51 protein-coding genes and 1 tRNA gene (1 of these 52 cut by a window edge) are annotated in these 57,040 nt (G+C 63.1%); 23 read left to right on the top strand and 29 right to left on the bottom strand.

The features are described 5' to 3' along the window. Window positions 1-31 precede the first annotated feature (31 nt). Window positions 32-640 carry a hypothetical protein gene (locus Q4G22_RS04625; RefSeq protein ID WP_303384725.1) on the bottom strand — a complete coding sequence of 203 codons (609 nt, stop codon included), beginning with the start codon at window positions 638-640 and terminating at the stop codon, window positions 32-34. 68 nt (window positions 641-708) lie between these two features. On the opposite strand from Q4G22_RS04625, the gene Q4G22_RS04620 reads away from it, so the two are divergent. Further along, the gene (locus tag Q4G22_RS04620) at window positions 709-1,305 is read left to right on the top strand and encodes a hypothetical protein (RefSeq protein WP_303384724.1); all 597 of its coding nucleotides are present in this window, start codon (window positions 709-711) and stop codon (window positions 1,303-1,305) included. A 257-nt stretch (window positions 1,306-1,562) separates the two neighbouring features. Here the strand turns inward: Q4G22_RS04620 and Q4G22_RS04615 are convergent. The 4 genes from Q4G22_RS04615 to Q4G22_RS04600 form a co-directional block, all read right to left on the bottom strand. After that, a tRNA-Ser gene (locus tag Q4G22_RS04615) sits at window positions 1,563-1,652 on the bottom strand. 54 nt (window positions 1,653-1,706) lie between these two features. Next, on the bottom strand, window positions 1,707-2,309 hold the full coding sequence (gene phaR / locus Q4G22_RS04610) for a polyhydroxyalkanoate synthesis repressor PhaR (RefSeq protein ID WP_303384723.1): 603 nt from the start codon (window positions 2,307-2,309) through the stop codon (window positions 1,707-1,709). Window positions 2,310-2,519: 210 nt separating this feature from the next. After that, on the bottom strand, window positions 2,520-2,984 hold the full coding sequence (locus Q4G22_RS04605; protein ID WP_303384722.1) for a phasin family protein: 465 nt from the start codon (window positions 2,982-2,984) through the stop codon (window positions 2,520-2,522). Between the two features lie 170 nt (window positions 2,985-3,154). Next, a complete protein-coding gene (locus Q4G22_RS04600; RefSeq protein WP_303384721.1) occupies window positions 3,155-4,924 on the bottom strand; it encodes an alpha/beta hydrolase in 1,770 nt (589 codons plus the stop codon). Window positions 4,925-5,054: 130 nt separating this feature from the next. Here Q4G22_RS04600 and Q4G22_RS04595 point away from each other — a divergent pair, with 130 nt between their 5' ends. After that, window positions 5,055-5,387, top strand: coding sequence for a hypothetical protein (locus Q4G22_RS04595; RefSeq protein ID WP_303384720.1), 333 nt, complete (start codon window positions 5,055-5,057; stop codon window positions 5,385-5,387). After that, entirely contained in the window at window positions 5,377-6,726 is a 1,350-nt protein-coding gene (gene phaZ, locus Q4G22_RS04590) for a polyhydroxyalkanoate depolymerase (RefSeq protein WP_303384719.1), read from the top strand. The genes Q4G22_RS04595 and phaZ overlap by 11 nt, the downstream gene beginning before the upstream one ends. 76 nt (window positions 6,727-6,802) lie before the next feature. Here phaZ and Q4G22_RS04585 read toward each other — a convergent pair whose 3' ends face one another. Continuing rightward, complete coding sequence (locus Q4G22_RS04585; protein WP_303384718.1) at window positions 6,803-7,552, bottom strand: carboxylesterase; 750 nt, start codon at window positions 7,550-7,552, stop codon at window positions 6,803-6,805. Between the two features lie 158 nt (window positions 7,553-7,710). Here Q4G22_RS04585 and thrS point away from each other — a divergent pair, with 158 nt between their 5' ends. The 4 genes from thrS to Q4G22_RS04565 all read left to right on the top strand — a co-directional run bounded on the left by thrS (window position 7,711) and on the right by Q4G22_RS04565 (window position 12,273). Beyond that, entirely contained in the window at window positions 7,711-9,660 is a 1,950-nt protein-coding gene (gene thrS / locus Q4G22_RS04580) for a threonine--tRNA ligase (RefSeq protein WP_303384717.1), read from the top strand. A gap of 203 nt (window positions 9,661-9,863) precedes the next feature. Beyond that, entirely contained in the window at window positions 9,864-10,070 is a 207-nt protein-coding gene (locus tag Q4G22_RS04575) for a cold-shock protein (RefSeq protein WP_303360229.1), read from the top strand. A 110-nt stretch (window positions 10,071-10,180) separates the two neighbouring features. Beyond that, complete coding sequence (locus tag Q4G22_RS04570; RefSeq protein WP_303384716.1) at window positions 10,181-11,656, top strand: class I adenylate-forming enzyme family protein; 1,476 nt, start codon at window positions 10,181-10,183, stop codon at window positions 11,654-11,656. Then, the gene (locus Q4G22_RS04565) at window positions 11,653-12,273 is read left to right on the top strand and encodes a DsbA family protein (RefSeq protein WP_303384715.1); all 621 of its coding nucleotides are present in this window, start codon (window positions 11,653-11,655) and stop codon (window positions 12,271-12,273) included. Before Q4G22_RS04570 ends, Q4G22_RS04565 begins: the two co-directional genes overlap by 4 nt. Here Q4G22_RS04565 and Q4G22_RS04560 read toward each other — a convergent pair. Beyond that, complete coding sequence (locus Q4G22_RS04560; protein WP_303384714.1) at window positions 12,257-12,601, bottom strand: hypothetical protein; 345 nt, start codon at window positions 12,599-12,601, stop codon at window positions 12,257-12,259. The genes Q4G22_RS04565 and Q4G22_RS04560 overlap by 17 nt on opposite strands. Window positions 12,602-12,732: 131 nt before the next feature. Here Q4G22_RS04560 and Q4G22_RS04555 point away from each other — a divergent pair, with 131 nt between their 5' ends. The 3 genes from Q4G22_RS04555 (at window position 12,733) to Q4G22_RS04545 (ending at window position 16,160) form a co-directional block, all read left to right on the top strand. Beyond that, window positions 12,733-13,929 carry a multidrug effflux MFS transporter gene (locus tag Q4G22_RS04555; protein WP_303384713.1) on the top strand — a complete coding sequence of 399 codons (1,197 nt, stop codon included), beginning with the start codon at window positions 12,733-12,735 and terminating at the stop codon, window positions 13,927-13,929. Between the two features lie 133 nt (window positions 13,930-14,062). Then, the gene (gene rpsD, locus Q4G22_RS04550) at window positions 14,063-14,683 is read left to right on the top strand and encodes a 30S ribosomal protein S4 (protein ID WP_303384712.1); all 621 of its coding nucleotides are present in this window, start codon (window positions 14,063-14,065) and stop codon (window positions 14,681-14,683) included. A gap of 136 nt (window positions 14,684-14,819) precedes the next feature. Then, the gene (locus Q4G22_RS04545) at window positions 14,820-16,160 is read left to right on the top strand and encodes a calcium-binding protein (protein WP_303384711.1); all 1,341 of its coding nucleotides are present in this window, start codon (window positions 14,820-14,822) and stop codon (window positions 16,158-16,160) included. A 90-nt stretch (window positions 16,161-16,250) separates the two neighbouring features. On the opposite strand, the gene zapE is transcribed toward Q4G22_RS04545, so the two are convergent. The 3 genes from zapE to Q4G22_RS04530 all read right to left on the bottom strand — a co-directional run bounded on the left by zapE (window position 16,251) and on the right by Q4G22_RS04530 (window position 19,140). Then, a complete protein-coding gene (gene zapE, locus Q4G22_RS04540) occupies window positions 16,251-17,351 on the bottom strand; it encodes a cell division protein ZapE (protein ID WP_303384710.1) in 1,101 nt (366 codons plus the stop codon). A gap of 74 nt (window positions 17,352-17,425) precedes the next feature. Continuing rightward, window positions 17,426-18,037, bottom strand: coding sequence for a DUF6778 family protein (locus Q4G22_RS04535; RefSeq protein ID WP_303384709.1), 612 nt, complete (start codon window positions 18,035-18,037; stop codon window positions 17,426-17,428). 98 nt (window positions 18,038-18,135) lie between these two features. Then, window positions 18,136-19,140, bottom strand: a complete 1,005-nt coding sequence (locus Q4G22_RS04530) for a D-glycerate dehydrogenase (protein WP_303384708.1) — start codon at window positions 19,138-19,140, stop codon at window positions 18,136-18,138. Between the two features lie 202 nt (window positions 19,141-19,342). On the opposite strand from Q4G22_RS04530, the gene Q4G22_RS04525 reads away from it, so the two are divergent. From Q4G22_RS04525 to Q4G22_RS04485, 9 genes are all read left to right on the top strand, one after another. Next, window positions 19,343-19,867, top strand: a complete 525-nt coding sequence (locus tag Q4G22_RS04525) for an SH3 domain-containing protein (RefSeq protein WP_303384728.1) — start codon at window positions 19,343-19,345, stop codon at window positions 19,865-19,867. A 585-nt stretch (window positions 19,868-20,452) separates the two neighbouring features. Then, a complete protein-coding gene (napF, locus tag Q4G22_RS04520; protein ID WP_303384707.1) occupies window positions 20,453-20,971 on the top strand; it encodes a ferredoxin-type protein NapF in 519 nt (172 codons plus the stop codon). Beyond that, window positions 20,968-21,255 carry a chaperone NapD gene (locus tag Q4G22_RS04515; RefSeq protein WP_303384706.1) on the top strand — a complete coding sequence of 96 codons (288 nt, stop codon included), beginning with the start codon at window positions 20,968-20,970 and terminating at the stop codon, window positions 21,253-21,255. Before napF ends, Q4G22_RS04515 begins: the two co-directional genes overlap by 4 nt. Beyond that, a complete protein-coding gene (gene napA, locus Q4G22_RS04510; protein ID WP_303384705.1) occupies window positions 21,252-23,744 on the top strand; it encodes a nitrate reductase catalytic subunit NapA in 2,493 nt (830 codons plus the stop codon). Before Q4G22_RS04515 ends, napA begins: the two co-directional genes overlap by 4 nt. 30 nt (window positions 23,745-23,774) lie before the next feature. Beyond that, window positions 23,775-24,626: a ferredoxin-type protein NapG gene (gene napG / locus Q4G22_RS04505; protein WP_303384704.1), complete on the top strand. Its 852-nt coding sequence runs from the start codon at window positions 23,775-23,777 to the stop codon at window positions 24,624-24,626. Further along, window positions 24,623-25,537 (top strand): quinol dehydrogenase ferredoxin subunit NapH, encoded by a 915-nt coding sequence (gene napH / locus Q4G22_RS04500; protein WP_303384703.1) that lies wholly within the window; start codon window positions 24,623-24,625, stop codon window positions 25,535-25,537. The genes napG and napH overlap by 4 nt, the downstream gene beginning before the upstream one ends. 19 nt (window positions 25,538-25,556) lie before the next feature. Next, the gene (locus Q4G22_RS04495) at window positions 25,557-25,997 is read left to right on the top strand and encodes a nitrate reductase cytochrome c-type subunit (RefSeq protein WP_303384702.1); all 441 of its coding nucleotides are present in this window, start codon (window positions 25,557-25,559) and stop codon (window positions 25,995-25,997) included. A gap of 17 nt (window positions 25,998-26,014) precedes the next feature. Continuing rightward, window positions 26,015-26,713 carry a NapC/NirT family cytochrome c gene (locus Q4G22_RS04490; RefSeq protein WP_303384701.1) on the top strand — a complete coding sequence of 233 codons (699 nt, stop codon included), beginning with the start codon at window positions 26,015-26,017 and terminating at the stop codon, window positions 26,711-26,713. A 50-nt stretch (window positions 26,714-26,763) separates the two neighbouring features. Continuing rightward, window positions 26,764-27,024: a hypothetical protein gene (locus Q4G22_RS04485; protein ID WP_303384700.1), complete on the top strand. Its 261-nt coding sequence runs from the start codon at window positions 26,764-26,766 to the stop codon at window positions 27,022-27,024. Between the two features lie 111 nt (window positions 27,025-27,135). On the opposite strand, the gene Q4G22_RS04480 is transcribed toward Q4G22_RS04485, so the two are convergent. From Q4G22_RS04480 to Q4G22_RS04440, 9 genes are all read right to left on the bottom strand, one after another. After that, window positions 27,136-29,157 (bottom strand): M3 family metallopeptidase, encoded by a 2,022-nt coding sequence (locus Q4G22_RS04480; RefSeq protein ID WP_303384699.1) that lies wholly within the window; start codon window positions 29,155-29,157, stop codon window positions 27,136-27,138. Window positions 29,158-29,220: 63 nt separating this feature from the next. Next, the gene (locus tag Q4G22_RS04475; RefSeq protein ID WP_303384698.1) at window positions 29,221-31,200 is read right to left on the bottom strand and encodes a 3'-5' exonuclease; all 1,980 of its coding nucleotides are present in this window, start codon (window positions 31,198-31,200) and stop codon (window positions 29,221-29,223) included. Beyond that, complete coding sequence (locus Q4G22_RS04470; RefSeq protein WP_303384697.1) at window positions 31,200-31,574, bottom strand: response regulator transcription factor; 375 nt, start codon at window positions 31,572-31,574, stop codon at window positions 31,200-31,202. The genes Q4G22_RS04475 and Q4G22_RS04470 overlap by 1 nt, the downstream gene beginning before the upstream one ends. Before the next feature lie 9 nt (window positions 31,575-31,583). Further along, a complete protein-coding gene (locus Q4G22_RS04465) occupies window positions 31,584-32,090 on the bottom strand; it encodes a hypothetical protein (protein WP_303384696.1) in 507 nt (168 codons plus the stop codon). Further along, window positions 32,087-33,898 carry a DUF294 nucleotidyltransferase-like domain-containing protein gene (locus Q4G22_RS04460; protein WP_303384695.1) on the bottom strand — a complete coding sequence of 604 codons (1,812 nt, stop codon included), beginning with the start codon at window positions 33,896-33,898 and terminating at the stop codon, window positions 32,087-32,089. The genes Q4G22_RS04465 and Q4G22_RS04460 overlap by 4 nt, the downstream gene beginning before the upstream one ends. Before the next feature lie 99 nt (window positions 33,899-33,997). Then, window positions 33,998-35,812, bottom strand: coding sequence for a sodium:solute symporter family protein (locus Q4G22_RS04455; RefSeq protein WP_303384694.1), 1,815 nt, complete (start codon window positions 35,810-35,812; stop codon window positions 33,998-34,000). Between the two features lie 10 nt (window positions 35,813-35,822). Beyond that, window positions 35,823-36,080, bottom strand: coding sequence for a DUF4212 domain-containing protein (locus Q4G22_RS04450; protein WP_303384693.1), 258 nt, complete (start codon window positions 36,078-36,080; stop codon window positions 35,823-35,825). Window positions 36,081-36,207: 127 nt separating this feature from the next. Beyond that, window positions 36,208-38,133: an acetate--CoA ligase gene (gene acs / locus Q4G22_RS04445; protein ID WP_303384727.1), complete on the bottom strand. Its 1,926-nt coding sequence runs from the start codon at window positions 38,131-38,133 to the stop codon at window positions 36,208-36,210. A 208-nt stretch (window positions 38,134-38,341) separates the two neighbouring features. Further along, window positions 38,342-39,943 (bottom strand): SulP family inorganic anion transporter, encoded by a 1,602-nt coding sequence (locus Q4G22_RS04440; RefSeq protein ID WP_303384692.1) that lies wholly within the window; start codon window positions 39,941-39,943, stop codon window positions 38,342-38,344. Window positions 39,944-39,981: 38 nt separating this feature from the next. On the opposite strand from Q4G22_RS04440, the gene Q4G22_RS04435 reads away from it, so the two are divergent. After that, window positions 39,982-40,464 (top strand): HugZ family protein, encoded by a 483-nt coding sequence (locus tag Q4G22_RS04435; RefSeq protein WP_303384691.1) that lies wholly within the window; start codon window positions 39,982-39,984, stop codon window positions 40,462-40,464. Between the two features lie 32 nt (window positions 40,465-40,496). On the opposite strand, the gene Q4G22_RS04430 is transcribed toward Q4G22_RS04435, so the two are convergent. Both Q4G22_RS04430 and Q4G22_RS04425 read right to left on the bottom strand, forming a co-directional pair. Then, the gene (locus tag Q4G22_RS04430; protein WP_303384690.1) at window positions 40,497-42,791 is read right to left on the bottom strand and encodes a glycosyl hydrolase family 28-related protein; all 2,295 of its coding nucleotides are present in this window, start codon (window positions 42,789-42,791) and stop codon (window positions 40,497-40,499) included. 138 nt (window positions 42,792-42,929) lie between these two features. Beyond that, the gene (locus Q4G22_RS04425) at window positions 42,930-44,513 is read right to left on the bottom strand and encodes a lysine--tRNA ligase (RefSeq protein WP_303384689.1); all 1,584 of its coding nucleotides are present in this window, start codon (window positions 44,511-44,513) and stop codon (window positions 42,930-42,932) included. An 85-nt stretch (window positions 44,514-44,598) separates the two neighbouring features. Here Q4G22_RS04425 and Q4G22_RS04420 point away from each other — a divergent pair, with 85 nt between their 5' ends. After that, window positions 44,599-45,021 carry a tellurite resistance TerB family protein gene (locus tag Q4G22_RS04420; protein ID WP_303384688.1) on the top strand — a complete coding sequence of 141 codons (423 nt, stop codon included), beginning with the start codon at window positions 44,599-44,601 and terminating at the stop codon, window positions 45,019-45,021. On the opposite strand, the gene Q4G22_RS04415 is transcribed toward Q4G22_RS04420, so the two are convergent. From Q4G22_RS04415 to Q4G22_RS04390, 6 genes are all read right to left on the bottom strand, one after another. Then, window positions 45,016-46,485 carry a D-alanyl-D-alanine carboxypeptidase gene (locus tag Q4G22_RS04415; protein ID WP_303384687.1) on the bottom strand — a complete coding sequence of 490 codons (1,470 nt, stop codon included), beginning with the start codon at window positions 46,483-46,485 and terminating at the stop codon, window positions 45,016-45,018. The two genes, Q4G22_RS04420 and Q4G22_RS04415, sit on opposite strands and share 6 nt — an antisense overlap. Then, window positions 46,407-47,012 carry a nicotinate-nucleotide adenylyltransferase gene (locus Q4G22_RS04410; RefSeq protein WP_303384686.1) on the bottom strand — a complete coding sequence of 202 codons (606 nt, stop codon included), beginning with the start codon at window positions 47,010-47,012 and terminating at the stop codon, window positions 46,407-46,409. The genes Q4G22_RS04415 and Q4G22_RS04410 overlap by 79 nt, the downstream gene beginning before the upstream one ends. 38 nt (window positions 47,013-47,050) lie before the next feature. Next, on the bottom strand, window positions 47,051-48,793 hold the full coding sequence (locus Q4G22_RS04405) for a SulP family inorganic anion transporter (RefSeq protein ID WP_303384685.1): 1,743 nt from the start codon (window positions 48,791-48,793) through the stop codon (window positions 47,051-47,053). Window positions 48,794-48,796: 3 nt separating this feature from the next. Then, window positions 48,797-49,681, bottom strand: a complete 885-nt coding sequence (locus Q4G22_RS04400) for an MBL fold metallo-hydrolase (RefSeq protein WP_303384684.1) — start codon at window positions 49,679-49,681, stop codon at window positions 48,797-48,799. An 85-nt stretch (window positions 49,682-49,766) separates the two neighbouring features. Continuing rightward, a complete protein-coding gene (locus Q4G22_RS04395) occupies window positions 49,767-50,828 on the bottom strand; it encodes a CaiB/BaiF CoA-transferase family protein (RefSeq protein WP_303384683.1) in 1,062 nt (353 codons plus the stop codon). Window positions 50,829-51,089: 261 nt separating this feature from the next. Continuing rightward, window positions 51,090-52,901: an ABC-F family ATP-binding cassette domain-containing protein gene (locus Q4G22_RS04390; RefSeq protein WP_303384682.1), complete on the bottom strand. Its 1,812-nt coding sequence runs from the start codon at window positions 52,899-52,901 to the stop codon at window positions 51,090-51,092. Between the two features lie 137 nt (window positions 52,902-53,038). On the opposite strand from Q4G22_RS04390, the gene Q4G22_RS04385 reads away from it, so the two are divergent. After that, window positions 53,039-54,037, top strand: coding sequence for a Fe(3+) ABC transporter substrate-binding protein (locus Q4G22_RS04385; protein WP_303384681.1), 999 nt, complete (start codon window positions 53,039-53,041; stop codon window positions 54,035-54,037). 103 nt (window positions 54,038-54,140) lie between these two features. Next, window positions 54,141-55,079: a nucleoside hydrolase gene (locus Q4G22_RS04380; RefSeq protein WP_303384680.1), complete on the top strand. Its 939-nt coding sequence runs from the start codon at window positions 54,141-54,143 to the stop codon at window positions 55,077-55,079. 7 nt (window positions 55,080-55,086) lie between these two features. Here the strand turns inward: Q4G22_RS04380 and Q4G22_RS04375 are convergent, their stop codons facing one another. Then, complete coding sequence (locus Q4G22_RS04375; protein ID WP_303384679.1) at window positions 55,087-55,626, bottom strand: NADPH-dependent FMN reductase; 540 nt, start codon at window positions 55,624-55,626, stop codon at window positions 55,087-55,089. Further along, window positions 55,623-57,040, bottom strand: partial view of a monovalent cation:proton antiporter-2 (CPA2) family protein gene (locus Q4G22_RS04370; RefSeq protein ID WP_303384678.1) — the 3' portion only. Its footprint extends 370 nt past the window's final position; 1,418 of the gene's 1,788 nt are visible here — the last part of the coding sequence; its start codon lies off the right edge, out of view — the gene reads right to left on this strand; it ends in the stop codon at window positions 55,623-55,625. The genes Q4G22_RS04375 and Q4G22_RS04370 overlap by 4 nt, the downstream gene beginning before the upstream one ends.

Genomic DNA, 57,040 nt, shown 5'->3' with positions numbered 1-57,040 from the left:
TTGAATCAGAACTCGAATGACAAGGGAATCCTTAAATGAAGACGCCGTCTAGTTGCTTCTTGCGACCTTCGAGCAGGGATTCCATCTGGGGATCGCGCTCAAGGCTTTTTGCCATATTGCCCATCTCTGCCCGCGCGGCCTTGTAGCCGGAATAGTTGCCTGCCGCATACTGGCGGTCGCCGGTCTGCTTGAGGTCCCGGAACCGCTCTACGAAGCGGTCGGCGCGCCGTTCGGGATTTTGGCGCATCTCAGCTTCCCGTTGCACGGCGTGCCTTGCGGGCATGGCTCGCTCACGATCACCAGAAGCCACATCTGTCGCAAAGTCGGGATTCCGTTTGTAAACCGCCTCGGCGTCTTGGGAACCGTGGGGCCTTAGATCATTGAAGGCTGAGCGGGCTTTGTTAAGTTCCTGCACCTGCTTGGGCGTTGCAGCGACGTCCCGGTCCTGCGCCTTGAAGATCGCATCGACGGCACGGGCATGACGGACAAAGGCACGGCCACGGGCACGGCGCAACGCGGCCTCCGAGTCTTCCCCGATTTGCTGCTCCGCCACGGGCTTCTCGGTCCTTTCCCTTTCCCGGCCAGTTCCGGCTTTGGTGCCAGGCGCAGCGTTGTCGTGCTGGAGCAGACGGTCGAGCATATCATCGACTGCATCGCACAGATTGCCCGGCGGGCGGTAAGATCAAAGATGAGAAGTTAAAGCAGAAGATGGAAAAGGAGTTGCCGGGCATTTTGGCGTGGATCGTGCGGGGCGCGGTTGAATATGCGCGGGATGGCCTGAATATCCCCAATCAGTTGAAGCAAGCGAAGAAGCAGAAGCAGGCGGACACGGACCCCTTGGCCGATTTCTGGGCGGCTTGTGTAGATGATATAGACGCAGACGCAAAAACGGCAGCGGCGGACCTTTTCGTGGCTTATGAAAATTTCTGTAAGACGAACGCGGCGGGGGCGATCAGCGAAACGGCTTTCGGGCGTCAGTTAAGAGAACGCGGACACGAGAAAATTAAGGCCGGGCGGATTTTCTGGCGCGGTGTTAAACTGACGCGCGCCGGGCAGGCTTACAAAAGAGGGCAGGTTAATGCCTTGCTTCACTCGGACACAGAGACCCAGAAGGCCGCAGAGGTTGCCCAGAAGCCCGCAGAGGGCCACAGGGCCGCACAGGCCGCCACAGAGGCCCAGCGGGCCGCGTGGGACGCCAAGGACGCGCGGATTACAGCAGAGGCCGCGCCAGCGTATGACGGGCCGGATTATGGGCCGGGCGATGAGATGACAGAAGAAGATTGGGCGGCGCGCTTGGGGTTGTGATGACCCGCCCCCGGCCCCATATATTGTTATGATATGTCATAACTTTCAGGCCCCCGGTTCGCGCCGGGGGTTTTCTTTTTCCTTGTCAGGATGGAAGCGGCGGCAAAAGAAAGACAGACAGCGCACTTGGCACGAACCAAGCCAGCCGATACCCTGCCAGATGAGAACAAAACGGACGCGAATAACAGGCAAAATGACAGGTAAAACAGCAGGATTCCGGGCCGTTTCGTTTTTTTCAATGGCTTAGGGGCGAGAAGTGGCGGACGGTGAGGGATTCGAACCCTCGAGACGGTTCCCCGCCTACACACTTTCCAGGCGTGCGCCTTCGACCACTCGGCCAACCGTCCGTGGGCGCCACCTGTAACCTGCGTGGCGGGGCTGCGCAAGACCGGGCGCGGGGGTTAGAGGCGGGAAATGCGCTTTTGCAGTTCGGCAAGCTGGCGGCGGATTTCGGCCATGTCCTTTTCGTCCTCGATCGAGGTGGCAGGGCGACGCGCGGCGGGCTTGGCCTTGACGGGCGTCTCTTCCTCGGCACTGTCATCAGGGGGGCGGGCACCGGGGGGGACCCAGCCGCCCATCATCGCCTTGAGAAACATCTGCTGCTGGCGCTGCATCGCCTCGAACCCCGGCATCGAAGCCATAGGATTGGGCACCCGCGCCATGTTCTCCATCATCTTGGACTGGCCTTCGCGCAGCATTTCAAAGCTGGCGGCCAGAAAATGCGGCACCACCGACTGCGCCTGCGTGGTATAGCTGCGCACCAGATCGGTCAGCACGTCAATCGGCAGCACGCTTTCGCCGCGGCTTTCGTGTTCTGCGATGATTTGCAGCAGATATTGCCGGGTCAGATCGTCGCCCGATTTCAGATCAACGATCTTCACCTCGCGCCCCTGCCGGATAAAGGCGGCGATGTCGTCCAGCGTCACATAATCGCTGGTTTCGGTATTATACAACCGCCGACTGGCATAGCGTTTAATCAGCAGCGGCGCTTTGGCGTCGGTCATGGGGCAGCCCCTGTTGAAATGATGCATTTGCGGCATTCTGCGATCTTGACATGCAAAACGCAAAGGAAAAGCACCCGACAACGCGCCGACAAGCGGGATACAACCAAGGGGAGATCACTCCACCCCGCGCTGCACCGCAGCATCCGGCCGTAAAAATGAAAAAGGGACGGTTGCCCGTCCCTTTCCCGTCAGTTCACCGATGTGGCGCGATCAGGCTTTGGTCGCGTTGGTCGCAGCGGTGGTGGCTTTCTTGACAGCAGCCTGCGCGTCTTTGGTCGCTTTTTCAGCGGCTTTCTGCGCGTCCGAGGCAATGTCTTTGCCAGCGGTCAGCATCAGGTCAACGGTGTCCATTTGCAGTTTTTTGGCAACTTCTGCAAAGGCGGACATGTGCTCGGCAGCCAGTTCAGCCGAGGCCGAAGCAAAGTCCGAAACCGCTTTGGCGTATTCCGAAGGCTCGTCCTTGGCGGTGGACAGTTCACCAACGCGGGCCAGCGCGTCTTTGGTCCACTGGGCCGAAATCTCGGTCGAACGCTCGGCGGCGGACAGAGCCACGCGGGCCAGTTTCTCGCCCAGAGCGGTTTGCGATTTGAAGGCTTCGGTCAGCGACGAGGTGTCAACCGGGAATTGCGCCATCATGTCCTGGAAGGTTTTGGTGTAGTCAGGGGCCTTGGCCATGTCAGTTCTCCGTCAGGTGCGGCAGGTGGGGTCATGTTCCCGTTACCCTGCCATGGTAATCTGTTTCCGTAAGGCCAAGATGAATGCTGCGGCGCAGCATTTCAAGTGTTTTTTCTGCGGTGCAGCAAAAAAATGTAAACCGCCCGGTTTGGCTCTCCGGGCGGCCCGTTTCAGCCATTGGCACGCTGATGAACATAAGTCCCCGGCGCCGGGCCAAGCCCCTGCCCCGGATCGCGCGCGGCCACCATCGGCCCGGCGGTTTCCTCAAGCCATTTCCCCCAGACCGGCCACCAGCTGCCCTGATGGAAACTGGCATCATCCTTCCAGTCCTGCCAGGTTCCGTCGAAGCCGGCATTGCTGAGGTAATGGCCGTATTTCTTTTTGCTGGGCGGGTTGATGATCCCGGCGATATGGCCCGATTCCGACAAAATGAACCGCTTGTCCCTGGACGCCGTTTGCGCAAAGCCGCGCCAGCAATCCTTCCACGGCGCGATATGGTCGGTTTCACAGGCCACCGCGCACAGCGGCACGGTGACATCAGCCAGTGTGACCTTTTCGCCCAGAACCTCGAACCCTTCTGCCACCAGATGGTTCTGGCGGCACAGTTCGTTCAGATATTCCAGCGTCATCCGCCCCGGCAGATTCGTGGAATCGCCGTTCCAATACAGCAGGTCAAACGCAGGGGGCGTTTCGCCCAGCATATAGTTACGGATCGCCGGTCCCCAGACCAGATCGTTCGCCCGCAGGAACGACATCGTGCGCGACATCAGAATGGCGCTGAACAGCCCCTTGCGCGCGACTTCCTCTTCAATCCCGCCGATGAAATCGTCCTGAAGGAAAGTGGCGAATTCACCCAGCTCGGAAAAGTCGGTTAGCGTGGTAAAGAAAGTAGCGCTGTTGACGCGATCATCGCCGCGTTTCTTCAGCACGCCCAAAGTAGCGGTCAGCGTCGTGCCACCGATACAATAACCGACCGCGTTCAGCTTTTTCTGGCCGGTGCGCTCCATCACCTGATCCATCGCCTCGATATAGGCGGCAACGTAATCGCCCATGCCGGTATCGGCATGGCTGGCGTCAGGGTTTTTCCACGACACGACAAACAGCGTGTGCCCCTGTTCCACGACCCAGCGGATCAGGCTGTTCTGCGGCTTCAGGTCAAGGATATAGAATTTGTTGATCCAGGGCGGGAACATGACGACCGGCATAGCATGAACCTGTTCGGTCGTCGGGTGATACTGGATCAGTTCGAACAGATCGGTGCGATAAACCACGGTGCCAGAGGTGGTGCCGATATTCTCGCCCACCGTGAACGCGTCACGGTCAGCCAGCGAGACCAGAAATTCGCCGCCGTTCTGTTCCACATCGCGGACAAGGTTTTCCAGACCGCGAACCAGACTTTCGCCCTCGGTCTCGATGGCCTTTTCCAGCGCGTCGGGGTTGGTTGCCAGAAAATTCGTCGGCGCCATCATGTCGATGATCTGGCTGGTCAGCCAACTCATCCGACGCTTGGCCACGTCGTCAGGCAGATCCAGATCCGAGGCAGCGGTGCGCATCGCATCGGCGTTGATCTGATACTGCCGCTTGACATAGTTGAAAAACGGATGCGTCTGCCACAGCGGATTGGCAAAGCGCCGGTCCTGCGGCCCGTCATCCTCGGGCGCAGCGATCTTGCCCCGTGCCAGCATCTGACTGGCGCGGGCATAATGTTTCAGTGTCTCGCCCCAGAAATTCACCTGCTGTTCAATGACGCGGGCGGGCTGTTCGGCCAGCATCTTCATCCACGCCCCGGCGGTGGTCATGAAAAATTCCGCCCCCGGCCCGTCAACGGCAGGATTGGGCATGGCACGGCTGGCCAGCGCGGACATCAGGCGATGGCTCAGCGTCTCGATCCGGTCGATGTTCTCGGCCATCTGCTGCGGCACTGGCACGACACGCTGCATGGACAACGCGTTGCCTGAGGCGGCAACGGACACGGGCTGCTCTTTCTCAGGGGCGCTTGCCACAGCGGGCGCAGGCGCAGGTGCGGCTTTGGCGGCAGGCTTGGCCACAGCTTTCCGCCGCGCCACAGGTTTGGACGCCGGTTTCGGCGGCTTTGGCGCAGCACTCTCGGCCTTGGTCGCGGCTGGCTTGGCGCTGCTGCGACGTGGTTTTTTCGATGCCGCCGGCGCCTCTCCCGCTGTGCCATCGGCCTTTGCGGATGTTGCGCGAACACCCCTGCCGCGCGCAAGTTTGCGACCCGGCGTTTCAGGATTGCTTGCCATGGATGAATTTCCCCCCTATTACAGCACGATCATACGCGCATCGTTGCCGATGGGTAAAGCCGGGTTTTCCCCTACGGCACAGTACCGCAATTATTCGTCCATCGCGCCGCGGCGCAGAAAAGGCTGGGGAAATGGCGTATAAAGGGGTCAAGGGCATCATTTCCTATGATGCGATGGAATCAATTCGGAACAGCTATGAGTGGATGGGGGCCAGCGCGCGCGCAATCGCATCCTACCCCGCCTTTGCGCTGATCCCGCACCCTATGTTCAAACTGATGAGCGCGTGGGGCCGCGTCACCGAACGCAGCTTTGCCCGCATGGTCATCAAGCCCGACTGGAACATCCCGCCGATCCCCGGTGATGATGGGCAGGATCATATGGTCTATGTCGATAAGGAATGGCAGCGCCCGTTCGGTGATCTGATCCATTTCCGCGTCGCCCGCCGTGCCCCCAAGCCGCGCAAGGTGCTGCTGGTCGCCCCGATGTCGGGCCATTACGCCACGCTGATGCGCTCGACCGTGACGTCGCTTCTGCCCGATTGCGAAGTCTATGTGACCGACTGGCATAACGCCCGCGACATCCCGGTGTCGGAAGGCAAATTCGACATCGAGGATTACACCACCTATCTGGTCGATTTCATCCGCCACCTTGGCCCTGATGTGAACGTGATCGCCGTCTGCCAGCCCGCGCCGCTGACGCTGGCCGCCACCGCCATTCTGGCCGAGGATGACCCCAAGGCACAGCCCCGCACCCTGACCCTGATCGGCGGTCCGGTCGATCCCGACGCCGCCGCAACCGAAGTCACCGATTTCGGCAATCGTATCACCATGGGCGAACTGGAACATCTGATGATCCAGTCGGTCGGCTTTAAATATGCCGGCGCGGGACGCATGGTTTATCCGGGGCTGGCGCAGCTTTCGTCCTTCATCGCCATGAACAGCGAAACCCACGCCAAGGCTTTCATCGACAAGATCTTCGCCGAAGCGCGCGGTGAAGCCTCCGAGGGTGACAAGCACAACAAATTCTACGACGAATATCTGGCCGTGCTGGATATGACGGCGGAATTCTATCTCTCGACCGTGGAACGCGTCTTCAAAAACCTTGAAATCGCAAAAAACGAATTCACCGTGAACGGTCGCCGCGTGGACATCGGCAAGATCACCGATGTCGCTGTGATGACGGTCGAGGGCGCGAATGACGACATTTCGGCCCCCGGCCAATGCGTCGCCGCGCTGCGTCTGTGCAGCGGTGTGGCCGAGACCAAAAAGGCCCAGCACCTTGAGCCCTTCGCGGGCCATTACGGTATCTTTGCTGGCAAAAGCTGGCGCCTGAACATCCGTCCGCTGGTGCTTGATTTCATCGACGAACACAGCGGCCTGCAACCCGAGGTTGGCCGCAAGAAACGCCGTGGCATGGGCGACAAGTCCGCAGATTGCGGCGCCGTGGACACCATCGGCGATGACGGCAAGATCGCCGTCTGACCGCAACAGACAGATCATGAATACAAGGGCGCGGCAAAACCGCGCCCTTTGCATTTCGCCATGCCCCTGCCCTGGCCTATCCGATCCGGTCCAGAACCTCGGCCACCGACTGTTCGATCAGCGCCAGGCAGTCATCGCTGGAAAAACGATGGTCCGCCCCCTTGACCAGCGCCAGACGCAGATCATCGCCCTCGGCATGATGCAGCAGATCCAACGCCCATTGCATCGGCACATCCTCATCCGCCGTCCCTTGCAGGAACCGCACCGGGAATGGCAACGACAGCGGCTGACGCATCACCAGATGATCCCGCCCGTCCACAATCAGCCGCCGCGTGATGACATAGGGTTCATCGGAATAGTCGCTGGCCAGCGCCAGCTTGCCATCCTGCATCAACCGCGCCCGCTGCGCTTCGTCAAAGCTGGACCAGAACCCCTGCTCCGTAAAATCGGGCGCCGCCGCAATCGTCACCATCCCGGCAATCCGCCCCGGCATCCGCCGCGCCAGCAACAGCGCGATCCAACCGCCCATGGATGACCCGACCAGAACCTGCGGCCCCTCGGTCACGGCTTCGATCAGCGCCGCCGCGTCCTCGAACCAGTCGCCGATGCCACCATCCTCGAATACCCCCGACGATTGCCCGTGGCCGGAATAGTCCAGCCGCAAAAATGCCCGCCCCTTACGCTGCGCCCATGCCTCCAGCGCCATGGCCTTGGTCCCGGTCATATCCGACCGAAACCCACCCAGAAACACCACACCCGGTCCCTGCCCGTCCAACTGGTGATAAGCGATCCGCCGCCCCTGCGGCCCCTCAAAAAACTCGGTCATGACGTCTTTCGTTTCTAAATATCCTCTGGGGGTCCGGGGGGCGACGCGCCCCCGGCTTTGGGCACCCATGTTGACTTTCCCCGCATCAGCCCGCAAGAGGCAAGCACATACCCGCAACCGGGCGCCCCGTAGCCGCCAAACCGACGAGGAGCCAGATCATGGCCGACCAGATCACCCTGACCTTTCCCGATGGCAATGCACGCGATTATCCCGCAGGCGTCACCGCCGCCGAGGTCGCCGCCTCTATCGCCCCCAGCCTTGCGAAAAACGCAATCAGCGCCAGCCTGAACGGCCAGCACATCGACCTTGCCTGGCCGATCACGCAAAGCGGCCCCATCGCCATCAACACGATGAAGGACGCAGAACCGGCGCTGGAACTGATCCGCCACGATCTGGCCCATATCATGGCCCGCGCCGTGCAGGACATCTGGCCCGATGTCAAAGTCACCATCGGCCCGGTCCGCGATTTCGGCTGGTTCTATGACTTCGACCGCGCGGAACCCTTCACCCCCGAAGACCTCGGCCAGATCGAGCAGCGGATGAAACAGATCATCGCCGCCCGCGATCCCGTCCGCACCGAGGTCTGGGACCGCGACCGCGCCATCGCCTATTACAAGGACCGGGACGAGCCGTTCAAAATCGAGCTGATCGACCGCATCCCCGAAGGCGAGGATCTGCGGATGTATTGGCACGGCGAATGGCAAGACCTCTGCCGCGGCCCGCATCTGCAACACACCGGCCAAGTCCCCGCCGACGCCTTTCGCCTGACCCATGTGGCCGGCGCCTATTGGCTGGGCGACGCGTCGCGCCCCATGCTGCAACGCATCTACGGCGTCGCCTTCCGCAATCGCGACGACCTGAAGGCGCATCTGACCATGCTGGAAGAGGCCGCCAAACGCGACCACCGCAAGCTGGGCCGGGAAATGGAGCTGTTCCACTTTCAGGAAGAAGCGCCCGGCATGGTCTTCTGGCACCCGAACGGCTGGTCGATCTACCGCGAGCTAGAGGCATATATGCGCCGCCGCCTGACCGCCGCCGGTTACAAGGAAATCAAGACGCCGCAGGTGGTTGACCGCATCCTGTGGGAAAAATCCGGCCATTGGGAGGCTTACCGCGAAAACATGTTCCTCGTCGAAGTCGACGAGGAAGGCGCCCGTGAAAAACGCACCAACGCGCTGAAACCGATGAACTGCCCCTGCCATGTGCAGGTCTATAATCAGGGCCTAAAATCCTACCGCGAACTGCCGCTGCGGCTGGCCGAGTTTGGTTCGTGCCACCGTTACGAATCCTCGGGGTCGATGCACGGGCTGATGCGGGTGCGCGGGTTCGTGCAGGACGACGCGCATATTTTCTGCACCGAGGATCAGATCGAATCCGAAACAGCGGGCTTTCTGGCGCTGCTGTCCTCGGTCTATCGCGATCTGGGGTTCGAGAAATTCGACATCAAACTGTCCACCCGCCCCGATGTGCGCGTGGGTTCGGACGAGGTGTGGGACAAGGCCGAAACCGCCCTTGCCGCCGCCATCGAAAGCGCGGGATATGCCTATGAAATCGCCCCCGGCGACGGTGCTTTCTATGGTCCCAAGCTGGATTTCAAACTGACCGACGCGATTGGCCGCGAATGGCAATGCGGCACGTTCCAGGCCGATTTCAACATGCCGGTGCGTCTGGATGCCGAATATATCGGCGAGGACGGGGCCAAGCACCGCCCCGTCATGATGCACCGTGCGGTGCTGGGGTCGTTTGAACGCTTCATTGGCATTCTGATCGAAAACTACGCCGGCAAGCTGCCGTTCTGGCTGGCCCCGCGTCAAGTCGTCGTGGCCTCGATTGTGTCGGGGGCGGATGACTATGTTCAGGAAATCGTCACCGCCCTGCGCGCCGCAGGTATCCGGGCCGAGGCCGATACGCGGAACGAAAAGATCAACTACAAGGTGCGCGAACATTCCGTCGGCAAAGTCCCCGCGATCATGGCCATCGGCATGAAAGAGGTCGAGGACTGCAGCGTATCCATCCGCCGCCTTGACCAGCAAGGCAGCCGCACCCTGCCGCTGGATCAGGCCATCAGCGACCTGAAGGCCGAGGCGACACCACCGGATCTGCGCTGAATGGTGCTTTAAACGTAACAGAGCGATGCCCGCAGATGATGCAGGCACCGTTTTCGCTTGCCTTTATTAACGAATCGTTCATGCTTCCCCCGCGTGAGCAAACTTTCTACCGCCTCCTCCGATACGGGGCAGCCGGACGACCGAAAGACAGGCTGCACGGCCCCGTGCATGACGCAAGGGGATGATTTGAAGGAGAGACGGACATGGCCACCGGAACGGTCAAATGGTTTAACACGACGAAGGGCTATGGTTTCATCGCCCCTGATGACGGCGGCAAAGATGTGTTCGTGCACATCTCGGCGGTCGAGCGCGCCGGTCTGACCGGCCTGAAAGACAACCAGAAAATCGAGTACGAGCTGCAATCGGGCCGTGATGGCCGCGCTTCGGCTTCGGACCTGAAACTGCTCTGATTTTTGGCCGTCAGGCCAACGGGAACGGCCTGCGCTTGCGGGCCGTTTTTTTATTGGCAGCACCGTGTCTGCGGCACTGTCGGAATGGGGATGTGGACAAGCAACAAGCCATGAATCTTGCCGAATATGTGCTGCGGGCGGGGCTGGACTGCCCGGACAAGCTCGCCATGTCGGTTGTGGGCCCCAGCCGGGCGGACCGCTGGTCACATGGTCGGTTGCGGGCTGCGGTGCTGGGCTGTGCCACCGGCCTGCTGCGGGCGGGGCTGGTGCCGGGCGACCGGCTGTTGATGCGGCTTGGCAATACACCTGCGTTTCCCGTGGTTTATCTAGGTGCGATTGCGGCGGGGATTGTGCCGGTGCCGACCTCGGCCATGCTGACCATGCGCGAGGTGACGCGGATCGCCGATCAGATCGCCCCCGCAATGGTGGTGATGGGCGACGGAGTGGCGCTGCCCGACCGTGACCTGCCGATGCTGCACGAATCAGATATTGCCGGATTCGCCGCCTTGCCTCCTGCGGGTTTCGCGCAAGGCGACGCGGATCGGCTGGCTTATATCGTTTATACCTCGGGTTCGTCGGGCCAGCCGCGCGCTGTTGCCCATGCGCATCGTGCAATTTTGGCCCGGCAAATGATGTTCGAGGGCTGGTATGGGTTGCGCCCGACCGACCGGCTGCTGCACGCCGGGGCCTTTAACTGGACATTCACCTTGGGCACCGGGCTGATGGACCCGTGGACGATGGGGGCCAGCGCGCTGATCCCGGCGCAGGGGGTGGCATTGGAACAGATCCCGCTGTTGGCGCGTCGGCACGGGGCCAGTATTCTGGCGGCGGCCCCCGGTGTATTCCGGCGAATGCTGCGCGCCGATTGGTCCGCCTGGCCCGAACTGCGCCACGGGCTGACCGCGGGCGAGCGGCTGGACCCGGCGCTGCGCCTTGCGTGGCAGGACCGCACCGGCACCGACCTGCACGAAGCGATGGGAATGTCAGAATGTTCCACCTTTCTGTCAGGCAGCCCGGCACGTCCGGCCCCGCCCGGCACGGCGGGTTATCCGCAGCGGGGCCGCCATGTCGCGGTATTGGGCGATGATGGCACGCCTCTGCCACCCGGCCAGCCCGGCGCGTTGGCGGTGCGGCGCGACGATCCGGGGTTGTTTCTGGGATACCTTGGGCAACCCGATGAAACGGAATCAAAATTTTTGGGCGACTGGTTTCTGACCGGCGATCAGGCGGCGATGGACGATCAGGGTGCCATCACGCTGAACGGGCGCGCCGACGACATCATGAACGCGGGTGGCTATCGCGTCGCCCCCGCCGAAATCGAGGAGGTTCTGGCCACCCATCCCGGCGCGGGCGATGTGGCGGCGGCGGAAATTGCCGCGCCATCGGGCACCAGCTTTATCGCCGCCTTCTGGACCGGCCCGGCGACCGAGGGCGATCTGCGCGCCCTGTCCGAAACCGCGCTGGCGCGTTACAAGCAGCCACGTGCCTTTGTGAGCATCAATGCACTGCCGCGCACGCCCACGGGCAAAATCAACCGCCGCGCCCTGCGCGAGAACTGGCCTCAGCCATCGAAGGAAACCCCATGATCCGCCTTGATATTTTCGCTGACCCCGTATGTCCGTGGTGCTGGATCGGGCTGGCCGAGCTGTCGCGCGCGCTGGACAGCCGCCCAGATCATCCGTTCAGTATCGCCTATCACCCGTTCCGCCTGAACCCGCAGATGCCACGCGGCGGCATGGATCGGGCGGAATACCTGCGCGCCAAGTTCGGCGACCGCGTGGACGAGATCGAGGCACCGATGGCCGCCCGCGCCGCCGAACTTGGGCTGCATCTGAACCCCTCGCCGCGCGAACCTGACACGACCGACGCCCACCGGCTACTGCATTGGGCCGGGGTCGAGGGCGCGCAATCCGCTGTCATGTCGGGGCTGGTGCGCGCCCATTGGGAACAGGCCCGCGACATTGGCGACCCCGCCGTGCTGACCGGGATCGCCGCTGATGCCGGCATGGATCGCGATATGGTCGCCCGCCTGCTGGCCTCGGACGCTGACCGCGACACGGTGGCCGCGCGCGAAGCCCATGCGCGAGAAAAGGGGATCAGTTCCGTCCCGACCTTTATCGTGGCCGATCAGCACGCTGTCGCGGGGGCACAGCCTGCTGATCTGTGGCGGCGGGTGATCGACGATCTTAGTCAGGGAACCTGATCGTATCCATCGGATATTCGACAACACCCTGCAAGGGCTGGTCGCCATCCTCGCTGAAGATGAACACATGCAGGCTTTCGCCTGACAGGGTGACGCGGCAGAACTGACCGGGCTGCGCAATGGCTGGCGGACATTCGGCCAGATCGGCATGGGTCACGGCAGGTTCGAAATCCATATAGGTCATCACCGCCATTGGCACCGGGCGCTGTGGGGCGTCGTGGATCGTTTCATGGACCTTCGGCGCGGAATGTTCGGCCTCGCCCGGTTGCGAGGCAAATGCAGGCCCAGAAAGACCGGCGACAATGGCGAATGTCAGGGCAAAACGCATCTGGGGAACCTCCATTCCATGCGATATATCATTTCTGACTATTTTTATCTGAAATCGCAAGCCCTATCCGCAAGGGCTTGACCCGACGCGAATCCACCCCAATTCTGCGCGACTTAATGAAAGATCAGAACATGCCTCAGCCCACCCCCGCCGTGCGACGCCTGCCGCTGCCGGAATTCATTGCGATGCTGGCGTTCCTGTTTGCCACTGTCGCCTTTTCCATCGACGCGATGCTGCCCGCCTTGCCCGAAATCGCGCTGGCCGTGACGCCCGATAACGTCAACCGCGCGCAACTGGTGCTGACCTCGTTTGTGGGTGGCATGGGGGTTGGCACGCTGTTCGCCGGGCCGATTGCCGATGCTATCGGACGCAAGCTGACGATCACACTCGGCTTCATCATCTTTGGACTGGCCGCCACCGCCGCGATCTTTGCCAATACGCTGGAGGCGCTGCTGATCGCCCGTTTCGTGCAAGGCATCGGCTCGGCCGCGCCGCGTATTGTCGGGCTGGCACTGGTGCGCGATCTTTACGAAGGCCGTGAAATGGCGCGGATTTCGTCTTTCGTGATGATGATCTTTATTCTGATCCCGGCCATGGCCCCGGCGCTTGGGCAGGGCATCATCTGGATGGCGGGCTGGCATGGGGTGTTCGTCGCCTTCGTGCTGTTCGCCATCGTGGGCAGCCTGTGGCTGAACATCCGCCAGCCCGAGACCCTGCCGCCCGCCAACCGTCGTCCGCTGCGTCTGCCACTGCTGATCGCAGGCGCGCGCGAGGTGCTGGCCGACCGGCAGGTGATGCTGTCCACGCTGGTTCTGACACTGGGTTTTGCGCAGATGTTCGGCCTGCTGAGTTCTGCCCAGCAACTGTTCGGCGAGGCTTATGGCAAGGGTGCGCAGTTCCCGGCCTGGTTTGCGGCAATGGCACTGTTGTCCGGGATCGGCACGATCCTGAATGCTAAATATGTGATGACCATCGGGATGCGGCGGATCGCGGCATGGGCCTATGCGATGCAGGTTGTCATGTCGGGGATCGCGCTGATGCTGGTGCTGACTGGCAACCTGACCTTTCCGCTGTTCTTTATCTGGGCGGTCAGCGTGTTCTTTATGGCCGGTGTCACCTTTGGCAACCTGAACGCACTGGCCTTGCAGCGGATGGGGCATATCGCGGGGATGGCGGCGTCGATTGTGGCGGCGCTGTCCACGCTGGCATCTGTGCTGATCGCCGCGCCGGTCGGATTGCTGTATAACGGCACTGCCCTGCCCGCCGTGGCGGCGACGCTGATCTGTTCCACGCTGGCGCTGATCCTGATGCGGCAACTGCGCGACTGAGCGGTTGACAGTGCCGTAAACCCCGCTATAAGCGCGGCTTCTTTGGTGTTGGCGGCCCCTGCAAGGGGATGCCTGTCGCCCCGAAAGGGGAAAGGACAACGCCCTTCTGTAACTGAAATGAAGGAGATCAGCGATGACCAAACGCACCGCTGCCAAATACAAAATCGACCGCCGCATGGGCGAAAACATCTGGGGCCGCGCCAAATCCCCGGTGAACCGCCGCGAATACGGCCCCGGCCAGCACGGTCAGCGCCGCAAGAACAAACTGTCGGATTTCGGCACCCAGCTGCGCGCCAAGCAAAAGCTGAAGGGTCATTACGGCGACCTGACCGAAAAACAGTTCCGCCGCATCTATGCCGAGGCCGAGCGTGTGCGCGGTGACACCGGCGAAAACCTGATCGGCCTGCTGGAGCGTCGCCTGGACGCCGTGGTTTACCGCGCCAAGTTCGTGCCGACCATCTTCGCCGCCCGCCAGTTCGTGAACCACGGCCACGTAGAAGTGAACGGTAAAAAGGTGAACATCGCGTCCTATCGCGTCAAAGAAGGCGACGTGATCTCGGTGCGCGAGCGTTCGCGCCAGATGGCGCTGGTGCTGGAAGCCATCGCCTCGGGCGAGCGTGACATCCCGGATTACCTGGACGTTGACACCAACAAGCTGACCGCCACCTTCGTGCGCACCCCCGCCCTGGGCGATGTGCCCTTCGCCGTGGTGATGGAGCCGAACCTGGTCGTCGAATATTACGCGAAAAACTGATCTTTTTCAGATCACTGTTGCAGGGCCGCCCTTTTGGGGCGGCCTTTTTCATTAAAATCCCGTGTATTATATGGGCGACGTCGGGCAGTGCGATGTGTTACCTGCGAAACATCCTTTTATATTCACGGGGCGTTCCATGTCACAAATCACATTCCTCAAGCCGATGAATCTGACGGCAAAGACGAATTTTCATTTTCTGGATTTCGAGGATGGGCTGATCGACGGCTGGGTCTATTACGCTGGCGGCATAAAACTGCGAGCAACCTCGTATTTTGATGATTCGATGCGCGATCTGGATATTTACGTGAACGGCGTCAAAACCGTCGAAATGAAGGGGTTTCGTTTCAGCGTCGGTGGGGACTGGGCGGAAACGGCAATGATGACTGGCAACCTGCTGCCTTTCCTTCAACGGATCACCGCAGGAAATGATGTGATCACCGGCTCTGCCGGGAATGATGTCATCGATGCCGGCAGGGGGCATGACCGGATTGACGGCGGGACCGGCAACGACCTGATCTATGGCGGCGCGGGGGATGACACAATCAACGGCGGCGCGGGGGATGACCGGCTGTTCGGCGGCACGGGAAATGATACCTTTATCACCAGCAGCGGCCATGATGTGATTGATGGCGGCGCGGGCGTCGATGTCTTGCGCATCGCGGGCAATACAGGCGTGACCGTCAGCCTTGCCTCTACAGCGGTGCAATCGTTGGGAAATGGCGCTTCAGTCAAGCTGTCCGGCATCGAATCATTGATCGGAACTGGCGGCGCAGACCGGCTGACGGGCAATACAGACGCCAATCACATCGACGGCAGGGCCGGGAATGACTGGATCTTTGGCGGGGCCGGAAATGATACCTTGCTGGGCGGGGCCGGCAATGACACGTTACTGGGTGGGGCCGGTTATGACCTGCTGAATGGCGGTATCGGGAATGACCGATTGGACGGCGGCATCGGGAATGACACGCTTTTGGGCGGTGACGTGAATGATACCCTGCTGGGGGGCTACGGTCGCGAGTCGCTGGACGGCGGCCGCGGCGATGACCTGCTGTATGGCTGCGCGGGGGATGACATTCTGATTGGCGGTGCGGGTAAGGACACCCTGCGCGGCGGGGCCAATAATGATACGCTGCGCGGCGGTGCGGGCCACGATTCGCTGGATGGCGGGGCCGGGCGCGATATTCTGGAAGGTGGCGCGGGCAACGATATTTTAATCGGCGGTCGTGGCAATGACCTGCTGACAGGTGGCGCTGGTGCGGATCGCTTTGTCTTTTCCAAGGGCGACGGTCAGGATCAGATCATGGATTTCCAAAACGGGATCGACCAGATTATCTTTCGGTCGGGGGCGAAAAGCTTTGACGATCTGGATATTCAGGGGACCAGTTACCTGACTAAAATCACTTATGGCAGCGACAGCATTACCCTGCTCAATACAGACCACAGCCTGATCGACGCTTCGGATTTTATCTTTGGCTGAGCCGATCAAAGGGGGCGCTCGCGCCCCCTCTTGGCCTTGCGGCCAATTCACCCCCTGAGGATATTTTCAAACGAAAGACAGGCTGGGGGATCAGGCCGGTTTACCCCAGTTGGCATCCTGCATTTCCCGCAACCGGCTGGCGGTGCGTTCAAATTCAAAACTGCCTTCGCCTTCCATATACAACCGTTCGGGTTCGTCTGCGGCGCTGGCAATCAGGCGGACGCGGGCTTCGTAAAGCGTGTCGATCAGGGTGACGAAGCGTTTTGCCTCGTTATAGTTCGACTGTCCAAGGCGCGGGATGCCGTCGATCATCAGCACTTCGAGCGCGGCGGCAATGGCAAGATAGTCGGCGGGGCCAAGCGGTTTGCCGCAAAGATCCCAGAACCCCGCACGCGCGACCCCATCGGCATGGGCAGGCAGTTCCACCTGACGCCCCTGCACCGGCAGGATCAGTGGCTGGCCTTGGGCATGGCCAGTCAAGTCGTTCCAGATTTCATCCATTTCAGTGGTCGCCTGCACATTCACAGGCGCGAACCAGACCTGCCCGCCGCCAACGCGGCCCTGTCGCCAGTCGTTTTCGCTGACCAGTTCGACGACCTCCATCCTTTCGCGGATCAGGGCGATGAAGGGCAAGAAAAGCTGGCGGTTCAGGCCGTGTTTATACAGATCCTCTGGTGCGCGGTTCGAGGTGGTGACGACGATCACGCCCTGTTCGAACAGGATCTGGAACAGCCGCCCCACGATCATCGCATCAGCGATGTCGGTGATCTGCATTTCATCAAAGCACAGCAGCCGGGTTTCGGCGGCGACGCGCAGGGCGACCGGGCGCACGGCATCCGCCGCGCCGCTTTTGCGGGCTTCGTTCAGCCCGGCGTGGATTTCCTGCATGAATTGGTGGAAATGCACCCGGCGTTTGGTGACAGTATCGGCGGCATCGACGATCAGATCCATCAACATGGATTTGCCGCGTCCGACGCCGCCCCACAGATACAACCCCTTTGCCGCGACGGGCGCAGGGGCCGGGGCGCGGCCCAGCCAGCTGCGCCAGCCGCTGGCGGCGGCGGCGGGCGGGGTCGCGCTGACGGCATCCACCACGCGATCAAGATGCGGTAAAACAGCGGCTTGCGCCGGATCAGCGGCAATTTTGCCCTGGGCGATACGCTGGCGGTAAAGATCGGAAACGCGGCTCATGTTCCGCCGATGCCACAGGGGGCCAAGGCGTTGCAAGGGCGGATCAGCATATGACCCGCCCTTGCCCGTTCGGATCAGCGGCCCGTGCGGTTAAAGGCGCCGCGCGGGTCTTGGGACGGCAGGCCCAGCCAGTGGCGGGTGACAGCGGCCAGGTGCTGGGTGATTTCAACCTTTTGGGTAAAGCCGCGCGCATCGGCATCGGTTGCCGCCACGCCGACCAGCGCCGCCTTGTCGGCGCGGATCTCTTGCGCGGGGATCAGCGTTTCGCCGGTGCGGGCATCCGTGACCGTCACGGTATAGCGGATGTCGTGGACACCGACGTTACCTTCCATCGCGCGCGCCTTGGGGGTGAGAGCGTGGAACTGGCTGATGGTGGCATTGATAACCACCGGCTGACCGCCACGCAGGCCCGAAGCACCGTCGCGAATCCCTTGCGCGACGATGGCCGCGGCCTGTGCCCGACGGTCGCCCTGCGGATCGCCGTGCCACACGATGTCGGCGTCGGGGACATAGCTGTTAACCTCGGTCGTGGTCAGGGTCTGCGGCGCATTGACCCGGACATCGGCAACGCGCCAATTGGCTGTCGTTACGGGGTTCAGCTGTTCATACTGCGTTTCCCAGCTGTTCCGGGCGCAGCCGGTTATGCCCAGGATCAGGGCAACGGCAACGACAATGGATTTCAACATCGGCATATTCCTTTCTGGTCGCCCCGATCCGGGCGTCTGCGCGGTCAGAAAAACCACATAAGATCAATAAGCACAAGACGTTAGCACAGGTCAGATGCTTAGATCATCCCCGGCACGACCAGATCCGGCGGACGGTGGCCATCGGCAAAGGTCTTGATATTGATGATGACTTTTTCGCCCATCTCGGCCCGTCCCTCGATCGTGGCCGACCCCATATGCGGCAGCAGCACGACATTGGGCAGTTCGCGCAGGCGGGGGTTGATCTCGTGCCCGTGTTCGAACACGTCCAGCCCCGCGCCTGCGATCTCACCCGCGCGCAGCATCCGGGTCAGCGCATTTTCGTCGATCACCTCGCCGCGCGAGGTGTTGACGATCACGGCCGAGGGCTTCAGCAGCTTGAGCCGCCGGGCATTCAGCAGATGGAAGGTGCTGGGCGTATGCGGCGCGTTGATGCTGATGATGTCCATCCGGGCCAGCATCTGATCGAGGCTTTCCCAATAAGTCGCCTGCAATTCACCCTCGATTTCCGGGCGCAGGCGCTTGCGGTTGTGGTAATGCACCTGCATCCCAAAGGCATTGGCCCGGCGTGCAACGGCCTGCCCGATGCGACCCATGCCCAGAATGCCCAGCCTGCGCCCGCCGACCCGACCGCCCAGATGCCCGGTCGGCGACCAGCCCTTCCAGCGACCACCTTGCATTTCAGCCAGACCTTCGGGGATACGGCGGGTGACGGCCAGAATCAGCGCCATGGTCATGTCGGCGGTATCCTCGGTCACGACACCGGGGGTGTTCGACACCAGCACGCCGCGCTGCCGGGCACTGGTCACGTCGATATGGTCAACCCCCGCGCCATAGTTGGCGATCAGCTTCAGCCGGTCGCCGCCCTGCGCCAGCATATTGGCGTCGATCCGGTCGGTGATCGTGGGCACCAGAACGTCGCTGTCGCGCATCGCGGCAACCAGTTCGTCGCGCGACATCCGGCTGTCGTCGGGGCGCAGGGAAACGTCGAACAGTTCCTTCATCCGGGTTTCCACCGCTTCGGGCAGACGACGGGTGACGGCGACCTTCAGCCGGGGGCGGGAACTGGGGGCAGAGGCGATCATCATGACCTCACTTTCTGGTGGACGGGCGGGCCGCACCCTTTTCAAGCGCAGCAGCTTTTGGCAAACTGCCCGCGTTAAGCCAAAGGCACAAGACCCCCGGCACAAGGGGCGGGCAGGATCGCGGCAGATCGTCGCAAGAAGGACAGGAATAAAGATGCACACAGGGCTGAGGGCCGGGCTGGCCGCAATCGGATTTGCGGTGATGGGAACGATGGCCTGGGCCGATGGCGACGCACAGCCGCTGGTTCTGGCGCAGGCCGTCAGCGCCGATGCACAGATTTCGCGTAATGCCGCGCCCGACCGGGGGGCAGTCACGAACCTGCCGCTGCCGCGCTATGTCAGCCTGAAAGGGTCCGAGGGTAATGCCCGGCGCGGTCCCAGCCTGTCGCACCGCATCGACTGGGTATTTCGCCATGCCGGGATGCCGTTGCGCGTGGTCGCCGAATTCGGCCACTGGCGCCGGGTCGAGGATCGCGATGGCGCCGGCGGTTGGGTGCATTACGCGCTATTGTCGGGCGTGCGCACCGCGCTGATCGAAACCGACATGGCTGCGCTGCATTCCCGCCCCGACGAAAACGCCGAGGTTGTGGCGCGGGCCGAGGCGGGGGCCATTGTCCGCCTTGGGGAATGCAACCCGAACTGGTGCCGCGTCACCGGCGGTGGTCAGCGTGGCTGGATCAGCAAGGCCGACATCTGGGGCGTGGACGCCGACGAACTGCGTGACTGACTGCGGCATTGGCAGGATCCCCCTGCCAGGATGTGGACAGTGCCTCAGGCCCCGATCCTCTCTGCCGTTATCTGCCCGGATCACCCCCACGACGGCCAGCAGGCGATTGTCGATAGCCTTCTGGACCTGAGGGCCGACCTTGCACATCTGATCGACGCCCTCGGCCAGACCTTCGCTGCGTTGCTCACGAACAACCGACGAGGGGGACGAAGCGCCCTTTCGTTACAGCGGCGCGAATTACCGCTTTGACATCAGTAACAAAGAGATAGCGCTATGTACTATCCCTACGTAAAGACAGGCAGCCTTTCTCATTCCAGAACGCTTACTTAGAAGCCGTGGGCGGGAGGACTTAATCCGTCGAAACCGGGCTTTCATATGGTTGGTTGCCAGAATCCCACCCGTAATGCGTGATGTGATGAAACCCTGCCGCCAAGGCTCTGTTTTATGGCTGCGGCTGATTTGCATTGCCGCAGAAACTCGATATGTTCGGGGTGACATATCCATTTAATCTGTGCGCACTCTCGCCATCTGGATGAGTTTGCTATAAAATATGGCAAACTCATATCCAGCCCGGTTGCGCAGCCAATGTCCGCCACGCCATCCGCCCGCCGCAATTTCCTCAGAGGTCGTTTTCAGCGGCTTGATGATGACGCAATGCAACCACCATGGGCGGTGGCGGATATGGTCGATCTGTGCACAAGCTGCGGCGATTGCGCGCGCGCCTGCCCTCAGGGGATTATTCTGCGCGATGCGGACCATCGCCCGGTGGTCGATCTGCATCGCGATGCCTGCACCTTTTGCCGCGCTTGCGCCGATGCCTGCGAAACCGGCGCGTTGGACCCTGCCCTGCCGCTGGACTGGCCATGGCGGGCAAATGTAACGCTGGACAACTGCCTGTCGGCGCAGGGCGTTTATTGCCGTGCCTGCGAAGACAGTTGCGACGCGCTGGCGATCCGGTTCCGGCTGGCCGTCGGGGGGCGGTCGCTGCCCATAATTGACTTTGGTCAATGCACCGGCTGCGGCGCTTGTGCCAGTGTTTGTCCAAATCAGGCTGTGGGCTTTGCCCGCCATGCGGCCATTCAAAAAGAAAAGGCAAAAGAATGAATATCTGCGGCTGTCTTGTCCATGTTGCGCCCGCGTCGCTTGATTCGGCACGGGATGCCATTGCGGCCATGGATGGCGTCGAAGTTCATGCCGCGACCAATGATGGCCGTCTGGTCGTCGTGGTCGAGGATACGGCCGACAAACGCGCCTCGGACATCATCATGGCCGTTCATCAGGTGCCGGGCGTTTTATCGCTGACCCTGAATTATCATCATTTCGAAGACCTGACCCAAGCTCAGGCTGCCTCTCAGCCAGCCCCCGAAAGCCAGAGGACCGACGCATGACCATCTCGCAATCCCGCCGCACGTTCATCAAGGCAACCGCCGCCGCCAGCACCGCCGCAGCGGCTGGTATTCCGCTGGCGACCGGCCCGGCCATGGCGCAGGTGCGCACCCCCGACATCCGCTGGGACAAGGCGCCCTGCCGGTTCTGCGGCACCGGCTGTTCGGTGCTGGTCGGCACCAAGGATGGCCGCGTCGTCGCCACGCAGGGCGACCCGGATGCGCCGGTGAACCGTGGCCTGAACTGCATCAAGGGCTATTTCCTGTCCAAGATCATGTATGGTCAGGACCGGCTGACCATGCCGCTGCTGCGCAAGCGCAATGGCGTCTATGACAAGAACGGCGATTTCACCCCGGTCAGCTGGGACGAAGCCTTTGACATTATGGCCGAAAAATGGAAACAGGCGCTGAGCACCAAAGGCCCCGAAGCGGTCGGCATGTTCGGTTCCGGCCAGTGGACCATCTGGGAAGGCTATGCAGCGTCCAAGCTGATGAAGGCGGGCTTTCGGTCGAACAACCTTGACCCGAACGCGCGCCACTGCATGGCATCCGCCGTCGTGGGCTTTATGCGCAGCTTTGGCATTGACGAGCCGATGGGCTGTTATGACGATTTCGAGGCCGCCGACACCTTTGTCCTTTGGGGCAGCAATATGGCGGAGATGCACCCGATCCTGTGGTCGCGCCTGACCGACACGCGCCTGACCAAGCCGGGGGCCGAAGTTCACGTCCTGTCCACTTATGAACACCGCAGCTTTGAATTGGCCGACAATGGCATGGTATTCAAGCCGCAGACCGATCTGGCGATCCTGAACTATATCGCCAATTACATCATCCAGAACGACGCGGTGAACTGGGATTTCCTGAACAACCACGTCAACCTGATGAAGACCGCGACCGACATCGGTTATGGCCTGCGCGACGAGGTGCCGCTGCAACAAGAGGCGGCGAATCCCAATGACGGCACGATGACGCCGATTGATTTCGACGAATATGCCGCATCCGTGGCGGAATATACTGTCGATAAGGTCGCCGAACTGTCCGGCGTGCCTGCGCATCAGTTGGAACGTCTGGCCCAGCAATATGCCGACCCGAACCGCAAGGTCATGTCGCTGTGGACCATGGGCTTTAACCAGCATACGCGCGGGTCTTGGGTGAACTCGCTGTGCTATAACGTGCATCTGCTGACCGGCAAGATCTCGGAACCCGGCAACTCGCCGTTCTCGCTGACCGGCCAGCCCTCGGCCTGCGGCACCGCGCGCGAGGTGGGGACCTTTGCCCACCGTCTGCCCGCCGATATGGTGGTCACGAACGAAGAACACCGCCGCCATACCGAAGACCTGTGGCAATTGCCCGAAGGCACGATCCCCGACAAGGTTGGCTTCCACGCGGTCGAACAGCATCGCAAGCTGAAAGACGGGGTGCTGAACGCCTATTGGGTGCAATGCACCAACAACATGCAGGCCGCCGCCAACATGAACGAGGAAGGTCTGCCCGGCTATCGCAACCCGGACAACTTCATCGTCGTGTCGGACCCCTACCCGACCGTCACCACCATGACCGCCGACCTGATCCTGCCCACCGCCATGTGGGTGGAAAAAGAGGGCGCCTATGGCAACGCCGAACGCCGCACCCAGTTCTGGCGCCAGCAGGTTTCGGCTCCGGGCGAGGCGCGCTCGGACGTGTGGCAGGTGATGGAGTTTTCCAAACGCTTCACCGTCGAAGAGGTCTGGCCCGCCGATCTGATCGCCAAGAAACCCGAACTGGCCGGCAAGACGCTGTTCGAGGTGCTGTTCGCCAATGGCACTGTGGACAAATACCCGGTGTCCGAGGTGGCCGAGGGCTTTGACAATCAGGAAAGCCAGCACTTTGGTTTCTACGTCCAAAAGGGCCTGTTCGAGGAATATGCCGCCTTTGGCCGGGGCCATGCGCATGATCTGGCCCCGTTCGAGACCTATCATCAGGCGCGCGGGCTGCGTTGGCCGGTCGTCGATGGCAAGGAAACGCTGTATCGTTTCCGCGAAGGTTACGACCCCTATGTCGAGGCCGGGTCGGGCGTGCAGTTCTATGGCTACCCCGACAAAAAGGCCAAGCTGATTTTTGCCCCCTATGAACCCGCAGCCGAGGAACCCAACGAAGAGTTCGACCTGTGGTTGTGCACGGGGCGGGTGCTGGAACATTGGCATTCCGGGTCGATGACCCGCCGCGTGCCGGAACTGCACCGGGCCTTCCCCTCGGCGGTGGTGTTCATGCACCCCGATGATGCTGCCGACCGCGGCTTGCGTCGCGGGCAGGACATCCGCATTTCCAGCCCGCGCGGGGAAATGCTCAGCCGGTTGGAAACGCGGGGGCGGAATAAACCGCCGCGCGGGCTGGTGTTCGTGCCGTTCTTTGACGAAAGCCAGCTTATCAACATGCTGACGCTGGACGCGACTTGTCCTCTGTCGAAAGAGACAGACTTCAAGAAATGCGCCTGCAAGGTCGAACGCGCCTGATCCGTGGCCAGCCATTGAAAGACGCCAGCCATGCGACCCGCCGCCAAGCCAGCCCACCCCGACCGCCGCCGGTTCCTGACGGATACCGCGCGGATGGCGGGCGGCTGTCTGGTGGCGGGGGCGGGGCTGGCATGGCTGGCCCGCGACGCCCGCGCCCTGCCGGCCGAGGCACTGCGCCCGCCCGGCGCGCTGCCTGAACGCGATTTTCTGGCTGCCTGCATCCGTTGCGGGCTGTGTGTGCGCGATTGTCCCTATGACACCCTGGTGCTGGCCGAACTGGGCCGCGACGGCCCGGCCACCGGCACCCCCTATTTCACCGCCCGTGATATTCCGTGCGAGATGTGCGACGATATTCCATGCGTCGCCGCCTGCCCCACTGGCGCGCTGGACCCGGCGCTGACCAATATCGACGATGCGCGTATGGGCACCGCTGTTCTGGTCGATCAGGAAAATTGCCTGAACTTTCTGGGGCTGCGCTGCGATGTCTGCTATCGCGTCTGCCCGGTGATCGACAAGGCGATCACGTTGGACATGTCGCACAACCCGCGTTCGGGCCATCACGCCATCTTTGCCCCCACTGTCCACGCCGACCACTGCACCGGCTGCGGCGTCTGTGAAAAGGCCTGCGTCCTGCCCGAAGCCGCGATCAAGGTGCTGCCCATCCGGCTGGCGCGGGGATCATCGGCGGAACATTACTTGCGCGGGTGGGAAGAACAGGAACGCAAGGGCGGCCCGGTGGTCGAGGGGATACAGGGCCTGCCCGCCCGCCTGCCCGAAGGCGCGCCCACGCTGCCCTCGCTTGATCCGGCGCTGAACCCGATGGACATGGGCGGCGGCGATTTCGTGCCCACCTTCCAACTGCCGGGCGGAGGTGGCCAATGAAACCCACCACCAAAGCCACCGTTTCTGCTAGGGCTGCCGGACGCGAGGCGATCGAGGCAAAAGGCTGGATCGGCGCGCATCGTTTCCTGATCCTGCGCCGGATCAGTCAGGCGGGCTTTCTGCTGCTGTTCCTGCTGGGGCCGTGGTTCGGCATCTGGTGGGTCGCGGGCAATCTGGCCGGGTCGCGCACGCTGGACGTGCTGCCGCTGACCGACCCGCTGATCCTGCTGCAAGCCATCGTCGCGGGGCATTGGCCCGAACTGACCGCGCTGGTCGGCGGGGTGATCGTGCTGGCGGCCTATGCGCTGATCGGCGGGCGGGTTTATTGTTCATGGGTCTGCCCGATCAACCCGGTGACGGATGCGGCGCATTGGCTGCACGACCGGCTTGGCCTGCAAAAAGGCTGGCAACCCAAGCGCAGCACGCGGTTCTGGCTGCTTGGCACGGTGCTGGCGGTCTCTGCGCTGACGGGCGCTATCGCATGGGAAATCGTGAACCCCGTGACCATGCTGCATCGCGGGCTGGTGTTTGGCATGGGCTTTGTCTGGGCCATGGTCGCCGCCGTGTTCCTGTTCGATCTGCTGGTGTCGCGGCGCGGCTGGTGCGGGCATATCTGCCCGGTCGGTGCCTTTTACAGCTTTGTCGGCAGCAAAAGCCTGTTGCGCGTCAGCGCCCGTAACCGCGCGGCCTGCGATGACTGTATGGATTGCTTTGCCGTCTGCCCGGAAAATCAGGTGATCTCGCCCGCGCTGCGTGGCAAGGGCCACGACACACCGCTGATCCTGTCGCCTGACTGCACCAATTGCGGGCGCTGCATCGACGTCTGTTCGGTCAACGTCTTTAACTTCACCCATCGTTTCGACAACCGCGTCAGCCCCCCGGCTGATGCCCCCGATCAAAAAGCCGCCTGATATGCAACGGAGAATCCAGATGAAGCTAGTGGTCCTTGCCGGAGTTTCCGCAACCGCAATCCTGCTGACCCTGACTGGTCTGGCAACAGCCCAGTCCTCGGGCGAGGTGCGCACCCTGCGCGGTGCCGATGTTCAGCAGGTGCTGCCTGCCGACGACATCCATCGCCAGCTGGAGGGGCGGATGTCGCGTAACTATCGCCAGCAACCGCCCTTGGTGCCGCATAGCATCGACCAGTATCAGATCGACATGCGCAACAACCAGTGCCTTGCCTGCCACGACTGGACCAATGCCGGTGAACGTGGCGCGCCCACCCTGTCGATGACGCATTATCAGGACCGCGAGGGCAATCAGCTTGACCAGATCCCCGGCACCCGCTGGTTCTGCAACGCCTGCCATGTGCCGCAGGCCAACGCGCCCGATCTGGTGCGCAACATCTTCCAGCCGTCCACCGGCAACTGACATAAAGGGGGAAAGTGATGGCGGATCAAAATGGCGCACCCAAGCGCAACATCCTGCGCAGGCTATGGGACGGGTTCTTCAGCCCGACTTCGGTTCTCAGCATCGGCTTTCTGCTGATCGCGGGCTTTATCGGCGGCATCCTGTTCTGGGGCGGGTTCCACTGGTCGCTGGAAATGACCAACACCGAAGAGTTCTGCACCTCGTGTCACACGATGGAGGTGAACCTGGGCGAATACCGCGAGACGGTTCACTATAACAACCATTCCGGCGTGCGGGCGATCTGTTCGGATTGCCACGTCCCGCATGAATGGAACCACAAGATCAAGGCCAAGATCATGGCGGTAAAGGACGTTTACCACGAAATCGCCGGCACCATTTCCACCCCCGAGAAATACGAGGAACACCGTCTGGCCATGGCATCCGCCGTGTGGCGCAAGATGAAGGCATCCGACAGCCGCGAATGTCGCAACTGCCATGCCTTTGATTATATGGACTTTACCATGCAGGAACGCCGCGCGGCAGATTCGCATCAGCGCGCCATCGACACCGGCATGACCTGCATCGACTGCCATCAGGGCATCGCGCACAAGCTGGCCCCCGGCTCGCAAGAGGAATACCGCCGTGTCGTGAACGAGCTGACCGAACAGGGCGTTATCGCTGCGCCTCCGTCCGATATGGCAGCGGTTCAATCGTGGATCAGCACCGCGTCGCAGTAACAGATTTCGCAGGCCGCCCGGCGGTCTGCCCAACAGGGAACCCCCCCGCCATGCTCAGCTTTCTTGATTTTCTTGGCACCCTTGGCAGCAATGTCATCGGCTTTCCGGGCATCCTTGGCCTTGCCTTCGGGATGATGACCCGAAACTGGATCATTGCCGCACTGGCCGGGGCCGTGGTCGGCGTGATCCAGACCTTTATCTTCAGCGACCGGACGGTTCTGTTCACCTATGAGATGAGCATCGCCATCGCGGTCGGCATCACCTTTGCCATATTGGGCTGCGCCATCCGCCATCGGGGCGCAACGGTATAAGGGGCGGCGCATCCCTGCCCGTGATTTCGGACAGGGATCAGCAGAACCCTTGCATCGGCGGGCAAGTCAGCCCGCCGCTTTTTGCGTATTGATACAGGGGTCGCGTCGGGTTCAGATCAGGCCGCGCCCGCGCAGCAGCGGTTCGACGCCCGGCATCTTGCCGCGAAAGGCCAGCCACAGGTCTTCGGCCGGGGCTGATCCGCCGCGCGACAGGATCGTATCTTCCAGCCGCTTTGCCGTTGCCGGATCGAACACATCGCCGGTTTCCTCGAACGCGGCAAAGGCATCGGCATCCATGACCTCGGACCACAGATAGCTGTAATACCCGGCAGAATATCCGTCGCCCGAAAACACATGGCTGAAATGCGGTGTGGCGTGGCGCATGGGGATGGCAGGCGGCGCGTCCAGTTCAGCCAGCAGTCGCGCCTGACGCGCCATCGGGTCATCGGGCGGGGTGGCGCTGTGAAAATCCAGATCGACCAGCGCCGATTGCAGATACTCCATCGAGGCAAAGCCCTGCCCGGCCCGGTCGGCATCCAGAATACGCTGGCGCAGCGCATCGGGCATCGGCGCACCAGTTTCAAAATGCCGGGCATGGGCCTGCAACACCTGCGGCTGATCCAGCCAATGTTCATAAAGCTGGCTGGGCAGTTCCACAAAGTCCCGCGCGACCGAGGTGCCCGCCAGCGAAGGCCAGGTTACATCCGACAGGATATGGTGCGTCGCATGGCCGAATTCGTGGAACAGCGTCTTGGCATCGTCCCATGACAGAAAGGCCGGCGCGCCGTCGCTGGCAGGCGGAGTAAAGTTGCAGACGTTCACCACGATGGGCCGCTGCCCCGCGCCAATCTTGTGCTGCATCTGCATCGCCGAACACCATGCCCCCGACCGCTTGCCGGGCCGGGCATAGTAATCGCCGATGAAAATCGCCATCTGCCGCCCGTCGCGCATCACCCGCCACGCCCGCGCCGACCTATCCCACAGCGGCGCGTCGAATGGCTGAAACTCTAGCCCGAACAGGCGGTTAGCGGTGTCGAATACGGCGCCCAGCATGGCGTCCAGCGTCAGATAGGGCTTGATCTCCGCCTCATCCAGATCGTGTTCAGCGCGGCGGCGACGTTCGGCATAATGGCGCCAGTCCCACGGTTCCAACGCGCCGTTGATGCCGTCAGCACGCAGCATCTCGGTCAGGGCGGCCTGATCCTGTTCGGCGCGGGCACGGGCCGGGTGCCAGACCTGCATCAGCAGATCGCGCACCCGATCCGCCGATCCGGCCATTTCCGGTTCCAGCTTGTAGGCGGCGAAATCGTCATAGCCCAGCAGGCGCGCGCGTTCATGGCGCAACGACAGAATTTCTGCCACGATGGCACCGTTATCCGTATCTGCGCCGCCCGCACCCTGCCCTGACCCACGCGCCACCCATGCGCGGAAGGCAGCTTCCCTCAACGCGCGGTCGGTCGCATATTCCAGAAACGGCACGATCAGCGATCGCGACAGCGTGACGACATGGCCATCCATCCCGCGTTCGCGCGCCGCCGCCGCCATCGACCGCAGCAGCCAATCGGGCAGCCCCGCCAGCCCGGCATCGGGCACCGGCAGGACATAATCCCTCTCATCCGTCAGCACGTTTTGCGAAAACTGCGTGGTCAGCACGGCCAGACGGTTGCGGATCGCGGCCATGCGATCACGCGACGCCCCCTCCAGCCCCGCGCCCGAGCGACGGAACCCGCGCAAGCTGAGATCGACCAGACGGGCATCCTCGGGCGACAGGCCACCCGCCTCGGCCACCGCCTGAACCCGCCGATACAGCCGCGCATCCATGCTGATCTTGCTGCCATAAGCGGCCAGTTTGGGCGCAAAATCGCGCTGCAACGCCTCGCGCGCGGGATTCGAGGCGACCCCGGCCAGCGTATAGAACACCGCCAGCACACGGTTCAGCCCGTCTTCGGCCTGCTCCATGGCCGCCAGCGTATTGGCGAAGTCCGGCGGCGCGGGGTCGGTGGCGATGGCCTCATGCGCGGCCTGGGCAGCAGCCAGTTCGGCGTCCACCACGGCGGCGAAATCATCATCCGCGATCAGATCGAAACGCGGCAACCCCTGGGGGCCGGACCATTGCACCAGTTCACGGTTCATCGCACACCTCTTGCCAGCGAAAGGCTCAGGCTAGCGCCACGCTCCTGCCGGTGCAACCAGCGGTCACGCCTTGTCCCGCGCCATCGCCGGATGGGCAACGATATTGGCATCTTCGATCAGGCGGCGGTGCTTTTTGGCCTCTGCCAGCACATCTTCGAACCTGTCCAGACCCTTGGCGGACAGGGCTTCGATCAGGCGCAGGAACGCCTCGGCGGTGGCCACGGTGTCGCCCATGGCGGTGTGGCGGTCTTCGGGCGGAATGACGATGCCCAGCCGTTCGGTCAGCGCATCCAGCGTATGCACCGCCGATTGCCCGTAAACCATCGCCGACAGCAGCACCGTATCCAGCACGCGGTTATCAAAATGCGCCCCGGTTTCCGGTGCGGCCGAGCGTAGAAAGCCCATATCGAACGGCGCGTTATGGGCGACCAGAACCGCCCCTTCGGCAAAGTGGTGAAAGGCGTTCAGCGCCGCCGTCATATCGGGTGCATCGGCCACCATTTCATCGGTGACGTGATGCACCGCGGTCGAGGCGGGCGGGATCGGGCGACCCGGATTGACCAGCGTGTCAAACCGCTCGCCGGTCAGTCGCCCGCGCGCGATGCGCACCCCGGCGATCTGCACGATCCGGTCTGACGGTGACAGCCCGGTGGTTTCGGTATCAAAGACCACGCAGGTCAGATCCGCCAGCCGCGACGATGCCGCCCCGCGCCCGGCCAAGGCAAAATCATAGGTCAGCCCACCGCCACCACCACCGGCACGCGCAACCGGCAAAGGCAGGATCAGGCGGCCATCACCGTTCAGCGCCTCGGCCCAGATGCCGGTGGCCTGCGCCGACAGCAGGTCCGCGCCGGTGCGTTCGGGCAGGTCGGGGTCGGGCGGCGTATCCAGCCACGCCTCCAGCCGGTCCATCGGCAGCGCCTTGCCCTGCCAATGCAGCACCAGATGCGCCTCGCCCGAGCCGGTTTCGCCGGGTTCGACGGTCAGGCACGGCTCATACCCCTCGGCCCGCAGGCAGTTGTTCAGCATGACCAGCAGCGCGTTCATCGCCCCGGCATCCGCCAGAAAATCGACGGCGGGGGCATCGTCCGCCAGAACCAGTCCGGTGGCCAGTTCCTTTAATGAGGCACGCGCCGCCGGGGCCGTCTCGGCCATGGCCTGAGACAGATCGCGCATGGCACGGGCCAGCCCCTGCCCCTCGGCCTGCAAAGCTTGGGCAAGCGCGGGCGGGATCGGACCGTCCAGCGTTTCCAGCATCGGAATCAGCGTCGCCGAATGCCGCCGCAGCGATTCCAGCGCCGAACGCGACATCGGCCTGTCGGCAGGGCGGTCGCGCAGGATCAGCAGAATCGCCCCATCCAGCGCCCGCATCCGCCCGGTCAGGGTGTCGTCATGCGTGGTGATGCATGTCAGATCGGTGGCCTCGGCCCCTGCCGCCAGCCGCGCCCGCGCCGCATCCACCGCCCCGGATCGCAGGAAACGGTCCAGCGGGCGGTCCAGACCCAGACCAGGCAGCAGACGCGCCGCCGACGCGTTATAGAACACCACCCGCCCGGCATTGTCGGTCATCACCGCACCCGCGCCGAAATCCGACAAGATCGCCTCAAGCGTCGTCTTTTCCCGCGCCAGATCCGAGGCATGTTCCTGAATCGCTGCCGCCAGCCGCTCGGCCTGCTGCGCGCGCGCCTCGGCGGCCGCATGGGCCGCGGGGCCAAGATCGGCCAGATAGCGTGATTCCTCTAGATCCGGGGCGGCGCCGGTGCGCAGCCCCCCGGCCAAGGTCTCGATCGGTTTGGCGACATTGCGGTCGAACAGATACCACACCCCGACGATCAGCACCGCCGCACCAAAGACACCGACCACCCCGGCCGCCGTCAACGCCGCAGACGCCCCCGGCACTGTTTGCCCCAGATAGCCAAGGTTGGCCTCGGTCAACCGCCGCCCGGCCAACAGCAGCCCAAGGGCAAACATCGCCGCGACACCCGCCGACAGGCCCAGAAAGATCAGCAGAACGCGCAGCCGCAACGACAGGCGCGTCAGCATCAGGCGGCCCCCTGTTCCAACAGCCGTGTCATTTCGGCGCGCAACTCCGACAGCTCGAACGGTTTGGCGATAAAGCCATCGGCCCCAAGCGCCAGCCCCTTGCGCCGTTCCACCACCGAGCCGCGCGCAGTCATCATCAGCACCCGCACCGATTTCAGATCGGGATCGGCCCGCAGATCCTGCACGATCTGATAACCCGAGACCTCGGGCAGCATCACATCCAGCAGCACCAGATCAGGTCGTTCGGCCCGGATCGCCTCGACCGCGCCGGCCCCGGTTGCCAGCCGGGAATGGTTATACCCCTCACGGCTGAGCAGATAATCCAGCGCGATGGCGATGTTATCCTCGTCCTCGATCACCATGATGCGCGCCATGACACCTCCCTATCCCCCCTTGCATACGGCGGCAAAAGCCGGGTCATCCGGCGCGGCCACCTGCCATTCCCCTTGCGGCAGGCGCATCCTCTCACCCGCGCAATCGAAATCCTGCCGGATCATATAGCCCTTGCCGCGCCGTTCGATCAGCGTGATCTGCGCGCTGCGCACACCATCCGCGCCGGTCGTTATGCTGCCCCGGTCCAGCGTGGCATAGCGCACCGTCACCGGCACCACATAGGACCACGGCGCCCAGGGAAAGCTGGTCTGGCCGCTGACCAGCACTTCGGCTTCGGCGGGCAGCCGGTCCACCATGCGGCCATACCAGGCGTAATCGTTCCAGACGGAATAGAGAATCATCGCCGCACCGATCCCCGCAGGCAGCAGCCAGCGCGGCAGATCAACCCCCGCCTTGCGCAGACCGTGCATCAGCGCAAACAACAGCGCCGCCGTGCCAATCGCAATCCCGACCACGCCCAGAATATCGGCGGCAATGCCGTCGGCCGCACTGTTCATCCCAGCATCCCCTTGCCGTGGCCGATGGCCGATTGCATCCCGCGCACCACCACAAAGGCATCGCGCAGGTGACTGCGTTCAAAATCAGGCAGCGCGGCGGGGGCCAGAAAGTTGTCGGGCTTTTTGCCCGCGCGCACCTCGGCGGCCTGCGCCTCCAGCCGTATGGTCTGGATCAGATCATAGGCCGCGATCAGATCACGCCCGCCGGTTTGCGACACCACCCCGGCTTCGGTCGCCACCTCCAGCCGGGCACGGGTGTTGACCGCCATCAGCCGCCCTTGCAGCGCATAGACACGCGCCAGATCGGTGATCGGCACGACGCCGTTCATCTTCATGTCGATCTCGTGACGATGCTCGCCCGAGCGCACCGTGGCAAAGCCGCCGATCAGCCCCAGAGGCGGGCGATGTTTCAGCGAGTTCGACACCATATGCGCCACAAAGATCGAATTGCGCGCCGCCATGTCCAGCGTATCGGTATGCAATCCTTCCAGCAGGGTTTCATCCCCGCCGATGGCGCGCAGATCGAACATGACGCTGGCCAGCATCTGCGCCTCGGGCGAGGGCTTGTCGATCCAGCCCCTGAAATAGCTGCGCCAGACCGGCAGAGGCTGCCGCCAACGCGGGTTCGTCGCCATCATATCGCCGGGGCAATAGACATAGCCGCATTCGTTCAGGCCATCGCTGACGATCCGTGCCAGTTCGGCGAAATAGGGCTCGTCCGCATCCGCCCCCTCGGCCAGAATCAGGCAGTTGTCCTGATCCGATACGCCGGTCTGTTCCTGCCGCCCCTGCGACCCGCAGGCCGCCCACAGATAGGCGGCGGGCGGCGGGCCAAGCCGGTCCTCGGCCAGACGCAGCAGGCGGCGCGTCACCGCATCGGCGATGTCGGTGATCATCCGCGTCACAACCTCGTGCCGCTGATGGCCGGCGACCAGCGAGACCAGCAGTTCGGGGATGCGCCGCGTCACCAAGGCCATCTCGGCCACGTTGCGGGCATCCGCCACCTCGCGGATCAGCACGGATGCCGACACCGCCTGCACCCGCATCAGATCGGTCTGGGTAATCATCCCGACAAAACGACCGTTTTCAATCACCGGCAAATGCCCGATGCGCCGTTCCAACATCAGGTTCAGCACGTCATAGCCAAGCGAGGCGGGCGACAGCGTAATCGGGTTCGCGGTCATGATCTGGCTGACGGCCGCATCAGGGGACATGCCATCGGCCACCACGCGGTTCGACATATCGCGGATGGTGACGATCCCGATCAGCGCGCCCGTTTCATCGGTGACGCCAAGGCTGCTGACATGGGCATCGCGCATTTGCTGCGCCGCCTGAACCACCGTTGTATCTGGCGGGCAGGACACGGCGCCACGGTTCAGCAGGTCAGACACTTTCAGCGTGGCAATCGGCGCGCCGCGATCCGCAGGCCCCTTGCCCCGGTCAAAAAACCGCGCCACCGCCGGGGTGCTGGCGATCAATTCCATCACCGTATCGCGGGGCAGCATCAGAACCGTGCTGTCCGTCGCCGCCGTCGCATTCGTCACCGCCACCCCATCACGCAGCAAACCGCGTTCGCCAAAGGAATTGCGCGGCCCCAGTTCTGACACGGAATCGCCGTTGGCATCCGTCACGGCGATCTGCCCGGTCTCGATCAGATACAGACCGGGCAGCAGATCGCCCTGGGCGTAAATCGTCTCGCCTGCGGCATAAGTCCTGCGGCTGAAGGAGCCGGCGACACGCGCCAGCTCTTCCCGCGACAGGCTGTCATAGGGGTGAACCGTTTCGATAAAGGCTGTGATCTTTTCCACCGCTTGCCCCTTTGCGAACACGGGTCGGGATACTTGCTTGCCCGAATACCCGCTTTGGAAACCGCGCCCCCAAGGCAGGGGGCGCGGCCAGTTCAAAGATCAGTGCGACTGCGCCGCACCCGCGCCGCGCGGCACGCGGACCGAGTCGATCAGGTCTTGCACATCCTGCGGCACCGGCTTGTCAGACTTCGAGATCAGATAAGCGACCACAAAGTTCAGCAGCGCGCCGATGGCACCAAAGGACTGCGGACCGACGCCCATGATCCAGTTGGCCGGAATATCCTCAAGCTGGTTGGTGCCGGGGATAAAGAACCAGCCCTTGTAGATGAAGATATAGACGCAGGTCGAAACCAGACCGACGATCATGCCCCAGACCGCACCCTTGCCGGTGATGGTCTTGCTGAAGATACCCATCATCAGCGCCGGGAAGATCGTGGCGGCCGCGATACCAAAGGCCAGCGCCACGGTCTGCGCGGCAAAGCCCGGCGGGTTCAGCCCCAGCAGCGTCGCAACCAGAATGGCGACCGCCATCGAGATACGCGCATACAGCAGTTCCTGCTTTTCCGAGATATTCGGATTCAGCGTCTTTTTAATCAGGTCATGCGACACCGCCGACGAAATCGCCAGCAGCAGCCCCGCCGCCGTGGACAGCGCCGCCGCCAGCGCACCGGCCGCCACGATGGCGATAACCCAACCCGGCAGGTTGGCGATTTCCGGGTTGGCCAGAACCATGATGTCATTGTTGACGGTGGTCAGTTCGTTGCCGACCAGCCCCTGTTCCTCGATCACACGCTGCAACTCGGGCGAATTCGCCACGCCTGCCTCGTTGTAATACTGGATGAGACCGTCGCCGTTCTTGTCTTCCCACGCCAGCAGGCCGGTGGTCTGCCAGGTGCGCATCCATTGCAGATGCGGCGCGGTTTCGATGTCGGTCAGCGACACCGCGGGCTGGCTGAAGGTCTGGCCCGTTTCCGCACCCGGCCACATGGTCGTGGACAGGTTCAGACGCGCCATCGAACCGACCGCCGGAGCGACCGTATACAGCAGCGCGATGAACACCAGCGCCCACCCGGCCGAGGACCGCGCGTCAGACACTTTCGGCACGGTAAAGAACCGGATGATGACATGCGGCAGACCCGCCGTGCCGATCATCAGCGACAGCGTGAACAGCAGCATGTTGAAGGTGCCCAGATGGTGCCCGGTATAAGACCGGAAGCCCAGATCCGTCACCACCTGATCCAGCTTGTGCAGGAACAGCATGTCCGACCCGCTATGCGTGCCGATCAGCCCCAGCTGCGGGAAGAAGTTGCCCGTCAGTTGCAGCGAGATGAACACCGCCGGAATGGTATAGGCGATAATCAGCACGATATATTGCGCCACCTGCGTATAGGTAATGCCCTTCATGCCGCCCAGCACCGCATAGGCGAATACCAGCGCCGCGCCGATCCACAGACCCGTGGCGTTCGACACCTCAAGATAGCGCGAAAAGGTCACGCCCACGCCGGTCATCTGACCGATCACGTAGGTGGTCGAAATGATAATCAGACAGATCACCCCGACCAGACGCGCGGTCTGCGAATAGAAACGATCCGCGATGAATTCCGGCACGGTGAACTTGCCGAACTTGCGCAGGTAAGGCGCCAGCAGCAGCGCCAACAGCACATAGCCGCCGGTCCAGCCCATCAGATAGGACGAGTTGTCATAGCCCACAAAGGCAATCAGACCCGCCATCGAGATGAACGAGGCCGCCGACATCCAGTCCGCGCCCGTCGCCATGCCGTTCATCACCGGATGAACGCCCTGGTTTGCGGCATAGAATTCGGCGGTAGAACCGGCCCGCGCCCACAGGGCGATGCCGATATAGATCGCAAAGGTAATCCCGATGACGATCAGGTTAAGCGTAAATTGGTCCATGATCCGCCCCTTATTCGTCCACGCCGTATTCACGGTCGAGACGGTTCATCCGCCACGCATACCAGAAGATCAGCACGATAAAGACCAGGATCGAGCCTTGCTGCGCGAACCAGAAGCCAAGATCACTGCCCCCCACGGGAATCCCCTGCAACATCGGCCGCAGGATGATCCCGAAGCCGAACGAAACCAGCGCCCAGATGGCAAGGCAGATCCAGATGATCCGCACGTTTGCCGCCCAATAGGCATTTGATGAATGCTTGTCGCTCATGTCTTTATGGTTCCCTCCCTTTTAGACATGTCCCACCCTGCCGCGCTGGTCAGGCGCACCCGGTGCGCGGCAATTTCCGGGTGCGTTTGCCGGGGCAAAAGGGGCGCACAAGGGCGCCCCGCCTTGTTCAGCCCCGGTTCATCCGATTTTCGATCAGCTCATCCACAACGCCGGGTTCAGCCAGCGTCGAGGTGTCGCCAAGGCTGCCAAAGTCGTTTTCGGCGATCTTGCGCAGAATACGGCGCATGATCTTGCCGGAACGGGTCTTGGGCAGGCCCGGAGACCACTGGATCAGGTCCGGGCTGGCGATGGGGCCGATTTCCGTGCGCACCCATTTCACCAGATCGGCGCGCAGTTCATCGGACGGCTCGATCCCGTTCATCAGGGTGACATAGGCATAGATGCCCTGCCCCTTCAGCGGATGCGGATAGCCGACCACAGCGGCCTCGGCGACCTTTTCATGGGCGACCAGCGCCGATTCCACCTCGGCCGTGCCCATGCGGTGGCCGCTGACGTTGATGACGTCATCCACCCGCCCGGTGATCCAGTAATAGCCGTCACTGTCGCGCCGACAGCCGTCGCCGCTGAAGTAATAGCCCTTGTATTGCTGGAAATACGCCTCTTGAAAGCGGTCGTGATCGCCCCACAGTGTGCGCATCTGTCCAGGCCAGCTGTCGCTGAAACACAGCACGCCCTCGGCTTCGGTTTCCTGCAACTTGCGGCCCGTCTGCGCATCCAGCACCACCGGCTTGACCCCGAAATAGGGGTTGGTCGCGGACCCCGGCTTGGCTTCGGTCGCGCCGGGCAGCGCGGTAATCATGTGCCCGCCGGTTTCGGTCTGCCAGAAGGTATCGACAATCGGGCATTTGCCCTTGCCGATGTTCTTGTCATACCAGTTCCATGCCTCGGGGTTGATCGGCTCGCCCACGGAACCCAGCACGCGCAGCTTGGACAGGTCGTATTTCGCGGGCCATTCCTCGCCCTTGCCCATCAGCGACCGGATCGCGGTTGGCGCGGTATAGAACTGGGTCACGCCATGCTTTTCGCAGACCTCCCAGAACCGGCCCGCGTCGGGAAAGGTCGGCACGCCTTCGAACATCACCGTCGTCGCGCCATTCGCCAGCGGCCCGTAAACGATATAGCTGTGCCCCGTGACCCAGCCCACATCGGCCGTGCACCAGAACACATCGCCGTCCTTGTAATCAAAGACATGCTGATGCGTCATCGAGGCATAGACCAGATAGCCGCCGGTGGTATGGACAACGCCCTTGGGCTTGCCGGTGGAACCACTGGTGTAAAGGATAAACAGCGGGTCTTCGGCCCCCATCGGGCGCGGCGGGCATTCGGGGCTGACCTGTTCCATCAGCGCCAGCACGTCCACATCGCGGCCCTGCACCCAGGTCGTCTGATCGCCGGTGTGTTTCACCACCAGACAGCGCACCTTATCGGAACAATGCAGCAAGGCGGCGTCGGTGTTTGATTTTAACGGCGTCCGCCGCCCGCCACGGGGGGCGGTGTCGGCGGTGATGACCAGCTTGGCCCCGCAATCGTTGATCCGGTTGGCCAGCGCATCGGGCGAGAAACCAGCGAAGACGATGGAATGGATCGCCCCGATCCGCGCGCAGGCCAGCATGGCATAGGCCGCCTCGGGGATCATCGGCAGATAGATCACCACCCGGTCGCCGCGCATCACGCCCTGCGACAGCAGCACGTTGGCCATCCGGTTCACCTTTTCGGACAGTTCCTTATAGGTGATATGCTGCGCCGGGGTCGCGGGATCATCGGGTTCGAAAATGATCGCCGTTTGCAGCGCGCGGTCGGCCAGATGCCGGTCCACGCAGTTATAGCAGGCGTTCAGAACGCCATCCTCGAACCACTTGATCTTGACCTTGCCAAAGGTGAAATCGGTGTCCTTGACCTTGGTATAAGGCTCGATCCAGTCCAGCCGCCTGCCTTCGCGGCCCCAGAACCCTTCGGGATCTTCAATCGATTCGTCATACATCGCGCGGTATTTCTCGGGCGAGATATGCGCGTTTTCAAAACCCGGCGGAATCGGATGCTTTTCAGTAGCTTGATCGGTCACGAGACCCCCTCCTCTCGTCTGTAAGACTTTTATTGTTGCCGATCCGGCGCAGATCGCAATCGGAAACAACATCCCTCGCGCCATGTTAATCACATAGAGGTGTCGCGCGTAAATACTTTTTTTGAAAGGAAAATTTTGTAAATTTATTGACGGAAACGGAACGCGAATTGTAAATCGTTCACAGGCCCGTCATCGCCCGTGCCTTATCCGGGGTATCTGCAAAGGCCAGATCATCATTCAGCATAGCACGAATCCGTGGCCGCGCGCCCGTTATCACCAGTGCGGTTTGCCGCTGCGACAGGCGGCGGCCAAAGTCGGCGATCATCTGTGCGCCGGTCGTATCCAGAAAGGTCACGCCCGCCATATCCAGCACCACCAGACGCGGCCGCGCCACGATCCGGTGCAGCAGCGATTCCATCCGCGCAACCGAGCCAAAAAACACCGGCCCGTTCAGATGGCAGGTAACGACATCTGGGTCACGCGTATTGAAACCCTCGCCCGGCACCGCCTCGGACAGTTGCGCCATACGGGCGATGAACACGGCACCGCCCAACGCCATGCCAATAATGATCCCCTCGGTCACGTCGCGGAAGATGGTTACAAGAAACGTCACCGCCATGGTGATCGCATCGCCCCGACTGATGCGGGCAAGGGCGGTAATGGCATGAACTTCAACCATATTCCACGCCACCACGGTCAGCAGCCCGGCCAGCCCGGCCAGCGGAATCGCCCCGGCCAACGGCGCGGCGACCATCAGCGTCACCAGCAGGATCGCCGCGTGGATGATGCCCGACCCCGGCCCCGACGACCCCGCGCGGACATTGGTGGCGGTGCGGGCAATTGTGCCGGTGGTGCAGAACCCGCCGAACAGCCCGGCACCGATATTGGCGATCCCCTGCCCGATCAGCTCATCATCGGCGCGCATCCGTGTGCCCGCCATCTGATCCGCCACCATCCCCGACAGCAGCGACTCAATCGCCCCCAGCAGGGTAAAACTGATCGCAAAGGGCAGTGCCGCGCGCATTGCATCCGTGCCGAGAACCGGCAGTTCCGGCATCGGCAGCCCGACAGGCAGCGCGCCAAAGCGATCGGCCACGGTTTCCACCGGCAGCGCCAGCCCGGCCAGCGTCGCCACCGCCACCGCGATCAGCAGCGACGGCAGGCGCGGCGCCCATCTTTGGCAGCCAAGGATCGTGGCAATGGTCAGCGCCGCAATGGCCAGGCTGGCCCCGCTGACCGTATCCCGCACCGCCAGCAAAGCCGGAATCTTTTCGATCAAAGGCCCCGGTTCCGCCCCCGGCAATTGCAGGCCGAACAGATCTTTCATCTGACTGGTCAGGATGATGACCCCAATGGCGGCGGTGAACCCGAGAATCACCGGATAGGGCACATAGCGGATCGTCCCGCCCATCCGAAACAGCCCCAGCAGTGCCAGCATCACCCCCGACATCATCGTGGCCAGGATCAGCCCCTGCACGCCAATCGCCGCCACGCAGGCCGACACCAGCACGATGAACGCCCCCGCCGGCCCGCCGATCTGATGCCGTGTGCCACCCATGGCACTGACTAGAAACCCGCCGACAATGGCCGTCACCAGCCCGCGATCCGGCCCAACTCCGCTGGCAATGGCAATCGCCATCGACAGGGGCAGCGCAACGATGGCGACGGTCAGCCCGGCTGACAGGTCGGCCCGGCGAAAGCGAAAGTCCAGAATGGCGGGGCGATAGAACATCAGGCCGTCACGGGTCTTGGAATGCTGCCACAGTTTCGCGCCAGACACGGCTTGTCAACGGCACGGGCAGGGCGCAGAAACACGACATGAACCCGATCCGACCCACCGACAACAGCGCCCGCGACCTTGCCCGCCGCCTGCTGGCCGATATGCGCCATGCCACCCTTGCCGTGCTGGACCCGGACACGGGCCACCCGCATCTGTCGCGCATCGCCTGCCAGATCGGGCCGGATGGCGCGCCTCTGGCCCTGCTGTCGGGGCTGGCCGCCCACAGCCGCGCGCTGATCGCCGATCCACGCGCCGCCCTGCTGGTGGACGCTCCGCCCGGCAAGGGCGATCCGCTGACCCACCCGCGCCTGTCGGTTCAGGTGATCGCGCGCCGCATAGACACCCCGAACCCGGACCTGCGCGACCGCTGGCTGGCTGCACATCCGCGCGCGGCGGTGTTCATTGACCTGCCCGATTTCCGCTTTTGGCACCTGACGCCACAATCGGCGCTGCTGAACGCGGGCTTTGGCGCGGCATTCCGGCTGATACCCGCAGACATGGCAACGCCGCCGCAAGGATAACCCTGCGGCGGCGCCCGCTTAATGACAACAGATCAGTGCGGCGAATCCATCCGCGCCAGAACCGCAACCCGCCCCTTGACCGCCGAACGCCAGTTCAGCTGAATACGGCGGTTGTTGTTACCCGCGCGGCTGCGCACCCATGGCATTTCCGCCACCTGCACATTGCTGGCATTGGTGATCGCGGTTTCCGCCGTCACCGACTCGACCGTCTTGGTCCAGCCCTGGAACGGCAGGCCGGTCGCGGCGGGCAAGGTCCATGTCGCCGATGCGGTGCTTTGGGTATACCGGATCAGCAGCGGGTTGGCGACATAGGTGTTGATGCCGTTGAACATGTTGCCGGTGAAATGCACGTTGCGCGCCTGATTGTGATCCAGATCGGCAAAGGTGGTGTCCACCCGGTCCACCCGTTCCACATTGCCGTCCAGCGCCTTGAACACGTTGCTGGAAACCGTCAGCCCGTGGATAAAGTGGTTCTTGCCATAGGGCTTGATCGTCAGCCAGGTGAACCACGACGCGGTATTGCTGCACAGGAAGGTGTTGCCGGTGATGGTCAGCCCGCCAAAGCTGAACTGGTTGCCGGTGAAATCAGGCGTGGCCGAATGCTCGTTCGTCCATTCGATGGATGAGTTATCGACATAGTTCCCGGTGATCGTCGTCTGCACGTTCTCCAGCGTCAGCACCAGCCCGGCATAGCGCAGCCCGTTCGCGGCACCATCCCCCTGAAACCAGTGGTTGCCGGTGATGATATGGCCACCGCCATTCGCCACCATAAAGTGCCCAAAGCGCACAAAACGGTTATCACGGATCTTAACGTCATTGGCGTTAACGTTGATCGCGACTGAATTGCGGTTCTGCGCCAGCTTGTCCATCTCGTTCGACAGGAACTGGCAGCGGTCCACCAGCAGATCCTGACAACCGCGCCCGATCGAGGTGATGCCCCGGTCGCGCGGGCGGGTCATATAGCAGTCGCGGATGGCGAACATCGACCCGGTAGGGGCCAGCATGATGCCGCTGGACAGACCGTTGCACTGGAATTCGATGTCGGTGAAATTCACCCGGTCAAAGCCCTGCATCCCCGAAAAATCCAGCAGATAGCGATAACGTTCAAAGCGATAGCTGCGCGTGCCCGCCCCGCCATACAACGGCTGCGACAGCGTGATCGTGCGGCGTGCCACATCCTTGGCCCGGACATAGACTTCGCGGCCCACGCCGTTCCCGATGACCCGGCTGCCCACTTCGACCGCTGCGACGTTAACCACGTTCGACAGCGTGTAAGGCGCGCTGACGTTATAGGTCGCCTGACTGTTGGCCACGCCCGTGGCCCACTTGCCCCCTTCGGCGGCCATGATCTGGCCGTTACAGATCACCCGGCGGTTCGACCAGGTGGTGATCGCGGGCATAATTTCGTGCATCAGCATCGGTTCGGTCAGATCCACGCGGCGGCCGCACAGGTCCAGCGACACATGGTCGGTATAGCCGAACAGCGCCTGCAACGCCTTTTTGAACCCCAGCGTTTCGCTGCCAAAGGCATCGGCATAGGTCGGGAAATCAAAGTTCTGCATGAACACGATGCGCGCCCGCACCGGCGCCTTCAGCCGCCCCTTGAACCGGATGGGCGAGCCGATCGACAGGTCGCTGTTAATCAGATACGTCCCCTCGGGCACCAGGATCGAGCCGCCATTCGTCGCCCGGTCCGCCGCCACAAAGGCCGCGCGGTCGTTCGTCACCCCGTCGCCCCGCGCGCCGTAATCGCGCACGTCAACCCAGTCGATCATGCTGGGCACAAAGGCCGCCGTCACATCCTCGACCCGGATGGATTCGATGCGGATCGCGCCGCCGTTCGCGCCAGTCAGGTCGATGCCGAAATGGCCGAACACCGCGGCGGTGCCCCAACTCATATCCACGCCAGGGCGGGTGCCCACGCCGACAATCGCGCTGACCTCGACCACACGGCCATAGCCGGTCAGGGCGCGCGTCGGGCCGACCTGCGTGACATTGCTGATATTCGCGCGCGATCCGTTCCCCGCCCAAGCGCCGATACGCACACTGGGCAGCGGCCCCGCCACCGCCTTGACCCGCGCCGAAACGCGCAGATAAACCCCCGGAATCATAGGGGTTTCCCCGACAAATCGCACCCGTGTCACCGATTCGGTCTTGATGATTTCCATGCAGGTGCCGAAATCCTGATCGGCGGGCACAATCGCCGCATTCGTCGCCGCCGACCACAGCGGCGTTCCGGGGCGGCCGGTCGTGCGGGACCAGACATTCAGCCCCGCGCTGAAATCCGGCGGCATCAGGGTCAGGCCGTTGGTGATGGCAATGTTCATCCGTCTCTCTCCACGCAGCAAAGGGACCGCGGCCCCCGCAATGCGTGAAGAAATAGTTGCCAAAAGGTTAACAACCGCTGAATGCAGCGCGCGCCCTGCAACACAAGGCGGCGCAACAGCCAGTTTTCGCCTGTCAGATCAGCCCTTTACCAGATCACCCGCCAAAGCCTTGGCAATCAACGCCTGCGTTTCATCCACGCCATACAGCGCGATGAAGCCGCCAAAGCGCGGCCCCTGATCCGCCCCCAGCAGCACCTGATACAGCGCCCCGAACCAGTCGCGCAGCGGCTCGAACCCGTGGTCCTTGCCGACCGCGAACACCATCGACTGCAATTCTTCGGGGTCCGCCGGTGCGTCCCATGCCGCCAGCCGGTCGGCCAGATCGCTGATCGCCGCGCGCTCCTGATCGATGGGCAGGCGGAACTGCCGCGTCGGCGCGACGAAATCGTTGAAATAGCGCAACGCAAAGCCCGCAGCCTGATCCAGATCGGGATGCGTTTCCGGGCTGGCATCGGGGGCGTAACGACGAATAAAGCCCCACAGCCCGTCCTTGTCCTTGGCCCCCGCGACCGAGGCCAGATTCAGCAGCATCTGGAACGGCACCACCAGATTGCTGGCCGGCACATTGCCGCCGTGAATATGCCAGACCGGGTTCGCCAGTTGCTGTTCTGGCGTCTGATCCGGGTAGGCGCGCAGTTGCTGATGGTATTCATCCACCGCCTTGGGGATGACATCGAAATACATCCGCTTGGCCGTTTTCGGCTTTTGATACATGAAATAGGACAGGCTTTCGGTGGCCGCATAGGTCAGCCATTCGTCAATAGAAAGGCCGTTCCCCTTGGATTTACTGATCTTTTGCCCATGCTGGTCAAGGAACAGTTCATAGGTGAAATGCTCGGGCGCACGCCCGCCCAGAATACGGCAAATGCCGTCATAAATCGGCGTATTGGTGCTGTGATCCTTGCCATACATCTCGAAATCGACGTCCAGCGCGGCCCAACGCGCGCCGAAATCCGGCTTCCATTGCAGTTTCACATTGCCGCCCGTGACCGGCAGCACCCATTCGCGGCCCGTCTCGTCATCGAAGGTGATCTCGCCGCGCGCGGCATCGACATGCTTGATCGGCACATACAACACCCGCCCGGTTTCAGGGTGGATCGGCAGGAAACAACTGTAAGTCTGCTGGCGTTCTTCGCGCAAGCTGGCCAGCATCACCGCCATGATCTCGTCATATTTGGCGCAGGCCTTCAGCAGCGTTTCATCAAACTGACCCGAGCGGTAAAACTCGGTCGCGCTGATGAATTCATATTCGAAACCAAAGGTATCCAGAAACCGCCGCAGCATGGCATTATTGTGATCACCAAAGCTGGGATATTCGCCAAACGGGTCCGGCACAGTGGTCAATGGTTCCTGCAAATGCTGGCGCAGCATCTCTTGCTGCGGCACGTTATCTGGCACCTTGCGCATCCCGTCCAGATCGTCGGAAAAACAGAACAGCCGCGTCGGAATGTCGGAAATCATCTCGAACGCGCGGCGGATCATCGTCGTGCGCGCCACCTCGCCAAAGGTGCCGATATGCGGCAGACCCGAAGGGCCGTAACCCGTCTCGAACAGCACATAGCCCTTGTCCGGGTCTTTCTTTTCGTAACGTTTCAGCACCCGCCGCGCCTCCTCGAACGGCCAGGCCTTCGAATTCATTGCAGCGTCGCGCAGGGTGGTCATCACGTTTCTCCTTGGGTGTTGTCGCGCGGCTTATTGAAACGGCACGCAATGGTCAATAATTTCACACCAAAGGCAGGAGCGATTGATGACCCTCGAACACCCCGGTTTTTCTGAATGCGACGCGCTGGTGGCGGTGATGGTCGCCGTTTCCTTTTCGGATGAAACGATGCGCACCTCTGAAATGGTGGCGATTCAGCGCATGGTCGATCATGCGCCGGTCTTTGCCAATTATGACGCCGACCGCATCCGCGCCATCAGCCAGACCGTGCTGACCCTGTTCGAAGAAGAGGACGGCCTTGACGCCCTGTTCGGCCTGATCCACGACGCCCTGCCGCAACGGCTGTATGAAACCGCCTATGCGCTGGCCTGTGACGTGGCCGCCGCCGATGGCCGCCTGGGCGAGACCGAGGCCGAAATGCTGCTGGAAATCCGGCACGAGCTGGACATCCCCCGCCTGCACGCCGCTGCGATTGAACTGTCGGCGCAGGTCCGTCACCGCGTGCTATAGTCGCGCCATCCAGCCTGCGATCAGGTCGTGTTGCAGCCGTTTCGCGGCACGCGTCCATGTGGCCACCCCCGGCACCTGTTCGCGTCCGGCGGCACCCGCGCGGCGGGCCGGATCGGCACAGGCGATGGAAAACACCACCCGCCCCCGCTGCGGCACATCGGCATAACCAGCCAGATTTGATATAAAATTCAGCGTCCCGGTTTTGGCCCTGATCGGGGCGGGCAGATCCCCCTCGCGCCCCAGATCGTCGGCAAAGGGCCGGTCGCGCAGCAGATCAGCCAAGCCCAACCGCAGGCCCGGCCCGGTCAAAGCCCGCGCCATCGTCAGCGGCGAAATCCGGCTGGCGTCCGACAGGCCGGAATGATCCGCAAAGCGCAGATCGCCCACGACCCCCTGCCCGCGCAGCCATTCGGCCATCGCCGCCCCGCTGGTTTCCAGCGACCCCGCCCCGCTGGCCGCCAGTCCGATCGCCTCGGCGGTGATATTGGTGGAAAAGCGCAGCATATCCCGCACGATCCCGACCAAGGGCGCACTGTCGAGGCCCGCCACCTCGTTCCCGGCAGGCAGGTCGTCAATCACCTCGGGCGCGGGCAGCACCAGCCCGCGCGCCCGGCACAGCGTCTGAAACACGTCGCCCGCATACAGTTCCGGCAGGCGCACCGGCAGCCAGCGGCTGCCCTGCCCGCCAAGCGCCGCGCGCGATACCCGCCACCGTTCCGGCGGCCCTTCGCCCAGATAGCTGAACACCGGCTGCTGATCCGCCGCCTCGGCGCGGATGGTATAGGCACGGGGTGACTGCCGCGCGGCACGGGCCTGCACCTGCATGTCATACCTGGCCCCGTTGCGCCGCCAGCCCAGATGCACACGGTTGAAATTCAGGATCATCCCCGACAGCGCCGGGTTATAGGGCAGATGCGCCGCCTGCCCGATGGCGATCTGCCCGGATCGCGGCAAAGCCCCGCCCCAGACGGCAAAGCGCGCAGGGCTGCGCCCCCCCGCCGCCACCAGATCAGCGGCCAGCGCATCCAGCCCGTCCGTATCCAGATGCGGATCACCGCCGCCCGCCAGCACCAGCATATCCCCCGCGCGGATCACCCGCGTGCGGAATCGGTGCTGCGCCCCCAGCCGGTCCAGCGCATAGATCGCCGTCAGCGATTTCAGCGTGCTGGCCGGTGGCAAAGCCCCCTGCTGACCGCTGCTGTCCAGAATTTCGCCACTGGCTGAATCCAGCACGGCATATTCCACCACACCGGCCAGACCGGCGCGGCCAATGATCGCCGCACTGCCCGGCACCGGGCGCGGCAAAGGACGCATCGCCAGCCCCTCGGCCCGCGCGGCCAAAGGCAGCAGCGCCGCACCCAGCAGAAAACCACGCCGCCCCAGTCTCATCGCGCCATCGCCTGTTGCCGCGCCCGAATAGCGGTCGAGGACAGGTTCGACATCGGCACATTCACCAACACCCACGCCGGAGCCTTGGCCGACCCCAGCCGCCGCGCCTGCGATTCGGGCAGCCGCCAGCGCGCCATGATCTGCGCCGCAGGCGACAGACGCGCCCGCAGCCGCGATCCGGGCCGCGCGATCACCCCAATCGGCACCCGCGCCGCAATCTCGCGCCAGCGATCCCAGCGATTGAACTGCACCAGATTATCGGCCCCCATCAGCCACACAAAGCGCACCCCCGGATAGCGCGCCTGCAAGGCCGCAATCGTATCCGCCGTCATCCGCGTGCCCAAAGCCGCCTCGATCCCCGTCACCGTCACACGCGGATCGCGCATGATCGCCCGCGCCACAGCCATCCGCTGCGCCAAGGGCGCCGGCCCCCGCTCTTTCAGCGGATTGCCGGGGCTGACCAGCCACCACACCCGATCCAGCCCAAACCGGCGCAAGGCTTCTTCGGTGATGCGCACATGACCTTCGTGCGCAGGATCGAACGACCCGCCCAGCAAACCGATCCGCTGCCCGCGCAGCGCAAAAGGAAAATCCCTGTCCATGCAGCAGGGTCTAAAACAGCTGCGACGCCAAGGAAAGCTCAGGCTTTTTGTTTGCCAAAATCCGCAGCTTCGGGCACCAGCGCGCGCATGGCGTCGAATTGACACAGGAACACACGGCCCGACAGATCATCCAGAAAATGCGAGCGGCGCAGCTTGTCCATGACCGGGCCTTTCACCTCGGACAGATGCAGCGTGACGCCCATTTCGGACAGCCGCGCATTCAGCGCCTCAAGGCTTTTCAACGCCGACAGGTCGATGGCATTCACCGCCGAACACATCAGCACCACATGCCGGATCTGCTGATGACCCGTCACCCGGTCCAGCAGGTCATCCTCAAGAAAGCGGGCATTGGCGAAATACAGGCTTTCGTCGATGCGGATGGTCAGCAGATGCGGGGCGGTCAGCACATCGTGGCGCAGCATGTTCCGAAAATGCTGGGTGCCGGGCACCAGCCCCACCTCGGCGACATGCGGGCGCGATGTCTTGAACAGATGCAGCGCCACCGACAGTGCCACCCCGGCGATGACCCCCGTTTCCACCCCCAGCATCAGCGTCACCGCAATCGTCCCGGCAACGGCGGCAAAATCGGCGCGGCTATAGGCCCAGGCCCGGCGCAAAAGGCTGAAATCCACCAGCGCCAGCACCGCGACGATGATGGTCGCCGCCAGCGTCGCCACCGGCAGATCAGCGATCAGCGGCGTCAGCAACAGCGCCGCAACCGCCAGTCCTGCGGCGGCAAAGGCCCCCGCCGCCGGTGTTTCCGCCCCCGCATCATCATTCACCACCGAGCGCGCAAAACCGCCCGTCACCGGATAGCCGCCGGTAAAGCCCGCGCCGATATTGGCCATGCCAAGGCCGATCAGTTCCTGATTCGGGTCGATCCTCTCGCGCCGCCGCGCCGCCAGCGTCTGCGCGACGGATATGGACTCGACAAACCCCACGACCGAGATCAGCGCCGCAGGCACCAACAGCGCCCCCATCAAGGCGGGCGACAGGTCAGGCATGGTGAATGGCGGCAACCCCTGCGGCACCACGCCAACGACGGCAACCCCGCGCGCGCCCAGATCGAACAGCATCACCACCAGCGTGCTCAGCGCGACCGCCACCACCGGCACCGCGCGCGCCAGCACCGTGGCCGGAACGTCAGACAAACCGGCGCGGCGCAGCGCAGGCCGTGCACCCTTGCGCGCCCACCACAGAAACAGCAGCACCGGCAGGCCGATGGCCACCGTCCATGGGTTCACCTGCCCCAGATTGGCGAACAGCGGCGGCAGAATCTCGGGCAGGGTCTGGCCTCCGCCCGCGATGCCCAGCAGATGCCGCACCTGCCCCACCGCGATCAGAATGCCCGACGCGGTGATGAACCCCGCGATCACCGGATGCGACAGGAAATTCGCCAGAAAACCCAGTCGGAACAGCCCCATGGCCAGCAGCAGCAACCCCGACAGCAAGGCCAGAGTCAGCGCCGCGGTAGCATAGCCCATGGTCCCCGCCTGCGCCACCTGCCCCACTGCCGCCGCCGTCATCAGTGACACCACCGCCACCGGCCCCACGGCCAGCGCGCGGCTGGTGCCGAACATCGCATACAGCACAATCGGCAGGATCGAGGCATAGATCCCCGCCTGTGGCGGCAGCCCGGCCAGCATCGCATAGGCCAGCGATTGCGGGATCAGCATGATCGCGACGATCAGCGCCGCCAGCAGATCGCCCGCCAGCTTGCGCCGGTCATAGCGCCGCCCCCAATCCAGCACCGGCACATAGCGCGACAGCCCCCGTGCCACCGCCTACAGCCCGTTCACCGGCACCTTGAGCACAGGGCGCCCGTCGGCATCGGTCGGTATCTCGCCCGCGCGCATGTTGACTTGCAGCGAGGGCAGGATCAGGCGCGGCATGTCCAGCGTCGCATCGCGCGCCTGGCGCAGCTGCACGAACCCGGCCCGGTCGCGCCCGCCGCCAACATGGATGTTATGGGCCTTTTGCGCAGCTACGGTGGTTTCCCATGCAATATCGCGCCCCTCGGGGCCGTAATCGTGACATATGAACAGCCGCATATCATCGGGCAGCGACAGCACCTTTTGGATGCTGTCATACAGCACCCCGGCATCGCCACCGGGAAAATCGGCCCGCGCGCTGCCGCCGTCAGGCATGAACAGCGTATCGCCCACAAAAGCCGCATCGCCCACCACATGAGTCATGCAGGCAGGCGTATGGCCGGGGGTATGGATGGCAAAGCAGGTCATGCTGCCGATCTGATAAGTGTCACCATCGGCGAACAGCCGGTCAAACTGGCTGCCATCGCGCTGAAACCCTGTCCCTTCGTTGAAGATTTTCCCAAAAGTGTCCTGCACGATCAGGATGTTTTCGCCGATACCGATCTGGCCGCCCAGACGATCCTGAATATAGGGCGCGGCGGACAGGTGGTCGGCGTGGACATGGGTTTCGATGATCCATTCCAGCCGCAGCCCGCGATCCAGAATTGCCGCGATCAACTGGTCGGCATGATCATGGCTGATCCGCCCGGCGGCATAGTCGATGTCCATGACGGAATCGATGATCGCACAGGCATCCGAACCGGGATCTTTGACGATATAGCTGATGGTATGGGTCGCTTCGTCGAAAAAGCCGCTCACCTCGGGGTGGAGGGTCATATTCACGGGATAGCGGCTCATCCTGACCTCTTGTTCCTGAATACCCCGATTTCGCGGAATATTCTCCCCCTTGCTGCACCTTATACCATATTCGCGATTCAACATGTCAACCCTGCCAGCGGGCCAGAGCCTGAGCCGCCGCAATCGCCCGCCCCTGCCGCAGCGTGGCAGGGCTGGCCGACAGCCGCGGCGCAGGCGCGGGTTCGGCCCCGGCATAGCTGCCGCGCGCCGCCATATGCGGATGATGCGGCGCTTCGTCCATCGACAGGACAGGGGCAGCGCAGGCATCGGTGCCCTCCAGCAGCGCAGCCCAGTCGTCGCGCGAACGGGTAACGATGATCGCGGCCAGACGCGCGCGGATCGCAGGCCAGTTGCCGGGATCGGCACGGTCGGGCAGATCGGCCGGGTCAATCCCCAGATGGTGCAGTAATTCGGCCCAGAACTGCGGCTCGATCGCGCCGATGGCCAGATGCCGACCGTCGGCACATTCATAGACGGTATAATAGGGCGCGGCCCCGTCCAGCAAGTTCGCGCCGCGTCGGTCATGCCACGCGCCCGCCGCACGCATCCCGGAAATCATCGCCATCAGATGCGCGACGCCATCGCTGATCGCCGCATCCACCACCTGCCCCTGTCCGGTCCGCTGCGCGCGCCAGATCGCTGCCAGCATCCCGGCGACCAGATACATCGAGCCGCCCGCGAAATCGCCCAGCAGGTTCAGCGGCGGCACCGGATGATCTGCCGGGCCAATGGCATGCAACGCGCCGGTAATGGCGAGATAGGTCAGGTCATGCCCGGCGGAATGCGCCAAAGGCCCATGCTGTCCCCAGCCCGTCATCCGCCCGTAAACCAGCCGGGGGTTTTCGGGAAAATCGCCCGGCCCCAAGCCCAGCCGTTCCATCACACCGGGGCGCATCCCCTCGATCATGGCATCGGCGCGGGTGATCAGGCGGCGGGCTGTGGCCACGCCTGCCGGGGACTTGAGGTCCAGCTCCAGCCAGTCGCGACCCCGGTCCAGCACATCCCGTTCCAGCCCCAACACATGCCGGGCGCCGGGGCGGGTGATGCGGATCACATCGGCCCCGTGATCGGCCAGCCACATCGCCGCGAATGGCGTAGGGCCAAGGCCCGCGATTTCCACCACGCGCAAACCGTCCAGAACCGTCATGTGCTCCCCTTGCGGCAGCGGACAGGATTACCCCGCAAAACCATTGCCAGTTTGCGGACAGCAACAGGGCGGGTGCAAGCCTTTCGTCAGTGCAGCCAGCGCCGCAGCCCCGGCACCAGCGCAATCTTGCGCGGGCGGACGCGCGGCAAAATGACGGGAACCAGCAACAGGCCAGCGGTGGCAAGAATAGAAATCAACAGCATATCAGCCCTCCGTTTTGGTCAGCCTGACATGAAAATGTTACGATAAGCTTAAAAGAAATCAATCTGCCCGTTCGGCCAGTTCCAGCCATTCCTCTTCGGCAGCGGCCAGCGCGGCCTGCCGTTCTGCCAAAGCCTCGGATGCTTTGGCGAATTTCGCCGGGGCAGTGGTGAACAGTTCGGGATCGGACAAAAATTCTGACAATTTTCCGATTTCCGCCTCAAGCCGCTCCATGATCGCGGGCAGCGCCTCAAGCCGGTGCTTTTCGGTGAAGCTCAGCCCTTCGCGCGCAGGCTTGGGGCGGGCCGGAGCCGCCGCAGAGGCCGCCGCCGGGGCGGGCACGGCAGCGGGCGCAACCGCATCGGCGGGGCGCTGCGCGCGGTAATCGCTCCACCCACCGGGATAGATGACGGCGCGACCATCACCCTCCATCGCGATGGTGGTATCGGCCACGCGGTCGATAAAATCACGGTCATGGCTGACCAGCAGCACAGTGCCTTCGTATTCGCCCAGAATATCCTGCAACAAATCAAGGGTTTCCACGTCCAGATCGTTGGTCGGCTCGTCCAGCACCAACAGGTTGGACGGGCGCGCCATGATCCGCGCCAGCAGCAGCCGCGCCTTTTCGCCGCCTGACAGGCTGCCCACAGGGGCGCGGGCCTGCGCCTCGTCGAACAGAAAATCTTTCAGATAACCAACGACATGGCGCGGATTGCCGCGCACCATCACCTGATCCGCCCGCCCCGACACCCGCATCGAAGGATCGCCGGTCAGCGCATCCCACAGGCTGACATCGGGATTGATGGCGGCGCGGGCCTGATCGAATACGGCGATCTCCAGATTGGTGCCATGCGTCACCGTGCCGGTATCGGGCGGGATTTCGCCCGTCAACATTTTGATAAGCGTGGTCTTTCCGGCACCATTCGGGCCGACGAAGGCCACACGGTCGCCGCGCAGCACGCGCAGGTCAAAGGGGCGCAGGATCACCCGGTCGCCAAAAGCCTTGCTGATGCCGCGCGCCTCGATCACGCGCTTGCCCGATTGCGGCCCGGCGTCCAGCGCCATCGCTGCCGTGCCCTGCCGCCGGATCTGGCTGGCACGCTCGGCCCGCAGCGCGGCCAGCGCCCGCACGCGGCCCTGATTGCGCTTGCGCCGGGCACTGATGCCCTCGACCGCCCAACGGGCTTCGGCCTTGATCTTGCGGTCCAGCTTGTGCCGGGCCTCATCCTCGGCAGCCCAGGTTTCTTCGCGCCAGTCCTCGAAACCGTCAAAGCCCCTGTCCTGACGCCGCACCTCGCCCCGGTCGATCCACAACGTCGCGCGGGTCAGCGCCCGCAGAAAAGCGCGGTCGTGGCTGATCAGCACAAAGGCGGCACGCGTTTCCGACAGATACGATTCCAGCCAGCCGATGGCCTGAATGTCCAGATGGTTGGTCGGCTCGTCCAGCAACATCAGGTCGGGCGCCTCGGCCAGCAGACGCGCCAGCGCGGCGCGGCGGCGTTCCCCGCCGGACGCGGTGGCCACTGGGCGGGCGGGATCGAATCCTAGACCTTCGGCTGCCATTTCAACGCGATAGCCTTCGTCCTCGGGCAGACCGGCGCGGGCGAAATCACCCAAGCTGGCAAAACCGGACAGATCGGGGTCTTGTTCCATATAGCCGACACGGGTGCCCGCAGGCGTCACAACCGCGCCGCTGTCAGGTTCCACCAACCCGGCCATCACCTTCATCAGCGTCGATTTGCCCGACCCGTTGCGCCCGACCAAAGCCACCCGGTCGCCCTGCTGAACGGTCAGCGACAGGTCGTCGAAAACAGGATTGCCGCCGAAGGTCAGCGAAATGCCGGTGAGTTGTAACAAGGGAGCGCGCGCCATGGCGGGGCGTTAGCGCGGCGGCACGGCTGCGTCAATGCGAATGGCCGGGGATCGCCACAAAGTTTTTCTGTCAGATATTGACGCACAGGACCGGCGATGCAAGAACCCCTTCAGATACCTGACTGGAGGAGTCAATCATGCGTTCTGTCGTCCTTGCAGCCCTGATCGCCGGCACCGCCCTGCCCGCGCTGGCCCAAGAGCTGAACATCTATTCCCACCGCCAGCCCATGCTGATCGACCCGCTGTTGGAGGCGTTCACCGCCGAAACCGGCATCAAGGTCAATTCGGCCTATATCAATCAGGGGATGGTTGAACGCTTGCAGGCCGAGGGAGAGCGTTCGCCCGCCGACATCGTGCTGACCGTCGATATTGCCCGGCTGGGGCAGATCAAGGACGCTGGCCTGCTGCAACCCGTCGAGGACGCGGCGCTTGAGACGATTCCGGCCGGGCTGCGCGATGCCGATAACGAGTGGTTTGGCGTCACCACCCGCGCCCGTATCGTTTATGCCAGCAAGGATCGCGTGGCCGACGGCGAAGTGACCACCTATGAGGATCTGGCCGATCCGAAATGGAAGGGCCGCATCTGTTCGCGCACCTTCGGCAATGATTACAACATCGCCCTGACCGCCGCCTATCTGGCCCATCACGGCGAAGAGGCGACCCGCGAATGGCTGACCGCCCTGCGCGCCAACCTGGCGAAAAAGCCCGAGGGGAACGACCGCGCTCAGGTCAAATCCATCTGGGCGGGCGAATGCGACATCAGCATCGGCAACACCTATTACATGGGCGTGATGCTGAACGACCCGGAACAAAAGGAATGGGCGGAATCGGTGCGGATCGTCTTCCCGACCTTCGAGGATGGCGGCACGCATGTAAACGTTTCCGGCGTGGGTATGACCAAGGCCGCCCCCAACCGCGAGGCGGCGCTGCAATTCATGCAATTCCTGGTCAGTCCCGAGGCGCAGCGGATCTATGCCGAATCGAACAATGAATTTCCGGTCATCGACGGCGTGCCGCGGTCGGAACTGGTTGCCAGCTGGGGCGAATTCACCCCCGACGCGCTGGCCTTGCCCGAGGTTTCGGACCTGCGACCGGCCGCGCTGAAACTGATCGAGGAAGTCAACTTCGACGGCTGACCGGGGCGGCATCGCCGGACCGGGGCCTTGCCCCCGACCCCAGGATATTTAAAGACCAAGGATGGGCGCGGGGGTTTCCTGCGCCCGTTCTGCTGGGGGCGATATGGCACAAAAGATTATCATTGATACAGATCCGGGGCAGGATGATGCGGTGGCGCTTTTGCTGGCACTGGCCTCGCCGGAATTGCAGGTGCTGGGGGTGACGGCGGTGGCGGGCAATGTGCCCTTGCCTTTGACGGCGCTGAATGCGCGCAAGGTGGTGGAGTTGTCGGGGCGCGGCGATGTGCCGGTGTTTGCGGGCTGCGATGCACCGATGCACCGGCGGCTGGTGACAGCGGAACATGTCCACGGCAAAACCGGGCTGGACGGGATCGAATTGCCTGAACCCGTGTTGGCCTTGCAGGATCAGCACGCGGTTGATTTCATTATTGAAACCTTGCGGCGAGAACCGGCGGGAACGGTCACGCTGGTGCCGATCGGGCCGCTGACCAATATCGCCACCGCCTTTCGGCGTGCGCCCGACGTGGTGGCCCGTGTGCAGCGGATCGTGTTGATGGGCGGCGCCTATTTCGAGGTCGGCAACATCACCCCGGCGGCAGAGTTCAACATCTATGTCGATCCCGAGGCAGCGGCGATTGTGTTTGACGCGGGCGTGCCTTTGGTGGTGATGCCGCTGGATGTGACCCATGCGGCGCTGACCAACCGCGCCTGGGTCGAGAGGATGCGCGCGATGCCAAACCGCTGCGGACCTGCCGTGGCAAGCTGGACCGATTTCTTTGAGCGCTATGACCGCGAGAAATACGGGAGCGAGGGCGCACCGCTGCATGACCCCTGCACCATCGCCTGGCTGTTGCGGCCCGATCTGTTTTCGGGGCGCGAAATCAACGTCGAGATCGAAACCAAGGGCGAATTTACCCTTGGCATGACGGTGGCCGATTGGTGGCGGGTCAGCGACCGCGCCCCCAATGCGCTGTTCATGCGCGATGTGGACGCGGCGGGGTTCTTTGACCTGCTGACCGAACGGATTGCCCGCCTGCCCTGATGCCGTGTCACAGGCTGGCGGCAAAGCCTGCGATAAACCCGGCCAGAGCTTCGCGGGTTTTGTCGTCGGTCAGGTCGCCGTTTTCGTCAAACAGGCTGCCAGCGCGCGACACCATCAGCCGACCTTCAAACCACGGGCGGGTGCGCAGGGTGCGCAGCACCGGCAGCCAGTGATCCTGCGCCAAGATCGTGCCAAACCCGCCGGGCGAGGCGCCGATGACAGCCACCGGCATCCCGGCGAACAGATCCAGCCCCGGACCGCGCGACATCCAGTCCAGCGCGTTCTTGAACACGCCGGGAATACCGTTGTTATATTCGGGCGTGACCAGCAACAGCCCGTCTGCTGCGCCCAGCTGTTTCTGCAACTGCTGCACCGCTGCGGGCAGGCCGTGGGTGGCTTCCAGATCGCCGTCATACAACGGCACCTCGCGGATCGAACCGATCTCGATGGTGACGTGATCGGGCGCGGTGTCAGCCGCCGCGCGCAGCAGACCCGTGTTGAACGAGGCGCGGCGCAGGCTGCCAGACAGGCCAAGGATGGTGGTCATGCGGGTTTCTCCTCTGAGGGGCGGGGGCGAGGCGTGGTCAGCGGCTCGGGCGTGGGGCGATACAGGCGATCCAGCCCATCGCGGAGGTCGCCCTGCACCTGCATGGTCAGCCGCTCGGCGTCACGGCGACGGATGTCTTCCAGCGTTTCTTCGATCTCAGGCTCTGACAGGCCGAGTTCGCGCAGGCTTTCCGCACCCATGACAAGGGCGGATTCCAGCGTTTCGCGGATTTGGTAATCGACGCCAAGGCGGATCAGTTCGACGGAATGCCGTCGGTCAGTCGCACGCACCAACAGTTTAGCCATGGGAAATTCGTGATGAACCAGTTCGGCAATGCGGGTGGCCACCGCCTGATCATCAACGCAGACGATGATAACCTCGGCATCGACGGCGCCGGAATGATGCAGAATGTCCAGCCGCGCGCCATCGCCATAGAAGATCTTGAAGCCGAACGCCTCGTTGGCGATGCGGATCAGATCGGGGTCGGTTTCGATCACCGACACCTCGACATTCTGGCGCAGCAGCATCTGCGACACGATCTGCCCGAACCGGCCAAAACCGATCATCAGCACCTGCCCATGCAGATCGCGCGCCTCGTCCACCCCCTCCATAGAGGGCGAGTCGTCTTTTAACAGCCGGTCGGCGGCGATCAGGATCAGCGGGGTCAACGCCATCGACAAGATCACCACGGTAGAGAGCAGCGCGTTTTCATGATCGGTGATGACCCGCCCGGACACAGCACCCAGAAACAGCACAAAGGCGAATTCGCCGCCCTGCGCGAACATCGAGGCGCGGTGCAGCGCGGCATGATTGCTGTCGCCGAACAGGCGGGCGACCAGATAAATGCCCGCCGCCTTCACAGTCACGGCGGCGATCAGCATCGCCAGCACCATGGACCAGTCGGCGGCGATCAGGCGCAGGTCCAGTGACATGCCGACCGCCATGAAGAACAGCCCCATCAGCAGGCCCCGGAACGGTTCTATGTCGGTTTCGATCTGATGCCGATAACTGGACCCCGACAGCAGCACGCCCGCAATAAACGCCCCCATCGCCATCGACAGCCCGGCCCATTCCATCAGCAACGCGGCCCCCAGAACGATCAGCAGGGCACCCGCTGTCAGCACCTCGCGCGTGCGGGTGCGGGCCAGAAGGGCGAAGAACGGGTCCAGCAGATAACGTCCGGCAAGGATCAGCGCGGCCAGCGCACCGATGGCGATCAGGATACCGCCAATCCCGCTTTCGCCACTGGACACTGGGGACAGCATGGCGACGAAGGCCAGCAGCGGCACGATCATCAGATCCTCGAACAGCAAGATCGAAACAGCCTTCTGCCCCTCGGCGCTGGCAATTTCGCCGCGTTCCTGAAGGATCGACATGATAACGGCGGTCGATGACATCACAAACCCCGCGGCGC

The sequence above is a fragment of the Paracoccus sp. (in: a-proteobacteria) genome (genome assembly GCF_030538655.1).
Taxonomy (GTDB): Bacteria; Pseudomonadota; Alphaproteobacteria; order Rhodobacterales; family Rhodobacteraceae; genus Paracoccus.
The sequence above is the reverse complement of the archived record's forward strand: the minus strand, read 5'-3'. Positions and strand labels throughout refer to the sequence as shown.

Excerpts from the sequence above, each read along its gene's own strand:
- Q4G22_RS04625 (WP_303384725.1), bottom strand. The coding sequence starts at position 640 with ATGCTCGACCGTCTGCTCCAGCACGACAACGCTGCGCCTGGCACCAAA.
- Q4G22_RS04620 (WP_303384724.1), top strand. The coding sequence starts at position 709 with ATGGAAAAGGAGTTGCCGGGCATTTTGGCGTGGATCGTGCGGGGCGCG.
- phaR (WP_303384723.1), bottom strand. The coding sequence starts at position 2,309 with ATGACCGACGCCAAAGCGCCGCTGCTGATTAAACGCTATGCCAGTCGG.
- Q4G22_RS04605 (WP_303384722.1), bottom strand. The coding sequence starts at position 2,984 with ATGGCCAAGGCCCCTGACTACACCAAAACCTTCCAGGACATGATGGCG.
- Q4G22_RS04600 (WP_303384721.1), bottom strand. The coding sequence starts at position 4,924 with ATGCAGCGTGTCGTGCCAGTGCCGCAGCAGATGGCCGAGAACATCGAC.
- phaZ (WP_303384719.1), top strand. The coding sequence starts at position 5,377 with ATGGCGTATAAAGGGGTCAAGGGCATCATTTCCTATGATGCGATGGAA.
- Q4G22_RS04585 (WP_303384718.1), bottom strand. The coding sequence starts at position 7,552 with ATGACCGAGTTTTTTGAGGGGCCGCAGGGGCGGCGGATCGCTTATCAC.
- thrS (WP_303384717.1), top strand. The coding sequence starts at position 7,711 with ATGGCCGACCAGATCACCCTGACCTTTCCCGATGGCAATGCACGCGAT.
- Q4G22_RS04575 (WP_303360229.1), top strand. The coding sequence starts at position 9,864 with ATGGCCACCGGAACGGTCAAATGGTTTAACACGACGAAGGGCTATGGT.
- Q4G22_RS04570 (WP_303384716.1), top strand. The coding sequence starts at position 10,181 with ATGAATCTTGCCGAATATGTGCTGCGGGCGGGGCTGGACTGCCCGGAC.
- Q4G22_RS04565 (WP_303384715.1), top strand. The coding sequence starts at position 11,653 with ATGATCCGCCTTGATATTTTCGCTGACCCCGTATGTCCGTGGTGCTGG.
- Q4G22_RS04560 (WP_303384714.1), bottom strand. The coding sequence starts at position 12,601 with ATGCGTTTTGCCCTGACATTCGCCATTGTCGCCGGTCTTTCTGGGCCT.
- Q4G22_RS04555 (WP_303384713.1), top strand. The coding sequence starts at position 12,733 with ATGCCTCAGCCCACCCCCGCCGTGCGACGCCTGCCGCTGCCGGAATTC.
- rpsD (WP_303384712.1), top strand. The coding sequence starts at position 14,063 with ATGACCAAACGCACCGCTGCCAAATACAAAATCGACCGCCGCATGGGC.
- Q4G22_RS04545 (WP_303384711.1), top strand. The coding sequence starts at position 14,820 with ATGTCACAAATCACATTCCTCAAGCCGATGAATCTGACGGCAAAGACG.
- zapE (WP_303384710.1), bottom strand. The coding sequence starts at position 17,351 with ATGAGCCGCGTTTCCGATCTTTACCGCCAGCGTATCGCCCAGGGCAAA.
- Q4G22_RS04535 (WP_303384709.1), bottom strand. The coding sequence starts at position 18,037 with ATGTTGAAATCCATTGTCGTTGCCGTTGCCCTGATCCTGGGCATAACC.
- Q4G22_RS04530 (WP_303384708.1), bottom strand. The coding sequence starts at position 19,140 with ATGATCGCCTCTGCCCCCAGTTCCCGCCCCCGGCTGAAGGTCGCCGTC.
- Q4G22_RS04525 (WP_303384728.1), top strand. The coding sequence starts at position 19,343 with ATGGGAACGATGGCCTGGGCCGATGGCGACGCACAGCCGCTGGTTCTG.
- napF (WP_303384707.1), top strand. The coding sequence starts at position 20,453 with ATGTCCGCCACGCCATCCGCCCGCCGCAATTTCCTCAGAGGTCGTTTT.
- Q4G22_RS04515 (WP_303384706.1), top strand. The coding sequence starts at position 20,968 with ATGAATATCTGCGGCTGTCTTGTCCATGTTGCGCCCGCGTCGCTTGAT.
- napA (WP_303384705.1), top strand. The coding sequence starts at position 21,252 with ATGACCATCTCGCAATCCCGCCGCACGTTCATCAAGGCAACCGCCGCC.
- napG (WP_303384704.1), top strand. The coding sequence starts at position 23,775 with ATGCGACCCGCCGCCAAGCCAGCCCACCCCGACCGCCGCCGGTTCCTG.
- napH (WP_303384703.1), top strand. The coding sequence starts at position 24,623 with ATGAAACCCACCACCAAAGCCACCGTTTCTGCTAGGGCTGCCGGACGC.
- Q4G22_RS04495 (WP_303384702.1), top strand. The coding sequence starts at position 25,557 with ATGAAGCTAGTGGTCCTTGCCGGAGTTTCCGCAACCGCAATCCTGCTG.
- Q4G22_RS04490 (WP_303384701.1), top strand. The coding sequence starts at position 26,015 with ATGGCGGATCAAAATGGCGCACCCAAGCGCAACATCCTGCGCAGGCTA.
- Q4G22_RS04485 (WP_303384700.1), top strand. The coding sequence starts at position 26,764 with ATGCTCAGCTTTCTTGATTTTCTTGGCACCCTTGGCAGCAATGTCATC.
- Q4G22_RS04480 (WP_303384699.1), bottom strand. The coding sequence starts at position 29,157 with ATGAACCGTGAACTGGTGCAATGGTCCGGCCCCCAGGGGTTGCCGCGT.
- Q4G22_RS04475 (WP_303384698.1), bottom strand. The coding sequence starts at position 31,200 with ATGCTGACGCGCCTGTCGTTGCGGCTGCGCGTTCTGCTGATCTTTCTG.
- Q4G22_RS04470 (WP_303384697.1), bottom strand. The coding sequence starts at position 31,574 with ATGGCGCGCATCATGGTGATCGAGGACGAGGATAACATCGCCATCGCG.
- Q4G22_RS04465 (WP_303384696.1), bottom strand. The coding sequence starts at position 32,090 with ATGAACAGTGCGGCCGACGGCATTGCCGCCGATATTCTGGGCGTGGTC.
- Q4G22_RS04455 (WP_303384694.1), bottom strand. The coding sequence starts at position 35,812 with ATGGACCAATTTACGCTTAACCTGATCGTCATCGGGATTACCTTTGCG.
- Q4G22_RS04450 (WP_303384693.1), bottom strand. The coding sequence starts at position 36,080 with ATGAGCGACAAGCATTCATCAAATGCCTATTGGGCGGCAAACGTGCGG.
- Q4G22_RS04435 (WP_303384691.1), top strand. The coding sequence starts at position 39,982 with ATGAACCCGATCCGACCCACCGACAACAGCGCCCGCGACCTTGCCCGC.
- Q4G22_RS04430 (WP_303384690.1), bottom strand. The coding sequence starts at position 42,791 with ATGAACATTGCCATCACCAACGGCCTGACCCTGATGCCGCCGGATTTC.
- Q4G22_RS04425 (WP_303384689.1), bottom strand. The coding sequence starts at position 44,513 with ATGACCACCCTGCGCGACGCTGCAATGAATTCGAAGGCCTGGCCGTTC.
- Q4G22_RS04420 (WP_303384688.1), top strand. The coding sequence starts at position 44,599 with ATGACCCTCGAACACCCCGGTTTTTCTGAATGCGACGCGCTGGTGGCG.
- Q4G22_RS04410 (WP_303384686.1), bottom strand. The coding sequence starts at position 47,012 with ATGGACAGGGATTTTCCTTTTGCGCTGCGCGGGCAGCGGATCGGTTTG.
- Q4G22_RS04400 (WP_303384684.1), bottom strand. The coding sequence starts at position 49,681 with ATGAGCCGCTATCCCGTGAATATGACCCTCCACCCCGAGGTGAGCGGC.
- Q4G22_RS04395 (WP_303384683.1), bottom strand. The coding sequence starts at position 50,828 with ATGACGGTTCTGGACGGTTTGCGCGTGGTGGAAATCGCGGGCCTTGGC.
- Q4G22_RS04390 (WP_303384682.1), bottom strand. The coding sequence starts at position 52,901 with ATGGCGCGCGCTCCCTTGTTACAACTCACCGGCATTTCGCTGACCTTC.
- Q4G22_RS04385 (WP_303384681.1), top strand. The coding sequence starts at position 53,039 with ATGCGTTCTGTCGTCCTTGCAGCCCTGATCGCCGGCACCGCCCTGCCC.
- Q4G22_RS04380 (WP_303384680.1), top strand. The coding sequence starts at position 54,141 with ATGGCACAAAAGATTATCATTGATACAGATCCGGGGCAGGATGATGCG.
- Q4G22_RS04375 (WP_303384679.1), bottom strand. The coding sequence starts at position 55,626 with ATGACCACCATCCTTGGCCTGTCTGGCAGCCTGCGCCGCGCCTCGTTC.